General features: G+C 55.7%; 59 protein-coding genes, 1 tRNA gene and 1 pseudogene (2 of these 61 only partly in view). 23 read left to right on the top strand and 38 right to left on the bottom strand.

The window, feature by feature from the left end; translation table 11 throughout:
- The 5 genes from M0412_RS13205 to M0412_RS13185 all read right to left on the bottom strand — a co-directional run.
- Positions 1-172: the beginning of a tripartite tricarboxylate transporter permease gene (locus M0412_RS13205; protein ID WP_269698912.1), read on the bottom strand. It extends 1,340 nt beyond the left edge of the window; only the first 172 of its 1,512 coding nucleotides appear in the window; it begins with the start codon at positions 170-172; its stop codon lies off the left edge, out of view.
- Positions 169-621, bottom strand: a complete 453-nt coding sequence (locus tag M0412_RS13200; protein WP_269698911.1) for a tripartite tricarboxylate transporter TctB family protein — start codon at positions 619-621, stop codon at positions 169-171. The genes M0412_RS13205 and M0412_RS13200 overlap by 4 nt, the downstream gene beginning before the upstream one ends.
- A gap of 73 nt (positions 622-694) precedes the next feature.
- A complete protein-coding gene (locus M0412_RS13195; protein WP_269698910.1) occupies positions 695-1,363 on the bottom strand; it encodes a 4-carboxy-4-hydroxy-2-oxoadipate aldolase/oxaloacetate decarboxylase in 669 nt (222 codons plus the stop codon).
- A 96-nt stretch (positions 1,364-1,459) separates the two neighbouring features.
- Positions 1,460-2,413, bottom strand: coding sequence for a tripartite tricarboxylate transporter substrate binding protein (locus M0412_RS13190; protein ID WP_269698909.1), 954 nt, complete (start codon positions 2,411-2,413; stop codon positions 1,460-1,462).
- Positions 2,414-2,507: 94 nt separating this feature from the next.
- Positions 2,508-3,395 (bottom strand): LysR family transcriptional regulator, encoded by an 888-nt coding sequence (locus M0412_RS13185; protein ID WP_269698908.1) that lies wholly within the window; start codon positions 3,393-3,395, stop codon positions 2,508-2,510.
- Positions 3,396-3,593: 198 nt separating this feature from the next.
- Here M0412_RS13185 and M0412_RS13180 point away from each other — a divergent pair, with 198 nt between their 5' ends.
- Positions 3,594-4,511 (top strand): DMT family transporter, encoded by a 918-nt coding sequence (locus tag M0412_RS13180; protein WP_269698907.1) that lies wholly within the window; start codon positions 3,594-3,596, stop codon positions 4,509-4,511.
- Here the strand turns inward: M0412_RS13180 and M0412_RS13175 are convergent.
- On the bottom strand, positions 4,492-5,418 hold the full coding sequence (locus M0412_RS13175; RefSeq protein WP_269698906.1) for a DMT family transporter: 927 nt from the start codon (positions 5,416-5,418) through the stop codon (positions 4,492-4,494). The two genes, M0412_RS13180 and M0412_RS13175, sit on opposite strands and share 20 nt — an antisense overlap.
- 195 nt (positions 5,419-5,613) lie before the next feature.
- Between M0412_RS13175 and accB the strand changes: the two genes are divergently transcribed.
- The 6 genes from accB to M0412_RS13145 are packed head-to-tail and all read left to right on the top strand — an operon-like array spanning position 5,614 to position 10,404.
- Positions 5,614-6,078, top strand: a complete 465-nt coding sequence (gene accB, locus M0412_RS13170; RefSeq protein WP_142841673.1) for an acetyl-CoA carboxylase biotin carboxyl carrier protein — start codon at positions 5,614-5,616, stop codon at positions 6,076-6,078.
- Positions 6,075-7,469, top strand: coding sequence for an acetyl-CoA carboxylase biotin carboxylase subunit (accC, locus tag M0412_RS13165; protein ID WP_142841674.1), 1,395 nt, complete (start codon positions 6,075-6,077; stop codon positions 7,467-7,469). The genes accB and accC overlap by 4 nt, the downstream gene beginning before the upstream one ends.
- On the top strand, positions 7,466-7,906 hold the full coding sequence (locus M0412_RS13160) for a biotin/lipoyl-containing protein (protein ID WP_142841675.1): 441 nt from the start codon (positions 7,466-7,468) through the stop codon (positions 7,904-7,906). Before accC ends, M0412_RS13160 begins: the two co-directional genes overlap by 4 nt.
- Positions 7,903-8,616 (top strand): 5-oxoprolinase subunit PxpB, encoded by a 714-nt coding sequence (gene pxpB / locus M0412_RS13155; protein ID WP_135396973.1) that lies wholly within the window; start codon positions 7,903-7,905, stop codon positions 8,614-8,616. Before M0412_RS13160 ends, pxpB begins: the two co-directional genes overlap by 4 nt.
- Positions 8,613-9,611 carry a biotin-dependent carboxyltransferase family protein gene (locus M0412_RS13150; RefSeq protein ID WP_142841676.1) on the top strand — a complete coding sequence of 333 codons (999 nt, stop codon included), beginning with the start codon at positions 8,613-8,615 and terminating at the stop codon, positions 9,609-9,611. The genes pxpB and M0412_RS13150 overlap by 4 nt, the downstream gene beginning before the upstream one ends.
- Positions 9,612-9,636: 25 nt before the next feature.
- The gene (locus M0412_RS13145) at positions 9,637-10,404 is read left to right on the top strand and encodes a 5-oxoprolinase subunit PxpA (protein ID WP_142841677.1); all 768 of its coding nucleotides are present in this window, start codon (positions 9,637-9,639) and stop codon (positions 10,402-10,404) included.
- 154 nt (positions 10,405-10,558) lie between these two features.
- On the opposite strand, the gene M0412_RS13140 is transcribed toward M0412_RS13145, so the two are convergent.
- Genes M0412_RS13140 through M0412_RS13125 form a run of 4 tightly spaced genes read right to left on the bottom strand, consistent with a single transcriptional unit; the run spans position 10,559 to position 14,506 of the window.
- On the bottom strand, positions 10,559-11,662 hold the full coding sequence (locus tag M0412_RS13140) for an ABC transporter ATP-binding protein (RefSeq protein WP_142841678.1): 1,104 nt from the start codon (positions 11,660-11,662) through the stop codon (positions 10,559-10,561).
- 9 nt (positions 11,663-11,671) lie between these two features.
- Positions 11,672-12,748: an ABC transporter substrate-binding protein gene (locus M0412_RS13135; protein ID WP_269698905.1), complete on the bottom strand. Its 1,077-nt coding sequence runs from the start codon at positions 12,746-12,748 to the stop codon at positions 11,672-11,674.
- Between the two features lie 25 nt (positions 12,749-12,773).
- The gene (locus M0412_RS13130; protein ID WP_269698904.1) at positions 12,774-13,577 is read right to left on the bottom strand and encodes an ABC transporter permease; all 804 of its coding nucleotides are present in this window, start codon (positions 13,575-13,577) and stop codon (positions 12,774-12,776) included.
- Positions 13,574-14,506, bottom strand: coding sequence for an ABC transporter permease (locus M0412_RS13125; RefSeq protein ID WP_142841680.1), 933 nt, complete (start codon positions 14,504-14,506; stop codon positions 13,574-13,576). The genes M0412_RS13130 and M0412_RS13125 overlap by 4 nt, the downstream gene beginning before the upstream one ends.
- 432 nt (positions 14,507-14,938) lie before the next feature.
- Between M0412_RS13125 and M0412_RS13120 the strand changes: the two genes are divergently transcribed.
- Positions 14,939-16,141: a pyridoxal phosphate-dependent aminotransferase gene (locus tag M0412_RS13120; protein WP_142841681.1), complete on the top strand. Its 1,203-nt coding sequence runs from the start codon at positions 14,939-14,941 to the stop codon at positions 16,139-16,141.
- 10 nt (positions 16,142-16,151) lie between these two features.
- The gene (locus M0412_RS13115; RefSeq protein WP_142841682.1) at positions 16,152-16,844 is read left to right on the top strand and encodes an SDR family NAD(P)-dependent oxidoreductase; all 693 of its coding nucleotides are present in this window, start codon (positions 16,152-16,154) and stop codon (positions 16,842-16,844) included.
- Positions 16,845-16,904: 60 nt separating this feature from the next.
- Here the strand turns inward: M0412_RS13115 and M0412_RS13110 are convergent, their stop codons facing one another.
- The 10 genes from M0412_RS13110 to M0412_RS13065 all read right to left on the bottom strand — a co-directional run bounded on the left by M0412_RS13110 (position 16,905) and on the right by M0412_RS13065 (position 30,246).
- Positions 16,905-17,810 (bottom strand): LysR substrate-binding domain-containing protein, encoded by a 906-nt coding sequence (locus tag M0412_RS13110; protein WP_142841683.1) that lies wholly within the window; start codon positions 17,808-17,810, stop codon positions 16,905-16,907.
- A 151-nt stretch (positions 17,811-17,961) separates the two neighbouring features.
- Positions 17,962-20,166 (bottom strand): methyl-accepting chemotaxis protein, encoded by a 2,205-nt coding sequence (locus M0412_RS13105; RefSeq protein ID WP_269698903.1) that lies wholly within the window; start codon positions 20,164-20,166, stop codon positions 17,962-17,964.
- Positions 20,167-20,423: 257 nt separating this feature from the next.
- Entirely contained in the window at positions 20,424-21,923 is a 1,500-nt protein-coding gene (locus tag M0412_RS13100; RefSeq protein WP_269698902.1) for an FGGY-family carbohydrate kinase, read from the bottom strand.
- Positions 21,916-22,758: a class I fructose-bisphosphate aldolase gene (locus M0412_RS13095; RefSeq protein WP_142841774.1), complete on the bottom strand. Its 843-nt coding sequence runs from the start codon at positions 22,756-22,758 to the stop codon at positions 21,916-21,918. Before M0412_RS13095 ends, M0412_RS13100 begins: the two co-directional genes overlap by 8 nt.
- Before the next feature lie 2 nt (positions 22,759-22,760).
- Positions 22,761-24,485, bottom strand: coding sequence for a glycerol-3-phosphate dehydrogenase/oxidase (locus M0412_RS13090; protein WP_142841685.1), 1,725 nt, complete (start codon positions 24,483-24,485; stop codon positions 22,761-22,763).
- A 121-nt stretch (positions 24,486-24,606) separates the two neighbouring features.
- Positions 24,607-25,605 (bottom strand): aldo/keto reductase, encoded by a 999-nt coding sequence (locus M0412_RS13085; protein WP_142841686.1) that lies wholly within the window; start codon positions 25,603-25,605, stop codon positions 24,607-24,609.
- Entirely contained in the window at positions 25,602-26,576 is a 975-nt protein-coding gene (locus M0412_RS13080) for a sugar-binding transcriptional regulator (protein ID WP_161991353.1), read from the bottom strand. Before M0412_RS13080 ends, M0412_RS13085 begins: the two co-directional genes overlap by 4 nt.
- A gap of 52 nt (positions 26,577-26,628) precedes the next feature.
- Positions 26,629-27,630 carry an ABC transporter permease gene (locus M0412_RS13075; RefSeq protein ID WP_142841687.1) on the bottom strand — a complete coding sequence of 334 codons (1,002 nt, stop codon included), beginning with the start codon at positions 27,628-27,630 and terminating at the stop codon, positions 26,629-26,631.
- A 12-nt stretch (positions 27,631-27,642) separates the two neighbouring features.
- Positions 27,643-29,163: a sugar ABC transporter ATP-binding protein gene (locus M0412_RS13070; protein WP_142841688.1), complete on the bottom strand. Its 1,521-nt coding sequence runs from the start codon at positions 29,161-29,163 to the stop codon at positions 27,643-27,645.
- A gap of 69 nt (positions 29,164-29,232) precedes the next feature.
- Positions 29,233-30,246, bottom strand: a complete 1,014-nt coding sequence (locus M0412_RS13065; protein WP_142841689.1) for a substrate-binding domain-containing protein — start codon at positions 30,244-30,246, stop codon at positions 29,233-29,235.
- A 608-nt stretch (positions 30,247-30,854) separates the two neighbouring features.
- Here M0412_RS13065 and M0412_RS13060 point away from each other — a divergent pair.
- The 3 genes from M0412_RS13060 to M0412_RS13050 all read left to right on the top strand — a co-directional run bounded on the left by M0412_RS13060 (position 30,855) and on the right by M0412_RS13050 (position 34,006).
- Complete coding sequence (locus M0412_RS13060; protein ID WP_142841690.1) at positions 30,855-31,553, top strand: hypothetical protein; 699 nt, start codon at positions 30,855-30,857, stop codon at positions 31,551-31,553.
- Between the two features lie 366 nt (positions 31,554-31,919).
- Positions 31,920-33,011 (top strand): hypothetical protein, encoded by a 1,092-nt coding sequence (locus M0412_RS13055; protein ID WP_269698901.1) that lies wholly within the window; start codon positions 31,920-31,922, stop codon positions 33,009-33,011.
- Positions 33,008-34,006: a site-specific integrase gene (locus tag M0412_RS13050; RefSeq protein WP_142841693.1), complete on the top strand. Its 999-nt coding sequence runs from the start codon at positions 33,008-33,010 to the stop codon at positions 34,004-34,006. The genes M0412_RS13055 and M0412_RS13050 overlap by 4 nt, the downstream gene beginning before the upstream one ends.
- A 151-nt stretch (positions 34,007-34,157) precedes the next feature.
- Here M0412_RS13050 and M0412_RS13045 read toward each other — a convergent pair whose 3' ends face one another.
- Complete coding sequence (locus M0412_RS13045; RefSeq protein ID WP_142841694.1) at positions 34,158-34,421, bottom strand: hypothetical protein; 264 nt, start codon at positions 34,419-34,421, stop codon at positions 34,158-34,160.
- Between the two features lie 188 nt (positions 34,422-34,609).
- On the opposite strand from M0412_RS13045, the gene M0412_RS13040 reads away from it, so the two are divergent.
- Complete coding sequence (locus tag M0412_RS13040; protein WP_142841695.1) at positions 34,610-35,212, top strand: hypothetical protein; 603 nt, start codon at positions 34,610-34,612, stop codon at positions 35,210-35,212.
- A gap of 355 nt (positions 35,213-35,567) precedes the next feature.
- Here the strand turns inward: M0412_RS13040 and M0412_RS13035 are convergent, their stop codons facing one another.
- Together M0412_RS13035 and M0412_RS13030 are read right to left on the bottom strand one after the other, a co-directional pair.
- A complete protein-coding gene (locus M0412_RS13035; protein WP_142841696.1) occupies positions 35,568-36,404 on the bottom strand; it encodes a hypothetical protein in 837 nt (278 codons plus the stop codon).
- Positions 36,405-36,836, bottom strand: coding sequence for a hypothetical protein (locus M0412_RS13030; RefSeq protein WP_142841697.1), 432 nt, complete (start codon positions 36,834-36,836; stop codon positions 36,405-36,407). It abuts the gene before it with no gap.
- A 178-nt stretch (positions 36,837-37,014) separates the two neighbouring features.
- Here M0412_RS13030 and M0412_RS13025 point away from each other — a divergent pair, with 178 nt between their 5' ends.
- The gene (locus M0412_RS13025) at positions 37,015-37,689 is read left to right on the top strand and encodes a hypothetical protein (protein WP_142841698.1); all 675 of its coding nucleotides are present in this window, start codon (positions 37,015-37,017) and stop codon (positions 37,687-37,689) included.
- Here M0412_RS13025 and M0412_RS13020 read toward each other — a convergent pair.
- From M0412_RS13020 to M0412_RS13005, 4 genes are all read right to left on the bottom strand, one after another.
- A complete protein-coding gene (locus tag M0412_RS13020; protein WP_269698900.1) occupies positions 37,686-38,261 on the bottom strand; it encodes a hypothetical protein in 576 nt (191 codons plus the stop codon). The genes M0412_RS13025 and M0412_RS13020 overlap by 4 nt on opposite strands.
- 37 nt (positions 38,262-38,298) lie before the next feature.
- A complete protein-coding gene (locus M0412_RS13015) occupies positions 38,299-38,850 on the bottom strand; it encodes a hypothetical protein (protein ID WP_142841700.1) in 552 nt (183 codons plus the stop codon).
- A 70-nt stretch (positions 38,851-38,920) separates the two neighbouring features.
- On the bottom strand, positions 38,921-39,508 hold the full coding sequence (locus tag M0412_RS13010; protein ID WP_269698899.1) for a hypothetical protein: 588 nt from the start codon (positions 39,506-39,508) through the stop codon (positions 38,921-38,923).
- A gap of 90 nt (positions 39,509-39,598) precedes the next feature.
- The gene (locus M0412_RS13005; protein ID WP_142841701.1) at positions 39,599-40,051 is read right to left on the bottom strand and encodes a hypothetical protein; all 453 of its coding nucleotides are present in this window, start codon (positions 40,049-40,051) and stop codon (positions 39,599-39,601) included.
- Positions 40,052-40,371: 320 nt separating this feature from the next.
- Here M0412_RS13005 and M0412_RS13000 point away from each other — a divergent pair, with 320 nt between their 5' ends.
- Positions 40,372-40,614 carry an ATP-binding protein gene (locus M0412_RS13000; RefSeq protein WP_371338320.1) on the top strand — a complete coding sequence of 81 codons (243 nt, stop codon included), beginning with the start codon at positions 40,372-40,374 and terminating at the stop codon, positions 40,612-40,614.
- Between the two features lie 314 nt (positions 40,615-40,928).
- Positions 40,929-42,200 carry a DNA adenine methylase gene (locus M0412_RS12995; protein WP_205125322.1) on the top strand — a complete coding sequence of 424 codons (1,272 nt, stop codon included), beginning with the start codon at positions 40,929-40,931 and terminating at the stop codon, positions 42,198-42,200.
- Here M0412_RS12995 and M0412_RS12990 read toward each other — a convergent pair.
- From M0412_RS12990 to M0412_RS12970, 5 genes are all read right to left on the bottom strand, one after another.
- Positions 42,197-43,333, bottom strand: a complete 1,137-nt coding sequence (locus M0412_RS12990) for a hypothetical protein (protein ID WP_142841702.1) — start codon at positions 43,331-43,333, stop codon at positions 42,197-42,199. The two genes, M0412_RS12995 and M0412_RS12990, sit on opposite strands and share 4 nt — an antisense overlap.
- A 295-nt stretch (positions 43,334-43,628) precedes the next feature.
- Positions 43,629-45,527 carry a hypothetical protein gene (locus tag M0412_RS12985; RefSeq protein ID WP_142841703.1) on the bottom strand — a complete coding sequence of 633 codons (1,899 nt, stop codon included), beginning with the start codon at positions 45,525-45,527 and terminating at the stop codon, positions 43,629-43,631.
- Between the two features lie 301 nt (positions 45,528-45,828).
- Entirely contained in the window at positions 45,829-47,358 is a 1,530-nt protein-coding gene (locus tag M0412_RS12980; RefSeq protein ID WP_142841704.1) for an LA2681 family HEPN domain-containing protein, read from the bottom strand.
- A 320-nt stretch (positions 47,359-47,678) separates the two neighbouring features.
- On the bottom strand, positions 47,679-48,197 hold the full coding sequence (locus M0412_RS12975) for a hypothetical protein (protein WP_142841705.1): 519 nt from the start codon (positions 48,195-48,197) through the stop codon (positions 47,679-47,681).
- Positions 48,198-48,470: 273 nt separating this feature from the next.
- A complete protein-coding gene (locus M0412_RS12970) occupies positions 48,471-48,803 on the bottom strand; it encodes a helix-turn-helix domain-containing protein (protein ID WP_142841706.1) in 333 nt (110 codons plus the stop codon).
- Positions 48,804-48,940: 137 nt separating this feature from the next.
- On the opposite strand from M0412_RS12970, the gene M0412_RS12965 reads away from it, so the two are divergent.
- Entirely contained in the window at positions 48,941-49,693 is a 753-nt protein-coding gene (locus tag M0412_RS12965; protein ID WP_142841707.1) for a hypothetical protein, read from the top strand.
- Between the two features lie 3 nt (positions 49,694-49,696).
- On the opposite strand, the gene M0412_RS12960 is transcribed toward M0412_RS12965, so the two are convergent.
- Positions 49,697-49,987, bottom strand: coding sequence for an Arc family DNA-binding protein (locus M0412_RS12960; RefSeq protein WP_371338319.1), 291 nt, complete (start codon positions 49,985-49,987; stop codon positions 49,697-49,699).
- A 101-nt stretch (positions 49,988-50,088) separates the two neighbouring features.
- Here M0412_RS12960 and M0412_RS12955 point away from each other — a divergent pair, with 101 nt between their 5' ends.
- From M0412_RS12955 to M0412_RS12945, 3 genes and pseudogenes are all read left to right on the top strand, one after another.
- A complete protein-coding gene (locus M0412_RS12955) occupies positions 50,089-50,241 on the top strand; it encodes an Arc family DNA-binding protein (protein WP_142841708.1) in 153 nt (50 codons plus the stop codon).
- A pseudogene (locus M0412_RS12950) lies at positions 50,241-50,423 on the top strand (helix-turn-helix domain-containing protein); the annotation flags it as partial. The gene M0412_RS12955 and the pseudogene M0412_RS12950, both read left to right, overlap by 1 nt.
- A gap of 23 nt (positions 50,424-50,446) precedes the next feature.
- Positions 50,447-51,577, top strand: a complete 1,131-nt coding sequence (locus M0412_RS12945) for a site-specific integrase (RefSeq protein WP_269698898.1) — start codon at positions 50,447-50,449, stop codon at positions 51,575-51,577.
- Positions 51,578-51,591: 14 nt separating this feature from the next.
- Here the strand turns inward: M0412_RS12945 and M0412_RS12940 are convergent.
- Together M0412_RS12940 and cpdR are read right to left on the bottom strand one after the other, a co-directional pair.
- A tRNA-Val gene (locus tag M0412_RS12940) sits at positions 51,592-51,666 on the bottom strand.
- Between the two features lie 82 nt (positions 51,667-51,748).
- A complete protein-coding gene (gene cpdR, locus M0412_RS12935; protein ID WP_003497910.1) occupies positions 51,749-52,111 on the bottom strand; it encodes a cell cycle two-component system response regulator CpdR in 363 nt (120 codons plus the stop codon).
- A 182-nt stretch (positions 52,112-52,293) separates the two neighbouring features.
- Between cpdR and M0412_RS12930 the strand changes: the two genes are divergently transcribed.
- Positions 52,294-53,178 carry an N-formylglutamate amidohydrolase gene (locus M0412_RS12930; RefSeq protein WP_046799046.1) on the top strand — a complete coding sequence of 295 codons (885 nt, stop codon included), beginning with the start codon at positions 52,294-52,296 and terminating at the stop codon, positions 53,176-53,178.
- Between the two features lie 334 nt (positions 53,179-53,512).
- Positions 53,513-54,289, top strand: a complete 777-nt coding sequence (gene hisN, locus M0412_RS12925; RefSeq protein WP_269698897.1) for a histidinol-phosphatase — start codon at positions 53,513-53,515, stop codon at positions 54,287-54,289.
- 19 nt (positions 54,290-54,308) lie between these two features.
- On the opposite strand, the gene M0412_RS12920 is transcribed toward hisN, so the two are convergent.
- The gene (locus M0412_RS12920; protein ID WP_269698896.1) at positions 54,309-55,250 is read right to left on the bottom strand and encodes an alpha/beta fold hydrolase; all 942 of its coding nucleotides are present in this window, start codon (positions 55,248-55,250) and stop codon (positions 54,309-54,311) included.
- Positions 55,222-55,395, bottom strand: a complete 174-nt coding sequence (locus tag M0412_RS12915) for a hypothetical protein (RefSeq protein WP_193559526.1) — start codon at positions 55,393-55,395, stop codon at positions 55,222-55,224. The genes M0412_RS12920 and M0412_RS12915 overlap by 29 nt, the downstream gene beginning before the upstream one ends.
- Positions 55,396-55,617: 222 nt before the next feature.
- On the opposite strand from M0412_RS12915, the gene hspL reads away from it, so the two are divergent.
- Positions 55,618-56,100, top strand: a complete 483-nt coding sequence (hspL, locus tag M0412_RS12910) for a heat shock protein HspL (RefSeq protein WP_046799048.1) — start codon at positions 55,618-55,620, stop codon at positions 56,098-56,100.
- A 66-nt stretch (positions 56,101-56,166) separates the two neighbouring features.
- Here hspL and M0412_RS12905 read toward each other — a convergent pair whose 3' ends face one another.
- A protein-coding gene (locus M0412_RS12905; RefSeq protein ID WP_269698895.1) for a bile acid:sodium symporter family protein crosses the window boundary here: on the bottom strand, positions 56,167-56,368 show its final stretch. Its footprint extends 818 nt past the window's final position; 202 of the gene's 1,020 nt are visible here — the last part of the coding sequence; its start codon lies beyond the right edge, outside the window; it ends in the stop codon at positions 56,167-56,169.

Here is a 56,368-nt window from a genome sequence, read left to right as displayed (position 1 = left end):
CCGGCATCGTATAGGTGATGGGCAGAAGCAGCGCGACGGTGGCGGAAGGGCCGATGCCCGGCAGGATGCCGATCATCGTGCCGAGCGTGACGCCGAGCAGACAGTAAAAAAGGTTTATCGGCGTGACGGCCACACCGAAACCGAGAACGATATTGGAAAGAAGATCGGTCATGGCAGCAACGGTATCCTCTGTCCGAGGCCGACAACGAAAATGAGGATGCAGGCAAGAATGAGCACCGCCGAAAGCAGCAGAACTTCAACCGGCCGGATCCTGCCATAGGCGATGCAGGCGAGCACGATCAGCACGAAAGCGGCGGCAATGAAGCCCAATGGCTCGATCAGCAGCGCAAAACCGACAATGCCGGCGACCGCCAGAAACGGACGCATTTTCGGCGCCACCCAGGCTTCGGACGGTGTCTTCCCCAGCAAATCCTGCAAAAGCAGCGTGATGCCGAGTGCGAACATTAAAGCCGCGATGACCGTCGGCATATAGCCGGGTCCGGGCTGGAAATTAGTGCTCATGCTCAGCGGCCGCGCGCCGTAATAAAGCCCCGCGGCGGCCACCAGAAAGAAAGCCCCGGACAGAATATTCGCCGTCAGTTTCGAGCCGTGTTCGGCCATGATTATCTCCCCTCCATATTGAGAAATACGCCGCGCCTCCCGACACGGCGTATTCAGATGCCGGATTGCTGGCTCAGTCGGCCCAGACACATCCCTTCGAGCGCATCATTTCGTAGCGATCCTCGATATCCATCTTGCCCTGACGGTGCAGTTCCATCATGTGGTTCTCGTGATCGTCGCGCTCCCGGCAGGCCTTGACGAGTTTCGAGATATCGCTCTCGCGAACGACGACAACGCCGTCATCATCACCGCAGACGATATCGCCGGGGCTGATCAATTCGCCGCCCACCACGACCGGATGGTTGATGGTGCCGAGCGTGTCCTTTGAGGTGCCCTTCATGCAAAGGCCGAGTGAGAAAACCGGGAAACCGATCTCGCGCAGACCCTTTCCATCACGCACGGCGGCGCTGACCACGAAGCCGACAATGCCCTTGCCGATGCAGGCGGCAGCCAGCACATCGCCGAAGCCGCCCTGATTGGGATTGTCACCGCCATCGATGACCAGCACGTCACCGGGCTTTGCCAGATTGATGGCCTCGAAAATCATCAGATTGTCGCCGATATGGCATTTCGCGGTGATCGCAGGGCCGCAGATTTTCAAGCCCGGCTTGATCGGCTTGATACGATAATCGAGCGCGCCAAGCTTGCCCTGCGCCTCATGAATGGTGGCGGGGCTGAACTTGCTGATCGCCTCGACATCGGCCCTCGAAGGGCGCTGGAAATTGCGGATGACATGGGCCATTGGCCGGGTTCCTTTCAACAGTGGGTCATGCCCGGACCAAACGCGGCCCAAGCGTCATTTTGATTAGGGGTGAGAGAAGCGGTCGGTACCGGCCGCTTATTTTGTCCAGGGCTTGCTTTTCCAGAGCTCGGCCAGATTGGCGTTGCCCTTCTTGAGCGCCTCGGCAAATTCGGCCTGGGTCAGCGGCAGCATGGTCAGTTCGCGCTTTTTGGCGTCGGCAAGATAATCCGGGTCCTTCAGCGCCTTCTGGAAGGCATCAACCAACTTTGCCTCCACATCCTCAGGCAGACCTTTGGGCGCTCCGAAACCGGCAAGCAGGCTGAACTGAACATCGTAGCCGGCCTCCTTGAAAGTCGGAACGTCAGGTGAAAGCGGCGAGCGCTCGGTACCTGATGTGGCCAGTACACGAAGTGCGCCGGAACGATTGTCGGCAAAAACCTCGTTGAGGTTCATGAAACCGAGCGTGACGTGGTTACCAAGCATGGCGAGCCTTGCCGGTCCGCCGCCATTGAAGGGTACGAAGTTGAGCTTCACGCCCGCCGCATCTTCAAACAGCAGAGCAGTGATCTGGCTCGGATGACCGATGCCGGTCACGCCGACGACGACCGGGTTCGCCTTGGCCGCTTCGACGAATTCCCTGGCGGTCTTGATCGGCGACACCTTGTTGACGGTCAGCGCCAGATCACCGCCGATCTGGTTTGCGAGCGGCGTGAAGGCGTCCTCCTTGTAGCTGGCGTTGCCCTGCACGATCGGCGAATACATGGACGGAAAATTCAACGCACCGATGGTGTAGCCATCAGGCTTGGCATTGGCGATATAGGTTGCGCCGATCAGCCCGCCGGCACCTTCGCGGTTTTCCACCACGACCGATGTGCCGAGATATTTTTCAAGATAGGGCACCAGCGCCCGCGACTGGATATCGGTGCCGCCACCGGCCGGATAACCGATGACCAACGTCACCGGCCGCTCCGGATATTCCGCCGCCGCCCCTCCCGCAGCAAAGATTCCCGCTGCCGCCAACACACCAAGCAGAGATGTCTTCAAACGCATATCTTTTCCTCCCCGATACGCTTTCACCGGGGAGGCTAGGAACAAGCCATCAACAACACAAATACCGAGTTTTCAAACTATCCATACAAATCTTTTATGGGTTGAAAGAAGGTTCGCGCCTTGCGACCGACCGCAGCAGGTCCCGAAACAGCCTGAAGGTGCGCTCATCCACCTCCCTGCCCTTCAGTAGATGGATGGAGCGATAAATAACCGGATCGGTTATATGCGCGGCCTGAAGCTGGCCGGCCTCCTGCTCCTGCTGAACCGAATTCCATGACAGGATCGTCGCACCGATGCCGGCGCCGACGGCACGTTTGATCGTATCCTGCCCGTCTATCTCCATCGTCACATTCAGGCCAATACCGGCGCGGGTAGCGGCCTCGTCTATCGATTCGCGCAGCGGATTATCCCTCGGCGGCAGGATCAGATTGAGCTGAGCCGCAGCCTCAAGCGGCATCGACCGGCCGAGTGGCCTTGAGGAAACTGCAAACAAGCTCTCCTTGACGATGAGATCGTCGGCCTTCTCTTCCGCACCGACAAGCGCAACCGCCATATCCACCTTGCCAAGACGAATGAGTCGCAGCGATTCATCATTGCGTGCCTCTATCAGCCGCAGCGAAACCTTGGGCATCGAAGCGGCAACTTCACTGATGATGCTTGGTGCAAAGGCCGTGGCCCAGGAGGGGATGAGGCTCAGCCGGATCACCCGCTCATCCAGATAGGCCATGGCGCGAATTTCCGCTTCCGCCTGCCGAACTTTCTCGGTGATCTCCCGGGCATGGGCGAGAAGCACTTCGCCCTTCTCCGTCGCCTTCACGCCGCGCGCCAGCCGGTGCAGCACGGAAAAACCCACCAGCCGCTCCAGTTCCGTGATGTGGTGGCTGAGCGCCGGCTGGGCGATCCCCAATTGCCGCGCCGCAGCCGACATGGAGCCGCAATCGGCAATCGCGACCAGATATCGCAGCCTGCGCAAATCCAACATGCCCGCTTCCACCTCCCGCCGGTTCAAGAGGTCATCATGACACCAAATCGCCGCCATGACCTAGGGCAAAAAGCCCTTTTCCGCGGAAGGTGGGCAATGGGGCAAGTGATGGGGTAAGACAAGATTCTTATGACAGCCGGCTAAGGCTTTTCTCTGCTTCTTCCCCATGACACGGTCCTGGCTGCGATGGGGAGCGGAATGGATCCTAAGACCGGTATTTTGCTCAAGCTGACGGCCATGCTGGCATTCACAGTCATGTCCGCCTGTGTGAAGGGCCTGGACGGGGCGATCCCGGTTGGCGAAGTTGTCTTCTGTCGGGGATTTTTTGCCCTCATTCCCCTCTGTCTCTGGTTCATCGCCTCGTCCGAGCGGATAACCGTGCCGGCCCGGAAAAACATCGGCAGCCTGCTCGCGGGCAGTTCGGCCGGGCTGGGCGGCATGTTCTTCGGCTTTCTGGCGCTCGCCTATCTACCGCTGGTGAATGTCACAGTGTTGAGCTACACGACGCCGCTTTTCACCATCATGCTGGCAGCGCTGCTCTTGCGCGAAAAGGTGCGGATTTACCGATGGTCCGCCGTGCTCACCGGCTTCATCGGCGTCTTTATTACCTTGTCACCCAATCTGGTCTTTGATGCCGCATCAGGCCCGACCCAGATCGACGGCGTTGCAATGATCGGAACCGCACTGGCACTGACCGGTGCGCTTTGCGCTGCCTTTTCCTCCATCGCTGTCCGCCACCTGAACAGTATCGAAAAGCCGTCACGCATCGTGCTCATCTATACGCTGACGGGAGTTGTCGCCGGCTTCACCACGATCATATTTGGATGGAAAATGCCGGATTTTCACCAGTTCCTGCTGCTCGCTGGCGGCGGCCTCGCCGGCGGCATCGGCCAGATCACCATGACGCTCAGCCTGCGGCATGCCCAGGCCTCGCTGCTCGCGCCTTTCGATTATACGACGATGATCTGGGCGATCGCCCTCGGTTATCTCCTCATGGCCGAAGTTCCGACGGGCGCGACCATCGTCGGCGCACTGACAGTCATTGCTGCCGGACTGTTCGCCATGTGGCGCGAAAACCGGCTGGCGAAACAACCCATCACGGAGCCGAAAGCGTAAGCTCATCGGTGATACGCTTTTTATGCAGCCGCCTTTCCCGCCATAACGTGAACAAGCCGGCAGCAACCACGATCGATGCTCCCATAATGGTGGTGAGCGCCGGCACCTGATCCATGAAGGTGTACCCAATCAACAGCGCCCAGATCATCGTCGTGTAATCGAACGGCGCCAGCAGCGACGCCTCCGCATAACGCAAGCTGAGCGTTACCAATATCTGCGCGGTTCCGCCGATGAGACCGGTGCCGATCAGCAGTGCCCATTGCCACGCGGTCGGCATTGTCCAGCCCATCCCGATGCTCGCAAAACCGATGACGGTGGTGAGCAGGGTGAAATAGAAGATGATCGCGCCGGTATTTTCCGTCTGCGTCAGATGCCGGATCTGGATCATCGATATTGCGGAGAAAAAAGCCGCCGCGAGCCCGAAAAGGCCGCCGAGCATGGCGACGCGGGTGCCAGAAGTGATATCCGCAACATCGAAGGAAAAATGTGGCGACAGGATCAGCACGATGCCGCAAAGCCCGAAGACCACCGCGGTCCAGCGGTACATCCTGACGACTTCCTTCAAAAGCAGCACCGCCAGAATGACCGTGAAGAGCGGTGTCGCGTAGCTGATGGCCGTAGCATCGGCGAGCGGAATATAGGCCAGCGCCAGATAGCTGAAAACCATGCCGCCGGTGCCGGAGAAACTCCGCACCAGATGCCCGCCAATGTGGCTTGTGGCCACCTGCCTCCGGAAACCGCCCTGCGAAGCCATCCACAGACAGAGCGGCAGCATGGCCACCGCCGACCTGAAAAAGACGACCTGGCCGATGGGGATCTCGCCCTTGAGACCGCTGATACAGGCGCCCATCAACACCAGAGCAAGTGCTGCGGAGATTTTAAGGAGAATGCCTTTGCGGGGTTCCATGGTTCGTTCCTTCGGACGTCTTTGAACCGTTTCACCACGCAAAGGCTGGATATCAAACCTCAAAGCAGTGTCCATAGGAACTTCGTCTGACCCCATTAATGCTGCCCACATGGTAGCTATTGCTGATGGACAGGCTGCGGATTCCGCTCCGTTTGCCCGTCGCCGTGGGGATACAAAAAGACGTTGGAAACCAATATGGATCTGGAAAAGATCAAGAAACTGATCGAGTTTGTCGGCTCTTCGCGAGTGTCCGAATTGACCGTGAGCCAGGAGGGAACCACGGTCCGGATCATTCGTGAAAACAGCGCCGTTTCACTGCAATCGCCATCCCCGCAGCCCCAGCCTGTTCCGGTGGCGCAAACAGCATCCGAGACACCGCGCGCCGAAGAACAGGCGCCGGCCTCCACCGTCACCGCTCCGGTACCATCCGGCATCGTCGCAGCGCCCTCATTCGGTCTTTTCCATCGCGCGCCAAGCCCCGGCACGCCGCCTTTCGTCGAAGCCGGCGATGAGGTCAGGCATGGACAGGAACTCTTCATCATCGAAGCAATGAAGGTGTTCAACACCGTGAGAGCCGAGCGCAGCGGCAGGATCGCCAGATTCATTGCCAATGACGGCGAAGATGTCGAACTCGGACAGCCGGTGCTGGAGTTCGAATGATGAACGCGTCACTCCCAAAGGCAGCGGCCGAACAAAGAGCATTCGACAGTGTCCTTATCGCCAATCGTGGCGAGATCGCACTGCGCGTGCAACGCGCCTGCCGCGAACTCGGCCTGAAGACCGTCATGGTCTATTCGGAAGCCGATAAGGACGCAGATTATCTGAAGGCGGCCGACACCGCCATCTGCATCGGCCCCGCCTCTCCCGGCCAGAGCTATCTCAACGCGCCGGCCATATTGCTCGCAATGGAGCTGACCGGCGCTGGCGCGGTTCACCCCGGTTATGGTTTTCTATCCGAAAGAGCGTCTTTTTCGGAGGCCGTGGAGGCGGCGGGAGCGGTCTTCATCGGCCCACGCGCCGACGCCATCCGCACCATGGGTGACAAGATCGCAGCGAAGCGGGCGATGATGGAGGCTGGCGTGCCCTGCGTTCCGGGCCCCGATTCCGCCCTGCCGGATGACATGGCCGAAGTCTCGAAAATCGCCGCCGACATCGGTTATCCCGTCATCGTCAAGGCGGCCGGCGGCGGCGGTGGGCGCGGCATGCGCGTCGTTCGAGAGGCTTCCGCCCTTCAGGATGCCGTTCTCGTCACCCGCGAGGAAGCAAGCCGTGCTTTCGGAACGCCGGAACTCTATATCGAGAAATTCCTCGAACATCCGCGTCATGTCGAAATTCAGGTTCTCTGCGATGGCCAGGGCGGCGGCGTCTGGGTGGGGCTGCGCGACTGCTCGATGCAGCGCCGGCACCAGAAGGTCGTTGAAGAAGGCCCTGCCATCGGCATCCCGCCTGATGTGGCCGCTTTCGTCGGCAATCGCTGCGTCGAAGCCTGCCGCCAGATCGGTTATCGCGGCGTCGGTACCTTCGAGTTTCTTTATGAAAACGGTGAATTCTATTTCATCGAAATGAATACCCGCCTGCAGGTCGAACATCCGGTCACGGAAATGACGTCAGGTGTGGATCTGGTGCGCCAGCAGCTTCTCGTCGCTCTTGGCCATCCGCTCGAGATTTCGCAGGAAGACATCACCTGCGAAGGGCATTCGATCGAATGCCGCATCAATGCCGAAGACCCCTATAATTTCATTCCCTGCCCCGGTCTGATAACGGCCCTTCACCTGCCGGGCGGCCCCGGCGTGCGGGTCGATACCCATGTGACGGCGGGTTATCGGGTTTCGCCCCACTACGATTCCCTGATCGCCAAGCTCATCGTCCACGCGCCGACGCGCGAACAGGCGATTCTGCGCATGCGCCGCGCGCTTGGCGAAATGCGCATCGAAGGCGTCTCCACCAACCTGCCGCTACATCGGGAAATATTGGACGACCCGGCCTTCTCCGAAGGCGGCACGGATATTCACTACCTCGAACATTGGCTTGCAGCGCGGAGTGCCCAGTGAAACGACAGCCTGTTTCCATATCCCGCTACAGCAAGCCCGGCACGATTGCCGATCTTGCCGCTCACCTCGAGCGCAACAACGTCTCCGCCATCGAGATCGAGACCCCCGATGGGTCACTGAAGATCGTTGCCATGGCAGGCGGTCAGGCCTCTGCGGCACAGCAGCCCATTGAAGCGACCAAAGCGCCGGTAAAGGCGGGGGATATTCTTGCCCGTGCACCGATGGCCGGCATCTTCACAGCCGCCCATCCGCAGCGCCCAGACCGGGCGGTTCAGGCAGGACAATCCGTAGCGAAAGGCGAGATCGTCGCATTCATCGCGGCTGGACCCGTGCTTGTTCCGGTCATCGCCGAAAAAGCCGGCACCGTCAGCGAAATCGTGGCGGAAACTGGTGTGCTTGTCGGCTATGGCTCCACCCTTCTCAAGACCGAAACATGATGGTGACGTCGATGAGCAACCTCCCGCTGAAAACGCCCCACCTCACCCCCGCCCATCTGGGCCTGCCGAAAATCTCGATGATAGGCAACAGGACCTTTCTGATCGAAGCGCCCGGCGAGCTGGACCTGCCCGCCCAGCGGCGTATCTGGGCGCTGACGCGTGCGCTGAAAGATCGTCCCGAGGTGCTGGAACTCATACCCGGCATGACCAACCTGCTGATCGTGCTGCGCGGTACGCCTGAAGATGCCGGGCATCTGCAGGACGAGCTTCTCGACCTCTGGCAAAGGACGGCGGAGCTCGATCTTCTCGGCAAGACCATCGAAGTGCCCACGACCTATGGCGGCGAACACGCCATCGACCTTGCGGCGATCTGCGATTATTCCGGCCTACCCGATAAGGAGGTCGTGCGCCTTCACTTCGAGCGCACCTATACGGTTTTCGCCGTCGGCAGCGCGCCCGGTTTCGGTTATCTCGGCGGTCTCGATCCACGCATTTTCATGCCGCGCAAGAAAGTCCCTTCGCTGCGCATGCTGAAGGGCATGGTGACGATCGGCGGCATGCAGTCCGGCATCTCGGTTCTGACCGGGCCAAACGGCTGGAATTCGCTGGGTTTCACCGAAATCACCATGTTCGACGCCACGGCCGAACAGCCAGCTGTGCTGGCGCCCGGCGACCGGGTTCGCTTCCTTCCCGAAAGGATCGAACTATGATCCATATTCTTGCCTGCGGACCGCTGAACACAGTGCAGGATCTCGGCCGCGCGGGTTACCGCAATATCGGCATCACCGCCACGGGCGCGATGGACCCGATTGCGCTCAGGGTCGGCAATCTTCTCGCCGGCAACGGCGAAGAGGCCGCGGCGATTGAAATCCAGACCTTTCCTTTCCGCATCGAATTCGAAGAGGCGCTGACCTTCGCGGTAACCGGCGCGGATTGCGCTGCACGGCTCGATGGTGCGGATTTACCGCCTTACTGGTGTGTGCGGGCCGAGAAGGGTCAAATCCTCGAGCTTTCGACCCCGCTGAAAAATGCGCGGGCCTATCTCTGCCTTCAGGGCGGCGTCGATGTTCCGGTGGTGATGGGATCGCGCAGCACTTCTCTTCGCGGCTCATTCGGCGGTCACGAAGGACGGCATCTCACCACTGGCGACAGGTTGCCCGTTCTGCCATCCGAGTCACTCGCTCTGCCTGCAAGCGGCCTTGGCCTTACGCCGCTTGCAGAAGCGATGCCGGACATGTTTCCGGTGTCCGACACCGGCGAATTGCTGCTGAGAGCCATTCCAGCCGCCGAACATGATCTTTTCGGCGACAACGCCGAACGTTTCTGGTCGGAAGCCTGGAAAATCACCTCACAGAGCGACCGCACCGGTTACCGGCTGGCCGGAACACCGCTGACCCTTTCGGCTCCCGTGGAACTACGTTCCTATGGCGTCATCCCGGGCGTGGTTCAGGTGCCGCCAAGTGGCGAGCCGATCATCCAGATGAGCGACGCCAACACGGCCGGCGGTTATCCCAAGATGGCCGGCATCATCGACAGTGACCTGTGGCGTCTCGGCCAGGCCCGCATCGGCAGCCGCATCCGCTTCGTGCAGGCAACGGTACGGGAGGCGCTGGAGATCGAGAAGGCGATCGACGCCTATTTCGCGGATATCCGCAGAACCCTGCCGCTGGTTACCGCCGCACTCGGCACGCTGACAAAACGATAATCCTGAAGAACAAGGAGAGGGAACCATGAAGATCGATGTTAATTCCGACATGGGCGAAGGTTTCGGCGTCTATAAGGTCTGCGACGACGAGAAGCTTATGGAAGTCGTCTCTTCGGCGAATGTCGCCTGCGGTTTCCATGCCGGCGATCCGGAAATGATGGCGCGCATGGTGCGTCTGGCCAAACAGAACGGCGTCGGCGTCGGCGCCCATCCCGGCCTCGCCGACCGTCTCGGCTTCGGCCGCCGCGAAATTCCCGTCGACGCGGAAGAAATGGAACAGCAGGTTCTCTACCAGCTCGGCGCGCTTTCGGCGATTGCCAGGGCGCAGGAGGTTGCGCTCTCCCATATCAGCTTCCATGCCGCCATGGGCAACATGATCAATCGCGATGCGGCGCTTGCCGAACGGATCATGAAAAAGATCAGGGCGGTCGATCCCAATCTCATCGTCTTTTCGATGCCGGACATGCTGATCGAAAAGGCGGCGCTGGATTGCGGGCTAAAAGTGCTCAATCTCTTCCTCGCCGACCGCGCCTATGATGTGAAGGGCCAGCTCGTGCCACGCAAGCTGCCCAATTCCGTCATCAAGGAAGAGGGAAAAGTTCGCGCGCGGGTGCGCCAGTTTCTGGAAAAAGGCACGGTCACGACCATCGAGGGCGAGATCATTCCCGTTCGCGCCCGGTCGATCCTTGTTCACAGCGACACACCCGGCTCGCTGGAGCTTGCCCGCACGGTGCGTAGCGAAGTGGAAGCCTGCGGCGGCAGCGTCGTGCCGGCTCGCGAAGTGATCGCCTGAAGCGGGGGCACGCCTCATATTCTGACGTACCAAAAGTTACGGCACCGCATTCCATTCAGGAGCGCGGTGCCGTAATTTTGCCGGCTATGCAATTACGATGTGGATTTGCGCCCTTCACAAGCCGGGCCGCATGAGCGCCCCGGCCATAAAACCATCAATTCAGCTGGATCACGTGGTTGCTGTCGCTCGTCCAGCTCAGTCTCACCCGGTCACCGGCGGCGCTGACGGCATTGGTGAAACCTTCCGTCTGGGTCTGCCGGTAAGCGATCATCGGCTCGCCATTGTCGAGACGCAGATAGTAATGCAGCATGAAACCGCGATAGACGACCTGCTCCACCCGCGCCGTGGTGGAATTGCTGGCGTTTTCATCTACGCCCACCGCAAGCGGTGAGACCGAGATCGCTTCGGGGCGAACGGTGACGACGACCTTTTCGCCCTGAACCGCCCCAATATCCTCAACATCGAGCCGCACGCCCGAACCGGTGACCAGCCTTGCGGAACGACCATTGCGCTCTGCCACGCTCGCCTCGAAGAAGTTCGAAGCGCCGATGAAACCGGCGACGAAGCGTGTCAGCGGCTTCTGGTAGATTTCGCCGGCCGGTGCGATCTGCTCGAGATTACCATCCCGCATTACGGCGATCTGGTCCGCCATGGTCAGGGCCTCGTCCTGATCGTGGGTTACCATGATGGTGGTGAGACCAAGTCGCTGCTGCAGGCTGCGGATTTCAACCTGCATGCTTTCTCTCAGGCCCTTGTCGAGTGCGCCGAGCGGCTCGTCGAGAAGCAGCATGGAAGGTTCGATCACCAGGGCACGGGCCAGAGCCACACGCTGCTGCTGGCCGCCGGAGAGCTGCGCCGGCAGCCGGTCTCCGAAGGCATGCAACTGAACGAGATCGAGCGCCTGTTTAACGCGCCCTTCCCGGTCGGACTTGGAGATACCCCGCATCTCGAGACCGAAGGCAACGTTTTCGGCAACGGTCATATGGGGAAACAGGGCATAGTTCTGGAAGAGCATGCCAACGTTGCGGCGGTGAACCGGGGTGCGCGTGGTCGGCTTGCCGCCGACCACGATTTCACCCGAGGTGGGATCGACAAGCCCCGCAATCATGCGAAGGCAGGTCGTTTTCCCGCATCCGCTCGGACCGAGAAGCGCGAGAATCTCCCCTGCCTTGACGGTCAGCGAAACATCATCGACGGCAACGACCTGACCGCCGTAGTGTTTGGTCAGTCTTTCCAGGCGGACTTCTACGGATTTCATCAGCGTTCCTCAGCCGTTAAAAGTCTGGTTGTATTTTTCGAGCCACTGGGCGCGGCGCGGAATGATGTATTTCCAGTCCGGCGTGAAGAGGTTCAGCGATTCCATTTTCGCTTCCGGATAAGCGAGGAATTTCGCGGTATCTTCGCCAAACGAGACATCCTTGACCGAAGGCGCGCTGAGGGTGGCTTCCGAAAGCATCTTCTGCACGCCGGGGTCGAGAATGCGGTTGATATAGGCAAGCGCGAGATCGCGGTGCGGCCCGCCCTTTACCAGCGCGATGGAGTTGATGCCGGTGAAAGCGCCTTCCTTCGGGAAGGTCATGTCGAGCGGCACGCCCTTCTTGGTGTGCGGATAAACCGCCTTGGAATATTCGATACCGCCGAAATCCGCCTGGCCCTGCGCCACCATCATCGTCTGCGCTTCCGCGTCATAGATTGAGAGCACGTTCGGCTTCAGATCGGCCAGTTTCGCCCAGCCGGCATCCGTATCATATTGCGCTTCTTTCAGTGGCTTGCCGGTTGCAAGGGCGGCCGCCACCATCAGCATCAAAACGCTTTGCGTGTTCTTCGGTGTGTTGAGCAGCATGCGGCGAGCATATTTCTTGTCGAACATCTGTTCGTAACTCTCGAACGGCTTGCCCGTCGTCGGATTGTAAAACAGGCCGGCGATAGAGATCGCAAAACCGACACCGAAATTGTCTTCGAAAAGATAACGGGAATAGACATTCTTGAGGTTGGGGATTTCGTCCATCGGCAATTGTTCGATCAGGCCTTCCTCCTTGGCCTGGGGAACGCCGACATCGTCCATCGACATCACGCTATATTGCGGATTTTCGCGGGTGGCGCGCAGCGTGGCGATATTGGCAAGCGTCGCGCCTTCGGTTGTCAGCACCCGGCACTTATATTCCTTTTCGAAAGCCGGGATGACTTCCTTCTTGATCAGCCCGCCCTGCGCCGAATTATAGACGCCGACATACATGGTGCGGTCCTGTGCGGAAGCCGCGGTATAAAAATAGGGTGTGGCGAGCGCGCCTGCGGCGACTGTCAGGAAACTGCGCCGTTTCATGATGATGGTCTTGTCTGTCATTTCCGGTACCCCTCTTGTTGTTGATTTACATAGCCATTGCCCGGCGCAGACCCACCAGCCTGTCGAGGACGAGCACGACGGTCACCGCCAGAAGGATGATGATGGTGGACATGGTCGCGACCGAAGGATCAAAGACCGTGCCGATCTGGCGATAAAGAACGATGGGCACGGGCAGGTTCGCGGAATCGGCCAGCCACATCGAAACGGGATAATTGTCGAAAGAAACCATGAAGCAGAAGATCGAGCCGGAGGCGACGCCGGGCGCGATCTGCGGAAAGATCACTCGCGTGAAGGTTTTCCAGCGGGTGGCGCCAAGCGTGCGCGCCGCTTCCTCAAGGCTGACATTGACGAGCTGGAGGCTGGTCAGCACCGTGCGGATCACATAGGGCGAGGTGACAACGGTGTGGGCGATCAGAAGTTTCAGCTTGGTATCCATCCAGCCATAGCCGGAAAAGAGCTGCAGCAGCGCAAGACCGGTCACCAGCACGGGAAAGATCAGCGGCGAAAGCAGCAGCCCTTTCATCAGCGAGCGGCCGATGAATTTTCCCCGTGAGAGCGCAAAGGCTGCGGGAACACCGAGCGCCAATGAAAGAATGGTGGTGGCGACAGCCAGCGCCGCGCTGAAGGTCAGGCCGGCGGTGAATTCCTCGTTCTGCATTACCGCCGCATACCAGCGGAAGGTGAAGCCCTGCGGCGGGAAGGTGACGAAGTAGCTGTCGGAAAACGAGATGGCGACGACGAGGACAATCGGGGCCAGGATGAAGACCATCATGGCGGCAGTGACCGCATAAAGGACGATGGCGGAAGTGCCTGTCAGCTTGTTGTTCATGACGCGCTTGCCTTGATACGACGCCCGCCGAGCAGCCTCATCGAGACGGCGTTGATGAGAATGACGATGAAAACGAGGATGGTGGCGATGGTAGCGCCGAAGGGCCAGTCATAGACCGCGAGAACCTGTTGCTCGACCATGTTGCCGAGCATCTGCGAGCCGGGACCGCCGATAAGGGCGGGAATGACATAAGATGCCGAGGCCAGAGAGAAGACCAGCGTGAAACCTGCGACGAGGCCGGGAAGGCTGAGCGGGAAGGTGATCCGCAGGAACACTTTCCATGCCGGCGCACCGAGCGTGCGGGCAGCCTGCTGCAGGTTCGGATCGATCTTGCCAAGCGCGGAGGACAGCGGCAGCACCATCATCGGGAAGAAAATGTGCAGGGAGCCGATGATGACGGCAGCATCGGAAAACAGCAGCGTCAGCGGACTGTCGATAATGCCGAGATTCATCAACACATAATTCAAGAGACCCGTTGGGCCATTGCCGAGGATGAGCTGCCAGCCATAAGCGCGAACCACGACGCTGACAGCCAGCGGTGCGATAACAATCAGCGTTATGATGCGGGTCGTGGTGATATTGCCGCGCACGAGAACGGTCGCGACCGGATAGGCCAGTATCGCGGCGATGATGGAGGTGATGAGACTGATACGGATCGTCGCCCAGAGCACCTTCTGGTAAAGATCGACCTCGAAAAACCTGATGTAATGGGCAAGCGTGAAGGGTGTACCGATCAACCCCTGCGAATTCTGCGTCATGACGCTGAAGGTCATCAGGCGGATGGCCGGAAGGAAGAAAAAGAACAGCAGAAAGATCAAAAGCGGCAATATGAGTATGCCGGGCGAAAACAGCCGACGTTCAATGGCTTTCCAGCCGGAGATTCCACGGCGTGGCGGGGCATGGGGTTTCATGATCGCAATATCCGACATCTATACTCCCGTCGCGTTGAATACGGCACGAGGCATCGCGTTGAGCCGAACGACGGGGTCGTCCGAGCCCTATGACTAGAATTTGCTGGGTGTGCTCCCTGTCCAGGTATCCGGTCTTTTGCCGATACCCGTCGCATGTTTCTGCTTGCTCGCGTCGGTTACCTCTTTGGGCAATATTGCCCGACGCGTCGTTCCCTTGGTTGTTACGCAGAGCTTAGGGTCTAAGCCGACGGGCTGCATAATATTTTATTGCTCTGAGGTCATCGCATACGAATATGGACTTCACATCCGTCTGAAGGCGATGCATCAAAATCCTGTATGACCTCACATCGAAGTCGTATTGGGGAAAAGGCGGAAAATTCCCGTAACCTCTTTGTCATGCACTGGCATCGCGACGATGCCTGCCTTCACCGTTACAATCGGAAATCATCCATGCCCACTATCGCCCAGCGCCTCAACAACGTCACCGTTTCGGCCTCGCTCGCCATGACCCAGAAAGCCCGCGACCTTGCAGCTCAGGGCATCAAGGTCATCAGCCTGTCTTCCGGCGAACCGGATTTCCCGACCCCTGCCCATGCGGTCGAGGCGGCGCATGCGGCAGCCCTTGCCGGCGATACGAAATATCCGCCGGCTGACGGAACGCCTGCTTTGCGGGCCGCGATCCAGCGAAAGTTCAAGCGCGACAACAATCTCGACTACGATCCAAGCCAAATTCTGGTGGCAGGCGGCGGCAAACAGATCATCTTCAACGCCATCATGGCAACCTGCGACCCAGGCGATGAAGTCGTCATCCCCGCACCGTCGTGGATCAGCTATGCCGATATCGTCAAGTTTGCCGGAGCGGTGCCTGTGCCGGTGGTTTGCCCGGAGAATAACGGTTTCCGCCTGCGGGCCGAAGATCTCGAGGCCGCCATTACCCCGAAGACCAAATGGCTGCTTTTCAACTTCCCCAACAACCCCACCGGTGCCGCCTGCTCCCGTGCGGAGATGAAAGAAATCGCCGAGGTCATGCTGCGGCATCCGCATGTCTGGATCATGACTGACGACATGTATGAGCACCTCATCTATGACGACTTCGAATTCTGCACCATCGCCGAGGTCGAGCCACGCCTTTACGACCGCGTCCTGACCGTCAACGGCGCATCGAAGGCCTATGCGATGACCGGCTGGCGCCTCGGTTTCTGCGGTGGCCCGAAAGATCTCATCAAGGCCATCAGCAACGTCAACACCCAGAATAGCGGCGGTGTCGCCACCATCGTGCAGGCTGCCGCCGTTGCGGTTCTCGACGGCCCGCAGGATCTGCTGAAAGAGCGCGCCGATATCTATAAGACGCGCCGCGACTTCGTGCTCGGCAAGTTGGCCGAGATCGACGGCCTTCGCTGCCACAAGCCCGAAGGCGCCTTCTATATCTTCCCGAACATTGCGGCGCTGATCGGCAAGACCACGAAGGGCGGCACGAAGATCGAGAACGATACCGATTTTGTCATGGCGCTGCTCGCCGAACATCACGTTGCGACGGTGCAGGGCGCGGCCTATGGCCTGAGCCCCTTCTTCCGGCTTTCCTATGCCACGAGCATGGAGAACCTCGCCGAAGGCTGCGCCCGCATCGCCGAATTCTGCAACGGAATGAAATAGGGAGAACAGCATGCTGGGAGGAAGTGGCCGTGTGATCATGGTTTCCGGTGCATCGCGAGGCCTTGGCCTTGCGATCACCACAAGGCTTCACGAAGCCGGTTTCACCGTCGCGGCGGGAGCGCGAAATCCATCCGCCGTTGCGGTGAAGGACAGGCTTTCCGCCGACCGATATGATGCGGAAGAGGCGGGATCGGCAGAAGCCTGGGTTGATGCCGTCGCCGCCAGATACGGCCGGATCGATGGGCTGGTGAATTGCGCCGGCATCAATCCCAAGGTTCGGGTCATGGATACGGGCGAAGAAAGCCTCGACCAGATGTGGCGTATCAACGTCAAGGGTCCGCTCAGGGTCACCCGCGCCGCCATCCCTCACCTCGTGAAGACCGGACAGGGCAGGGTCATCAATGTCGCCTCGCTGGCGGGGCGGCGTGTCGGCTCGAATGTCGGTTATGCGATGACGAAATTTGCCGTCGTCGCGCTTACCCACGGCATCCGGCAGGAATTGTGGGACAGCGGCGTGCGCGCCACCGCCCTCTGCCCCGGTTACATCGCAACCGATATGACAGCTGGCGAAACCGAAGTCCGCCGCGAGGATATGACCCAGCCGGCAGATCTCGCCGAAATGGTGGAAACGCTGCTTTGCCTGCCGAACAATCTTTCGGTGGCCGAATTGCTGGTGAATTGTCGCAAGGAATCGATGCTTTAGTCTTTTTTCACGCGCCGGGCCGGAAAACAGGCCGGCGCGTGATCACAAGCCGGTGCGCCTTTATTTCAGCGTTTCCGCCAGCTGCAGCAGTATTTCCTTCACGGCAAGCGCGGGCTCGGAGAGCGGCGTATTATCCGATACGCAAAAGGACAGGGTTTCCTCGATCATCGGGCTGGCGATCTGCCGGACGACAATTTCCTCATTGGATTCCGCCACGATACGGTCGGCGATAGCCTTGGGCGTTATGGTCGCGCCAAGCCCGGCATCCACACCACGTGCGATGGTCCTTACCGATTCCAGCTCGGCCATCACGAGCAGATCCTTGCGGCTGCGGGTGAAGGCGAGATTGATGGCCCGGCGCACGAAATTATAGGTCGGCGGCAGAAGAAAGGGCAGATATGCCAGATCAGCAACTGTGATAGGTGCATCGCCGGGCTCCACGCCGAAGCTGCGATGCACGACCAGCACGAATTCCTCACGCAATAACGGCGTGAACTTGACGCCACGGATCGGCCCGGTGCCGTGGATCAACCCCATCTCCAGACGACCATTCATGATCATCTGGCTATAGGGCTGGCTGACGCTTTCCGTGATGTGCAGCAGAATGCCGGGATGAAGCCGTTTTGTTTCCTCCATCAGACGCAGCGCCAATGTGGCGGCGCTGCTGAAGGGCGCAAGCCCGACCGATACCTTGCCGGACAGCACCGCGCCCGCTTCCAGCGCCTCCGCCTGCGCCTGCTCCATCTGACGCAAAATCACCTGGGCATGCCTGTAAACGACCTTGCCAGCATCGGTCATGACGACGCCCTGCTGGCTTCGGGTCAGCAGTTTCTGGCGGAAATGTTCCTCGATGCTCGCCAGCTGCTGGCTCAGCGCCGGCTGGGCGATATGCAACACATCCGCCGCTCTTGTTATGCTCCCCATATCGACAATCGTTATAAACGATTTCAGACGCCTGATATCCATCTGCTGCTGCTTATCCCATTACTGCTTGCAGGGATAAGATGCGCAATTTGCCGATAATGTCCATCTTGCATTTCCCCGCCTGGCCCCGCCCGCATTGCGGCACGGGGACAGTGATCCACACTGTGCGTGAAGAGGACCGTCAGGCCGCCATTCAGGCTGCCTTCAGAGACCCCCGATAAACGTCCGCTCCCGAACCGAGTTCAAACTGGCCGAGCAGCCGGTTCAGCGCATCGACCTCCCCCGCCAGAGTGTGGCTTGCGGCAGTCATTTCCTCGACCATCGCAGCATTTTTCTGCGTGTCCTGATCCATCTGGTTAACGGCGATGTTGATCTGCTGAAGGCCGGACGATTGCTCCTGCGCGGATTCGACGATCGCGGCGACGTGCTGATTGATCTCCTGCACCTCGGCGACAATCACGTCGAGCGCCTTGCCGGTATCGCCGACAAGATGCACGCCCTCCTCCACCTGCTGGTTCGACTTGGTGATCAGCGACTTGATCTCCTTCGCCGCACCGGCGGAGCGTTGCGCCAGCTCGCGGACCTCCTGCGCGACGACTGCAAACCCCTTGCCCGCCTCACCCGCACGCGCCGCCTCAACGCCGGCATTGAGCGCCAGAAGGTTGGTCTGGAAGGCAATCTCATCAATTACGCCAATGATGCTGGAAATCTCGTTTGACGATTTCTCGATCCGCTCCATGGCGATGACCGCCTGGCGTACGACCTCGCCCGATCGTTCGGCGCCGATACGCGTGCGGGAGACGAGCCGACCCGCCTCATGCGCCCTGCTGGCGGCATCCTTCACCGTGACAGTGATCTCTTCAAGGGCTGCGGCCGTTTCTTCCACGGCGGCAGCCTGCTGCTCCGTGCGCCTTGCCAGATCATCGGCCGCCGCCTTGATTTCATGAGCGCCCGAATCGATGCCGGAGGCGTTTTCCGACACGCGCAGCAGCGCATTCTGCAACTTTCCGGAGGAGCCGTTGAAATCATTACGAACCGCATCGAGCTGTTCGACAAAGGGTTCATTGATACGGCACGACACGTCGCCCTCGGCAAGTTTTGCCAAGGCGTAGGCCAGACTGTCGACAGCAAACCGGATGTTGCCCGCCTCATCGGCGGCCTGGCGTTCGCGGGTCAAGCGCTCCTGTTCCCCGAGAGTGCGATTGGTCTCTGCTTCCTGCTCAAGCGCGGCCTTTTGCCGGTTGCTTTCACGAAGGACATCCAGCGAGCGGGCCAGATCACCGATCTCATCCCTGGTCGCAATATCCTTCAATGTCAGCTGGAGGTTTCCCTGTGCGATCTGGGCGGTCTCACCGATGATGTTCGTGATGCGGCCGATGAACCGCCGGGCAATGAACCAGCCAGCCAGCGCCAGAAGCACCGCTGCCGTCATGATCGTCAAGGCAGCATCGCGCATCATCGCATGCAACTGCGCAAAGACCGTATCTTCCGGCACCGAGACGATTGCGTACCATTTCATGTCCCCGGTCAGCGTGACCGGCGAGGCAACGTTAAGCGAAACCGTTCCGTCCTGCGCCGTCATTTCCCGCTCGACGCCGGGATTGGCGATCAGCTGATCCCAGCCGGCGGTTTGCGTACCGCCATCCGCGAGGCTTTTTCCCATTATCGCCGCATCCGGATGGCTGATGATCTTGCCGCTGCCACTGACAAGGCTCACGAAACCCGTTCCCATGGGCCGAATGGTCGACAGCGCCTTGCTCGTTTCCTCCAGCGAAAGATCGAGGCCAGCGACCCCCAGTGGTTTACCATCGACGACAACCGGCTTGGCAACCGAAGTTATAAGAACCTCCTTGCCGTCGATCGCATAAGCATAGGGTTCGATGACGACGGTTTTCTTCTGTGTGAAGGGCAGTTGATAATAATCACCCGGGCCTGCAGTGGTATAGTCCGTCAACGCGGTATTGCTTATTTTGCCACCGCTGCGCACCCAATAGGGCACATAACGACCGGTTGCGTCATATCCCGCCTTGTTGACGAAGTCCGCATCCCTGCCATCGAAGGCGTTCGGCTCCCACCCGGTCCAAAGGCCAAGGACTTCAGGGTTGTTCGCCAGCATGTGCTGGATAAGCTGATCAGCCTTGCTCCGATCGGCCTCGCCCGACTGCTTCATGGATTCCAGAACGGAAGCGAGACTGTTGACGATATGAATGGTGCCACCGATCTTCTTTTCGGTCACCAGGGCTTCGGCATGCGCTATCTGCCGCATACGCTCAAGGCTGTTGGCCTTTGTATCCTCAAAGGAGCGATAAAACAGCACGGCAGAGGCCGCGATTGTTGCAATTACGCCGCACGCGGCGACCGCGAAGATATTGCGGCCCGTAGTCGATTTAAACAGCATGCCCTTCCCCCCAAAAGTCCCTGCCGCGACGGCGGACGCCGCTACGGGTGCCCGCAACTGTCAGTGATCGGGCTGGAAGGTAATATTAGAAAACTATGCTTAAAAATTACTTTCCACCCTGCATTTAAGCAGTTCAAGGGAAGTGAGATACATCATGAAGTTGTATTATTCCAGTATATACAAAATATTGCGCGATATTCGGAATCTCGAAAACGCAATGCGGTGCGCGTGATTGCGCACCGCGGGGCCGGAAGTCTCTATTCCTGCAAGCGAAGAGCATTCCAGAAGCCTCGCAACTGGCCGGTCAATTGTGTGTAGAGACCATAACGCCGACGGTAATGCCGAACTTGGTTCTCTTTCGGTTCGTAGGCGCTCGCCACGCGCGTCATCGCCGCAACCGCTTCCTCATAACCGGGATAGAGACCGACAGCGACGGCTGCGCCGATCGCCGCCCCAAGCGCACCCGTTTCGCGGGCTTCGGCGACACGCAGGGGAATTTCCAGCACATCCGCCATGATCTGCGGCCAATGCTGGCTGCGGGAACCGCCGCCGGACATCACGGCATTTTCGACCGGCAGGCCGGCTTCACGCAGGACACCGATATGGCGACGATGTTCGAAACAGACGCCTTCGAACAGGGCACGCAACATATGACCTTCGCCATGCCAGCCGGCCAGACCGTAAAAGCCGCCGCGGAATTCCGCACCCAGCCGCGAACCGAAGATGAAGGGGTGAAAGAACGGATCGTCGGCGCGCGGCGTAACCGAGCCGACGAGGTCGTTACACCGGTCGAAGGCATGATCGCCATGGTCGTCGCGAATGCGGTGTACGTACCATTCGAGATTGGCGGCGGATGTGGCGCTGGATTCGATATTGACATAGCGGTCCCGGCCGAATGTCGTCACCATGAAGACATCCGGGCTGATGACCGGTTTGTCTGCGAAAACCTGATTGATGCTCCAGGTGCCGGCAATGATGGAAGCTTCCCCTGCATTGATGACACCCGACCCCATGGCGCTGGAGACGACATCGAAATACCCGCCAATGACGGGCGTGCCTTCGGAGAGCCCGGTTGCTTCTGAAGCCTCGCTTGTGATGCGGCCGACGATGTCAGCCGATTCCACGAGACGCGGGAAAAAGGCAACGGCATCATCAAGCCCATAAAGCGACAGGAGTTCCCGGTCGAGCCTGGCTTCGGGGAAGGCAAGCAATCCCGCACCGCTGAGGTCGGAAATGTCATTGGCAAGGCAGCCCGTCAGACGGAAATTGACGAAATCCTTGCAGAACAGCACCGTTCCGGTCTGCGCGTAAATGTCGGGTGCATGCCGTTTTACCCAGGCAAGCAGGCTGGGCGTTTGCGCGGGCCATGGCCGCTGCAGGCAGCGTACCTGCAGCAAGTCTCCGCTTTTCCCGTCAAGCTCGGCCGCAATATCAGCGGCACGGCTGTCGAGCGACTGGATTCCGAGCAAGGGCTTTTGCCGCTTGTCCAGCAGGTAAAGACCATTGCCGTGACCGGCGCATCCCACCGCCACAATGCTTCTGGGATCGACCGAGGATTTTGCCAGAAGCTGGCGGATCGCCTCGCAGCCATTGCGCCATAATTCTTCAAGGTCGCGCTCGACATAACCGGGCTGCGGAAATGTCGAATGGCCGTCGATGGCATGTTGTGCGACCTGCCGGCCCGCCGTGTCGAACAGCACGGCCTTGATGACCGTGTTGCCGACATCCAGACCCAATATGTGATTTTTCTCAGCCACGATTATAGATGTCCCATGCTTCCTCACCGCTCGCACCCTCATGGATGATGGCCATCAGGGCCGCAACAACGGCCTTCGGATTGTCATGCTGATAGATGTTGCGACCATAAACCAGTCCGTTCGCCCCTTGAGCCATCAAGGCCGCCGATTTTGCCAGCACGTTGCGCAAATCCTCTCGCCCTCCGCCTCGCACCAGCACCGGGCAGCGCGCCGCCTCGATCACCCGGTGAAAATCCTGCGGATCACTGGTGGGATCGGCCTTGATGATATCGGCACCCATTTCCGAGGCAAGGCGCACCAGCGTAACAATCTTTTCGGCATCGCCATCCACCTGATAGCCCCCGCGCACATCGTTGGGCAGCATTACCAGCGGCTCGATCATCAGTGGCATGCCGAAGCGGTGGCAATCGGCCCGCACACGGCTGATATTTTCGACACATTGGCGAAACAGTTCCGGCTCATCCGGCAGCATGAACAGGTTCACGACAACGCAGGCCGCGTCCATTTCCAGCGCGCCGATGATTGGATCGTGATAATTCTGGAGCTGCGACCACATGGTTCTGTGGCGCGTGGAATTATAGGGGTTGCCCATATCTATGCGCATGACGAGGGCCGGCTTGTCCCGCTCCGGCCTCTGCTGCAACAGATCTGCCTGCCCGTAGACCATCTGGATGGCATCGGGACCGGCCTCAACCAGCTTTTCGACGGTCTGCGGCATATCCTCAAGCCCGATGAGGAAACTCGGCTCGTTGCAAACCCCGTGATCGATGGCCACATCAAGGCATCCGCCATTGCGGAACAACCGGTTCATGCGCGCCTTTTTCGAAATCCGCATCATCATGCATTCTCCTTGCATCTGTGTTGAAGCATTGCCGGACTGACCCCATAAAAGGTCTCCAGCTCATGAATAAGCCGCTGCCGTTCTTCCACCGCCTGGCTTGATGACCAGCCCAGTTCCCGTGCCGTGACGCCGAGGATTGCGTCGATCAGATCCGCGTCGATGCGACCGGTTATGGCAAGTGTGGTTCGCCGCAGAATGAGATCGGTCAGGTGCCGGACATGTTCGGAACGGATCAGCCAGATCACCTCCGCAACCGTGACGGGCAGTTTTTCGCAAAGCGGTGTGTCATCCGCGCGGCCCCGGCAAAAGCCCATCAATTCAAGCGCACGTGAACCATAGGCCGACGCCAGATGTTCGGCCCGGTCCCTGCCGATCGAAAACTCCTCTGATAGCAAGGCGGGCAGACGTCCGGCACTGGTTGGAAAATTCCTGCCGCCGCCGATTGGGCGACCCATCGTGCCGGTCAGCCGCTTGCGTCCGAGAAAGGCCAGAACCTCGTCGGTCACCTGCTCACCAAAAGCCCTGAAGGTCGTCCACTTGCCGCCGATCATGCAAAGCTGCGGCGGATCGCCTGCGACGCGGTGAATGAAATGGCTGCGCGATATTCTCCCGGTAAAGGCGGCATCGCTGCGCGGTAGCGGACGTATGCCGCTGAAGCTAAAGACGATGTCGGAATGGTCGATAGCGATATCCGGAAAAACCTGTCGGATCGCATCGAGAATATAGTCGCGCTCCTCCGGCTCGCATCGCACCCGCTCAGGACGATCTACCTTTATATCGGTCGAACCCGCGAGAACCCGGCCGAGATAGGGAAAGAGGATACAGACACGGTTATCAGCATTCTCGAAAAAAATCATATGCCCGTTCAGGGCTTTGAGAAGCGCCTCGTTCGCCAGGATCAAATGGGATCCCTTGGTGCCGGAAACCGTAGGTTTTGCTTTCTCCGCAGTCGGAGCTTCCGTCAGCGCGCCGATCGTCTCGTCGATCCACGCACCCGTGGCATTGACAATGATCCGGGGCCGGATGGCCAGACTTTCTGACGTTTCCTCCACCCGAAGACGATATTCATCCCCGGTGCGAACAAGCTCCACATAGTTGAGCGCAATGCTTTGCGGTGCATCCGTATAAGTATCGATCAGGAGTTCCAGCGCTAACCGTTCAGGCTGGCTTATCCATGCATCGTAATAGGTGGCCGAATATCTGATGTCAGGTGTCAGGCCCGGCCAGTGCTGCAGCGTCTTGCCGGCGCTGCGAAACTCATGGCGGGGCAGGATCCGGTTTTTGCGGGTAACGAAGTCATAAAGCGTGAGGCCCGCCTTGATGGCCAGCGCCCCCCGGCTCGCGGGTTTGCCGCCGGAGCCGAAAAAGGTCGCTGCCGCGTTGAACAACCCGCTGAAAGTCGAGAAAATCGGGATCGTCGTCGGCAGCGGATGAACCATGTGCGGTGCGAGCGTCAACAGCGCATCGCGCTCCCGCAAAGATTCCGCCACGAGGCCGAATTCGCCGTTTTCGAGATAACGCAGGCCACCATGGATCATGCGTGACGGCGCCGCACTGCAGCCGGAGGAAAAATCGTTGCGCTCGACCAGCAGTACCCGCAAGCCCTGCAAGGCGAGATCGCGATAGGCGGCGATGCCGTTGATGCCGCCGCCGATGACGACGGCATCAAAATCACCATCTTGCCGGATGCGACGCAGAGCGTCCTCGCGAAAACTGGGCATAGAAATACCGTTCGCTGGTGGATGACCAGCGTCCCAATGTTGTTGACCGTTCAAAGCGACAGGAGAGACGGGCGGTGAAAATTATCTGCTATTCGCCGTAAGACCCGTCCCGACTACGTGTTCAGCTATCAAGCCCCACAAGATGCTCGGCAACGCCGGCGCTGATGAGGGCCACTTCACTGTCCGTGAGGCGCAGGCGGGCTGCCGCGGCGTTTTCGACCGCCTGGGCTGGATCACGCGCACCGCACAGTGAAAATGTGATGCCTGGCTGAGCAATCGTCCAGGCAATCACCACCTGCGCGACCGAGGCCCCATGCCCGGCCGCCACCGGTTCCAGCACACCCATCAACCGGGCGATCTTCTGACGGTTCGACTGGCTGAAACGGGGATTGCCGTGACGTTGATCATCCTCTGCAAAGATCCGCTCAGGCCCGACCTTGCCCGACAGCAGACCAAGCGCCAGCGACGAATAGCTGAGCACGGAAACGGCATTCTTTCGACACAGAGGCAGGAGCGTCGTTTCGATGTCCCGTTTCACCATGGAATATTCTTCCTGAATGGCATCGAGCGCACCGGTGTCGATATAGGCCTCAAGATCGCCAGGCGAGACATTGCTTGCCCCGATCGAGCGTATCTTTCCCTCCTCCTTCAGCCGCACCAAAGTCTCAACCGTTTCGGCAATCGGGGTCGTGGCGTCCTGCCAATGGGTGACGTAGTGGTCGATATAATCGGTTCCGAGCCGCTTAAGACTCTCTTCAACCTCATGCCGGATCGACGCCGCGCCGAGATAACGGTGAACGGGCTTGCCATCCTGATGGAAGAAATAAGCGCCCTCGTTCACATGCCAGACGAGGCCGCATTTAGTGACCAGCACCACCTTGTCGCGCCGGCCGGCAATCGCCTTGCCGACAATGGTTTCCGCAAGCCCCATGCCATATGCCGGTGCGGTATCGATGAGGGAGATGCCGGCATCGATGGAGGCTTGAATGGCGGCGATGGACTGCCGCTCATCAGTGCCGCCCCACATCCAGCCACCAATCGCCCAGGTGCCGAGCCCCACGACTGAAGCGCTGATGCCACTGCCGCCAATCGTCCGGGTCAATATAGCATTGTCCGTCACGAAGTTTCCCCTTCTTCCTGATCCAGTAAATAGCCAGCGATCGCCTCGTCCACGACGAGCGACGTCAGATATCGGCCCACAAGCGTGGCCGCCACCGGCCCTGCCTTGATGGCGCCCGCCGCCACACCAATGATGTTCGGGCACCGGGCAAGCTGCCCGGGGTCGAGCGCCACCACGCGCGAGTTGAGATCGATCCGCGCCAGCTGCCCGTCCGCCATGGTAAGGTGGGCGAGGAATTCCCCGGCAATGCCCGCATCCACCAGCGCCTGCCCGCCGCGGGCCACATCCGGCAGAAGGTCGTAATAACCGGAACCCGGCGCCTCCACCGAACCGATACCGACCAGCGCCACCTGCGCCTGCCGCGCCAGATCAAACACTTCGCGGATCGATGCGACATTCATCAGCAGATCACGCTGCTCCTCATCCTCGGCAAACAGCGGCGCATGCAGAAGCGAGGCGCTGCCGCCGAGCTTTTCCGCCAGCTGCGTGGCGAGATGGTTCACATCCGTATAGTGTTTGCCCTGCACACCGCCGGTCAGCGGCACCACCCGCACATCGAAGCGGCGCTCCGCCTCCAGGTTGTCGACAACCGCGCTTACCGCCTTGCCGCCGGTAATCGCGATTACGTCACCGTCCCGGATCGTCTCCAGCAAATGATTGGCAGCCACCCGCCCGACCATCTGCAGCGCGGTTTCGGGATTATCGGAAACCGTCGGCGTCACCACCGACTGCCTGAGACCGAAACGGCGGGTGATCTCGTTTTCGAGATCCACCAGCCGCTGATAGGGGCTGGCGATGGTGATCTTCACCATGCCGGCCTTGCGGCCGGCGGCAATCATGCGGTTTACCTTGGTATGGGAAAGATTGAGCCGCTCGGCGATCTCCGACTGTTTTACACCCTCGATGAAATGCAGCACGAGGACGGAATACACCTGTCTCTGTTGATCGAAGTCGTCCTTGATATCCAGCATGATCATCTTTCTCCAGTTACCTTCAGGCGTTCAATGCGCGCTCGATGGGCGCTCAGCGGCGACGCCTGACCAGATAGTGGTCGAACAGAACCGCTGTCAGCAATATGCTGCCCCTGATAATGTCCTGCCAGTAGACAGACACATTGAGCAAGGCAAGCGAGCTGGAAACGACCGACAGAAGGATTGCCCCGAGGATCGCACCTAGAATGGTGCCCGAGCCGCCCGAAAGGCTGGCGCCGCCAATGACCGCCGCCGCGATGACGTTAAGCTCCATGCCAATACCGAAGCTCGGCTGGGCGGACCCGAAGCGAGCCATGTAGATCACGCCTGCGACGCCGGCCAGCATCGAACACAGCGTGGTGGTGGCGAAGACCACCCGACCGACGCGGATGCCGGAATAGGCCGCCGCCTTGGGATTGCTGCCGGTATAGAACACCTTGCGGAAGGCGGTCGTGCGCCGCAGCAATAGATCGAACGAGACCACCACCACCGCGAAGATGATCAGCACCAGCGGAATTCCACCAAGCGCGCCCTGGCCGATGAACTTGAATTCCGGCGGCAGGGAAAAGAGCCCGAGCGGTCGACCACCCGTTGCCAGCAGGCAGACACCGCGGGCAATCACCATCACGCCCAGCGACACGATGAAATGATGCAGGCCGATAACCGTTGTCAGGAAGCCCATGGCCATGCCGACCAATGTGGTGAGGCAGATCGCCAGTCCGGCCGCCACCCAGGGATCGACACCGTTGAGGAACAGCCAGCCGGCGGCGACCATGGCAAGTGCCGTGACGGAACCAACTGACAGATCGATACCACCGGAGATCAACAGGATCGTCATGCCGACCACGACGATGCTTTCGATGGCGAAAACCATGGCCATGGCCCGCAGATTGTCCACGGTCAGAAAATATGGTGATATGAACGACATCACCGCGAAAAGCGCGAGGATGATGACGATCAGTCCGGTTTCCCGTGCTTTCAGCGCCGGCTCCCACCACGCAGTACGGCGAACCGCCGTCTCGGCAAGGCTTGAAGGTGTTTCCGATGTTGCCATTTTCCCGCTCCCTCAAGCCCCGGCCGGGCTATGCACAATATTGATCGATGCAAGCTGCATGATCTTCTCCTCCGTCATGTCCTCTCCCTGCACCTCACCGGCAATGCGCCCTTCGCGCACGACCAGCACGCGATCGCTGACGCCGATGAGTTCCGGCAGCTCCGAGGATATGACCACCACGCCGACGCCTTCGCGCGCCAGTTCCCGTATCTGGCGGTGGATTTCGGCCTTTGCACCCACATCCACCCCGCGCGTCGGTTCATCCAGAAAGACGACCTCGGGTTCCACCGAGAGCATCTTTGCCAGAGCCACTTTCTGCTGGTTGCCACCGCTCAAGGTGGAGACAGCGTCGCCAACGCTATTGGCCCGCAATTTCAGCCGCTTGCCCAACTCATCGGCGCGCTTCATTTCCTTGCGCCGCTCGATGAAGCCCATGCCGTTCGATATCCTGCCGACATCGAGTGCCGAGACATTTTCGGCGATGGACATATTGAGGAAAAGCCCGTCACCCTTGCGATCCTCGGACAGGTAGACGAGCCCCTCGCGGATGCTGTCGCGATAGTCCTTGAGCCTCAGCGGCCGACCGCGCAGCGTAACTTCGCCGCTGGGTTTCCCTTCCAGCCGGCAAACCGCTCGTGCGATCTCGCTTCGGCCCGCACCGATCAGACCGGCAAGACCGAGGATTTCACCGCGACGCAGATCGAAATCGACATCAAAAACCCGCTTTCCTTCGTTCAATCCCCGAACGGACAGAATGACTTCGTCCGACTTTTCATCGTCCGAGAGTTTCAGCGGATAAAGCTTATCCAGAACCCGCCCGACCATGCTGTTGACGACCTCCTCCGGGGAAATCTCCGCGATATTCGCCGTCTTGATGTGACAACCGTCGCGCATGACAGTGATGCGGTCGCAATGCTCGAAAATCTCCGCCATCCGGTGCGAAATATAGATGATCGCAATCCCGCGTTCCGCCAGCCGATGCATGATACGAAAAAGCGTCTGGGCTTCAGTTTCGGTCAGAGCCGCCGTCGGCTCATCCAGGATCAGGATACGGCAATCCAGCGTCAGCGCCTTGGCGATTTCGACTATCTGCTGTTGCGAGATCGACAGATCACCGGCGCGGCTGGCGGGGTCGATATCGCCGATTTCCCGCAGGATGGTTGCGGCCCGCTTGCCGAGATCGCGATAATTCATGAACAAGGAGCGGCTTTGGCCCGTCTCCGACATGAACATGTTCTCGGCAACCGAAATTTCCGGGCAAAGGGCAATTTCCTGATGGACAAAACCGATGCCGAGCCGGTTCGCCGCATTGGGCGAAGATATCCGCACCGGTTTGCCGTCCAGCAGGATTTCGCCGCCATCCGGCTGCAGAATGCCATCGATAATATGCATCAGCGTCGACTTGCCGGCACCGTTTTCACCCGCCAGCGCGTGGATTTCACCACGCCGCAATTCGAGTGCGGCACTGCGCAACGCCCGCACGGGGCCGAACGCCTTATGAATATTCGTCATGCTGAGGATGACCTCGCCCATAACGCCCTCCCGAAGCTGCTTCCCATTTGACCGGCGAGGCTCAAACCCCGCCGGTTCAAGGGCGACGCGTCAGCGCCCCTTCATATAGTCGTTGAGATCAAACGAAGCGGCATTCGCCTTGGTAATCACGGCAAAACCATTGTCCATCGACGGAACCTGCATCGGGTTGAAGCCCGACACCTTATAGTCGTTGAACGGGTCGATCAGATCCGAATGGGCACCCAGAAAGGTGTTCATGAAACCCATAAAGCCCTGTACGCCCTGATTAGGATTGATGGACATGTAGATATTGCCCTGCTTGATATGCTCGAGCGTCGCAGGCGTAATGTCCGCGTGCAGGATCAGGACCTTCTTCTTTGCCTCCATAACAGCGGCCGTCGCGCCTTCGGCCGAACCGGCCTCGGGAATCCACAGGGCGCCCAGATTGGGGTTGGCCTGCAACAATGCGCCAGTTGCCTGATAGGCGAGGTTCGAATCCTGATTGGTCGCCTGACGGCCAACCAGCTTCATCTGCGGGTAGGTGCGCCCCATATAATCGATGAGGGCGGTGACGCGCAGATCGTGGTTACTCTGGCCCGGATTTTCCAGAACCGCATATTCGCCTTTTTCGCCGATCTTCTTGACGATTTCATCAGCCGCGAATTTCGCCTCGGCAACATTGTCCGAGGTGATATAGGCGGTGCGCTTCGACTTCGGAGAGTCAGCCGCGAAGGTCGTCACCGACACACCTGAGGCAATAGCCTTGTTGATCGGTTCGATGAAGGGATCAGCCTGCATTGGATGCAGCAAAATGCCTTTCGGCTTTTTCACCAGTTCCTGTTCGAAGGACGCGATCTGCTTGGTGATGTCATATTCGGGCGTGCCAGTGAAAACAGCCTCACAGCCAAGCGCCTTGGCGGCCTGCTTGAACCCTTCAAAGACCGGCACCCAATAGGGGTGGCTGGAAACCATGACGTTCATCACATAGGTCTCACCCGGTTCGCAGGCGAATTTGCCCGCAGCGGCGGCCGGTGAAGCCACGCCAGCGGAAACCGCCACGGCAAAAACACCCGCGGCAACGGTCGATTTCAGAAAAGCCAACATATTCCCCTCCCAAGGACAATGAGCTAGTCCGCAATAAATTTTGAACTTTGTAATTTATTGCATGAGTATGAGATATCCGCAAACCGAGTGGGCGTCAATGTGGTTTGAATTTTATTTTGTTATGTGAAATTTATTGCAATCAACGCAAACGTTGTCGGGGAAGATTGGCGATAAGGTCCCATCGGGGGCAATCTGCCGCTTGCGGATATTCACGCTTCGAGACGTTGTGAAAACCTCTTGCGGATCATGTGGGGAGATTGAACTGACGCAGGCCAGAAACGAAAAAAGGGTTTCTGATCACTCAGAAACCCTTTTCATGAATTCGGATGGTGGGCGTGACAGGGATTGAACCTGTGACCCCTACGATGTCAACGTCTATGAACATCAACGAATACAGAGCTAGCTGATAGCAAATGCTACTACCGCCTGCCAGCAGCTATCCACCATTACCAACAGTTTCCAGAGGTTCACGTGTCACCCGCGTGTAGGTGCCCGCGCGATCACTGTCTCGGGAACGAAGGCGTGTCCGCGGCTCGCAGCTGGGGCTCATCTTTACGACCTCGCCCATTTTACGGCTAAAGAACAGCATCCATAGGAATCCTCAGTCGATGTCACAAAATAGCAAAGAAGCATTAGCGGTCAACAGTAAGGAACACGTCGAAAAAGCGATAACCACTGCTCAAAAGCACTCGTTCGCAAAAGCGCCGTCGCAAAAGGTTGGCGCTATCCAAAAACTCGTAGGTCAGCTCACCACTGCCGAACCTTACAACCACAATGGTTTTGTGTGGGCGAAAAGGCCACAAGCTTGGTGGGTTAGTACACTTGGCTTTTCGGTAGAAACGTTCCGCCGACTGATCTCTAAACCGCCGTTCGTTCGGGAATGTGTTTTAGACCCTGATACAGGCAAGAAAGTTACACTCATTCGTGAAGGCGTTTACGGGGTAAAAACCAAGAAGCACGTCCAAAATATCCTTGCCAAAATATGGCTGTCCAAAACTGGTCGGAGGATAAATGGTGCCCAATATGGCCATTTGGGTGGCCTTGCAGACGAGTGGGGTATGGAGAAAGCTCCAGAGATATTCAAGCTCGTCCTAAACGATGTACCAGCATTTATGGCGGGAGCAAAAATTCAGATCGCACTACTCGGTGACGAAGGCTACTTCCGATACTATGATGATTTCCCTCCGACGAGCTTCATTCTACGCTTTAACTCCGTCGGAATAGAAATGCATTTGATGAAAGAGCAAAAGGCTTACTCGGCGAAAAGCAGTCAAAAGACGCTATCAACGCTGACACACATCAAATGACCGAATGCATTATGCCCCCTATTGTAATATAAGATACCTATTTCTATCTTATATTACAGGGGACATAATATTTCGGTCAAAGATAGAAATAGGCCATACGCTCGGCAAGCCTCGCTATGGAGACGGGAAGAAACTTGAGCTTTCGGAGAAATTCCTTACCCGAAATAACAGGTTACAAGCTACGGGTTAGAGACACACATTGGCGGAACATAGCGTTTTCAGCTATCTCCTTTCAGCAAAAGAAAATTTCATTTTTTTAATTGGGTGAAAGCGTTCTAATTTCTTGAATAGACAGATTTGCTAGCTATCGTCCTTATTGGGTCGCTCGATGATGGATGACCTCCCTGTAACAACAAGGAGGTTTGAATGCCCGACATAAAATCTTTATTACCTGCAATCGACGCATGGACCGCCAGCTCATTGCTCCAAAAAGCTGTACGGCGTGGCGAGACAGAATACGCCCAAGCGGCGGCCATCAACTTCCACAAACTACGAGGCAATGCAATCTGGCGACGATTAACACTCATCGCCTATGAAGACATCGGCATCGGCGATCTCCCCCTTTGCGGCGACATTGCGCGATATGCGATTGATCGAAACGTCCGGAGACAAGCTGGAACAGATGGTGAGATAATTTTAGAGCTCACAAAGCAGATGAGCACAGCACCTAAGAATCGAGAGACCGACTACCTGATATGCACCGCTAAGCAGGCCACCTTCACAGAGGGCCTCAGAGCGTCCGTGGCGGGGAGATCAATAGCGCAGATGGTGGAGACAGCCACCGACCCCCGCACGCCGCTCCTAGAGCGCGCTACGGCAGCGTGGATGGCATCCGGTATCAACGGAGGCGGGCCACGTGTTCTATCGAAGGGTGATTTACCAAGCCTAATGCGGGCATTGGAAGAAATTGGTTTGCCACCCGGTGTGTCCACCGCAATCGAGGGGGCTTCTGAAAAGACTCTCGAGCCAATCGTTGTGATGGTGGCTCTGTTATGGGTAGCTATTCGCGAAACACGTGAAGCGCCAATGATATTACGGGAGCCCGCGCCACGGTCAGTGCTATGCGGAGGTTTGCCGAGTTACACCTTCGACAAACATACCCGATTGGGAAAGCAAGCCATAAGACAACTTTTACGCGAGAGCAGCGTCGTCAGGGACTGCATTGCTGACTTTGTGCCTGAGTATAAAGCGATCGAAGTGGCAAGCATGGCCGCATTCTATGCAGATGCGATAGCCTTGAACCACAGGATAACTTGGACCAAATCCGACGCGCTTTTCGCTCTTGGTCGTAAAACCGACATGACAAAGATAGGCACACCAGACCCAGGAGTAGAGGCAATCACAAATATAGTGCTCGCCAACCTCGACCACCTCAATGAAATTCGCAGAAGGCTCCGAGAGGCACCGAAATCTTATAACGGCTTGACCGGAACCGTCGCACTGAGGGATGAAGCATGAGCGATCTAACCCACGATAACTCTCATTATCAGGGGTTAAACCTCCTGAGATTTGAAAGCAGCGAAAATTTGCAATCAATTGCACAAGTCCCTGGTTTGGAATTTTTGGGAAAGTCAGTTCGAGAGTTTGTCTCCCAGAGTGTTGCGCTCAATACCCGTCGTGCGTATGCGTCAGACGTTGGGCGTTTCGAGCGCTGGGGAGGAGGAATTCCGTGCAGTCCAGAGCTCGTTGCGACGTATGTCGCCACCCATGCGAAAACCCATAAAGCAGCCACACTTAGAAGATGGGTCGCGTCACTTTCATACGCCCATAGCGCTATCGGCCTGCAGGACCCTACGAAGACCAATATTGTTCAGGCAACACTCAAAGGCATCAATCGTTCAGTTGGTGCCGCCCCCAAAATGGTTAATCCTCTTTTGCGGGATGATCTGCTTTCGATTCTCGATGCAATGGCAATTAACCCTCGTGATTTCCGCGACAAGGCCTTACTCTTAATCGGATTCGCAGGAGGCTTTCGACGTAGTGAACTAGTTGCCCTTGACGTCGCTGACATTAAGGTCGTTCGCAGAGGGCTCATAATCAACATTCGCCGTAGCAAGACAGACCAAGAGGGCAACGGCCGACAGATTGCCATCCCGTTTGGTAGAACTCGTCATTGCCCTGTTGCTGCGTTTGAAGCTTGGCTGGAAACGTCTGGCATCCGGTTCGGGCCCATATTCAGGCCAATCAACCGGCACGGACGTATTTCGGAGGTACGTTTGCGTGATGGCTCCGTTGCAAAGATAGTGAAAGAGAGAATAAGTGCCATCGGCGTCGATCCGTCGCTCTTCTCTGGTCATAGTTTGAGAGCCGGTTTCGCAACAAGCGCAGCACAGGCTGGAGCGTCGAGCTGGCAAATACGCCGCCAAACAGGGCACCAATCAGAGCAGATGCTGGCTCGCTACATTCGCTTAACGGAGTTGTTCGAGAGCAACGCTGCAAGCGCTGTCTTGTGAAGGTTTACGGGATGTACTGCGAGTCATAGGAGTCAAGTAGTGGCGATTCGGGATTCAATCGCCGCTATCTAACATTTAGCTGTCAGGATGGAGCCCGTCTTAATTGCGGTCGGCTTCTGACAAGACGATTACTTCTTCCGTGAGATTTTGCTTACAGAGCAAGTGTTGGATTTATATTTCCTATGGTTTCAGGAGGTGTCCCGGTCACATAGTAGTTTCCTGCGTTTTCGAGTTTCTTTAAAAAGCCACCGTCTCTGTCTGTAAGACCAATTCTTGAAGTCTCAGCGCCTGAAAAATCACAATTCGTAAAGCTGTTATTTTCGATAAAATCCTGCGCTAAGAATTTGATGTGGCAATCGATAAATGCGCATCCCTTAAACGACCAAGCTTCCTTTGCAACGACCGCCGTTTTCACTGTGGCATCTCTTAACTCCAGCAACATCTCCGCTCTGATCTTCTCGTATCTGGAGCCGGCGATGGTACCACCCGTTACTCGTAACCTCGAGCAGCCCAATATAGTTGGTATCGGTTTTTGAGGCTCCGAGCTTAAGTCGATTTTGATAGTTCTATTTGATGTGTGCCCAACTCCGCTCGCAGCTCTTAATGCACGGCGACAAGCCATATACTTGTAAATTCTATTTTTGTCAGCAGGGTCAGCGTGCGAAATTGCTCAAAATCGTTCTGGTCGAAGAAGGATGGTGTGAGCTAGTTCGTGCGTCTAAGGACATCGCATCCGTCCACGTGTGGGCTCATCTGGTCGCCGATGTCGAATTCTTCCAGCAATTTCCGAGAGGAGGTTGGAAGAGCCTTCTCATGCAGCGGTATACAATGGGTCCGTTGAGTGCTGCGTGCTTGATGGAACTCGGCATTCGTAATTATGCCGTCGACGATGTGAAAACGCTCGAAATCCGGCTGTATGGCGAATACTACAACGAAATCCTGAAACTTGACCTTCAGATCGGTCAAATCATCCGAGAAATGATCGACGATTACGATGATGCCGCAGCACTCAGCGTCGCGGACATGAAGGATGACGTCGTCAATCCTATAATAGCTGACCAATACAAAGTGCTGGCGCTGTTGGCTGAGCAGATCGCCAATTCGAAGGTTGATATCGAAACCATCAATGGGAAGATCGCCGCGCTCGATGCCCGGAAGCGTGAGATCGGTGAAGCAATCATGGCCAGTCGATCATCGACAGTGTAAATTGCTCGTCAATCCGTTTGCGTCACCGAAATTTTCAATCGTGCAATTCCGTTGCAATCGAATTTATCATCGGATTTCTTTTCGTGCGATTAACTGTGCGTCAATTCGTGCGTCAACGAAATTTCCAATTAATTTGACAAACACTCGTACATAGCCCATATCTCAATACGCCTTGTGTCATTTTATGCAGAGGGGTTTAACCTATTTATTTAGGTATCCCTCAGCCTGGCGTCTGTGTCGGTGGATTTTGAGCAGCGACAATGTCGTGATCTGATCTTACCGCAGCGGTGAAATGAAGTTCCGCATAGGCCTTAGATTTCGGCGGGGACGTATTCGTACGTCCCCGTTCGCATTTCTACGTCATATAATCGTTCGGAAACATGTTGATATGTTTGCGCTCTTTGATCGGGGTGGCCGTGCCGTGGCAATCATCGAAATTCCCGGCAATTTTTCCAGCTTCATTTGACACGTTGTAGTGCTTGCCGTGATCGTAACGCTTACCGAACCGGAGCCTGGATGTGTAAGCACACGCGTCTCCATGTGGCGGATTCTTCGTTTCAGGTAGCGCGTGGTGCTCTGGACCATACGAGTAGAAATGATCGTTATCGTCGACGTAATATGACGACTGGTCATTTGTTTTGATCGTTTTCGGTTTTTGTCGGTTTCGCATTTTTCCATAGAACTGATTGATCGACAGGGGCAGCCCCTTCATCGGAACCCCCTGCAGGAAAACCTTCAGCAAATCCTGTAGCTCGTCAGCGTCGAAATTTCTTAGCGGTAGAAGAAACATCTTTCGACGCTTCTCATTGTCAAACTCGCTCGCGAAGTAAGCGAACGTCTTGGATATCGGCGGCAAACACCGATTAAAATAGTTATGGACGCTCATTCCGCCGAGGTTGCGATCAAATTTGACGACGAAGAATATGCGACCAAGTTCCACAACGATATCGCTAAAGGTGTCGTCGAGGAGGATCACCGCTCCACTGACTTCATCAAAGCCGTTAGAAGCGTGCTCGAAAATCATCTTTTTCGCTTCAGCAGAGGACGCCGCCTTTATCGAGTAAACCTCGAATTTGGCAAAAATCTCCGGAAGGCCAACTCTTAGGTCTTTCGGGAATATGTTCGTTCGCTTTACACCGACATATCGGAAGACGTCGTCGGATTGCGTGACAACGATAAATTGAACGGTCATTTATTTTTCTTTGACGAGCTTTGCCAATACGAACGCGGGAATGACGACACCACGAAGGTCTTCATCATCCAGAGTAGCGAGCGCCTGCAGGAAATTCAGGACAACATACTTGTTGGAGCGCCGTCGTTCTTTGCTCTTGGTCTCAGCCACTTCCTGCGCCACTTCGGCGGCTTCAACGACCTGATCGAAGGAATACGACTGAGCCGCTGGTATCAGGCCGATCTTGGCCTTCTTCGACGAATGCTGAACGACCTTAATTCTGTCGCTCAGTCCGCTGGCAAACTGTTTCAACGTGAGTGGAGCAATAATATCGCGATAGCTTCCGAGCTTCGGACCCAGCTCAGCCAATAGATACGGCGATTCTTCATCAGCCCAATATTTTTCGGTCATTTTGACTATCTCATCCGCGAGGGTCTTCTGCGGGTCATCCATGTGGTGTCACTCTCTTCAAATCTGTTCTGCGACCAGGAATTGCATAGGCGCAGCGATTTTTCCAGCGATTTCAGCTTGCCTGGGCAGCTCTATTGCTCTCTGCGATCAAAGCGTTGACTTCACAGCCATTATAAAGCTCACTGCTCTGTAAACAGCAACTTTGTAGTGCAGGATAAATATGGCTGAGTACCGCATAGCGAAAGTGAGATTTTCCGAAGATGGAAATCCCTATCCTGTGAACTGCAAGTTCGGTGTTGAACCGAATGATTTCGTGATTGTCCGGCTGGAAGGCAAATTCACCCCACTGCAGAAGGCTCAGGTTGTCGCAGTGGAAACTTGGCGTGGAGAATGCAAACATAGCATTGTCTGCCGTGCCGACGACATCGATAGATATGGTGCCGGACCAGATGGCGTTTCTGACGAGGCAACTTTGGAACGTTTCCTGGTCGAATTCTTAAAAATGAAGAAATTTAAGGTCGTCTACGAAAAATCTTACAAAGTCATCGAGGATCATCCGCGCTGGAACACGGCGTATGTTTTCGACCGTTACTATGGTTGGAACGAAAACAAGAGAAGCACCGTGCCGATGTTACTGCTCATAGGCAACGAGGGAATAGCTCATCGGGCACCTGATGCTGGAGAATGGATTGAGATGCGAGATGGGGCGATGCTCTTCAGGGAGGACCAGTTTTTTCTCACCCTGAGCCCAGATCGTGGCAATATCTACAAACAGGCAGCTGAGCGGGCTGAAGGTCCTCTGGCCCCTGATTTAAACCCGTACGACAATACAAGAGGCCAGATAAGAGACGCTATCGGTGGCGATGGCTATCTGTCAGATGGAGAGTACGTCTAGGCTTGGTCGTCCCAGTCGGGTGGTTGTTCGACCCAAAGACCTTCACCGACCAAGAAGTCGTGCCATTGCTCTGCCATGCTGTCGAACAGATCGAGGACGTTGATTTTCTCACCACCTGGCTCTTTTTGGATGTATGCGGTTGGGTGGGTGTCAGTGAGCTTCTTGTCTTTCCAGATTAGCTTCACGGTACTCCCGATGGCCATGTCCTTCATCGGACCGCCTAGCTCCGATGTCCTGTGCTTCACGTTATTGGCGATCCGTCGACAATAATCGATTGCGGGCATTTCCTTTTCATTGAGGTGGATAAAAGTCTGGATCGGACCAACTTCGCCCTTCTTGATCTTCTTGCCCTTCTTTAAGCCGGTGAGCCGCAGGTAGGCTTTAGAATCCAGCTCAACCAGCACCCAATCCAAAATATGTGATCCGGTCACGGCTGCGTCGATGGCAGCATATTGGATGGCCGTCGAACTGTTGGCATTACGCAGACGTTCGATGTCGTAGACCAATTTCAGAAATAGGTCTGTCGACGACCTCAAGCCAAAATACTTTTGTTGTCGAGGCGTCCTGGTCATCTTGGCTCATCCTTACGCATGCCGTCATCCGGACTCCTCAGTTCGCAGAGCTGTCGAAGAACGAAACCATGACCATGCCATCCAGACCTGGCCCAGCGTGAACTTGCTGGACGCTGAAGTTCTTAGGTGATGAGAAGCCTAACAACTCCGCGCTGTAGACAGCAATGGTCGTACCACCCTGCTTCTGGTCTGCAATTTTCCGTGTTTTGTAGGTCGTCTCAATGTGCGTCCGGAGATCAGCAACCGCCTTATCATCTGCCTGGGTCACGATAGAGCAGCTTATGCTTGGCATGCCATCGACAATCTTCTTTGCAAACGCGATGGCGAAAGACCGGTCGTCTTTTCCGATCAGCCAACCTGATGTCGCATCGGGATTTACCGATGGCAGCATGTCCGCCTCCATTTTCATGGATTTTGCTCCAAAATGGGCGGCTGTCTGTTTCACGAAAGGCTCAAGTAGCTTTTCATCGAGGCGACTGCCAATGCAGATGTTTTCCAGCAAGCCTTGTGCTGTCGGCACTTCATCTGCGGCATAAGCTGTTGAAACGCTGCTGATGCAGATGGCTGACAAGATTTGTAGAAAACGCATTCGATCCCCCTGATTGCAATTTCCAGTAGCGCAGAAATTGCTGTTTTTCCAGCGGTTTCGAGATCGCGGCCTAAGCTGCGATCTTCACCATCTTCCGAAGCAAAACCCCGATGTTCATACGCTGCTGACCAGGATTGAGGTGATCATACCGCTTCGTGACACCATGCTTTTCAGCGACCTCATAAAGCTTATTGAGGTCGAGTTTACCGTCGGTGCGCACCTGTTCATCGAGCCACTTATTGAACGGCGACTGCGCCGTGTTTTTCAGCCAAGCTTCACGCTGTTCCTTAGTGATCCGCATTTCGGATTTCACGTCATTGCGATATGTGCTGCCGGAGGAGAATAGGCCCGGACGTGTGATCTGGAGGCTCTTGCGATCATGCTGGTAGCCGATGTGCTCCATGATCTGCCTAGCCATGTGGCCGATCATCTGCTTGATCCGGTCGTCAATGACGTCCTCACCGAACTCTTTTACCAGGTATTTGCCCAGGGGTTCGACGGCGACACGCTCCAGCTCGGTTGCGGTCTGCATCCGGACCACGTTGACCGGATGCGTCATGAATTTCAGGATTTCCTGGCCCAGTTCGGTCTCAGCCAGTTCACGGAAATGCTGCGAGTCATATGCAAAGTCGGTCAAATCAAAATCGATATGGTCCATACCATTATCCTTGGTGTGAATTATCATGCCCATGATATATACATCTGCTTTTGGTCGCGCAAGGGGTGGATTCGACAATTTCGACTTGTTTCAGTTTCTGCCAGAATTCGCGTCGTTCTGGCGCTTTTGTTGTTTGATTTGCTCTGAGTTGAGCTTGCCGCGCCATATGGCAGCACAAAATGTCACGATGGCAACTGCGCCAACAAGAAAGGGTGCAAAGGCCTGCGAAATCTTTTGTTTGGTTTCCGCGTTAGGCTGAGTGGCGACTGTGATACCGCTGCAAAGAAAAAATATGAACCCTAGTGCAGCGGCGATCAATGTTAACTGGAACCAACCATTTGCAGACAGATTGAAATCTTCTTCCGTTGTCGCCGCAAATAACCTCGAAATCATGCTACCTTTCCCCCAATTTGCGAAGCTTGGAATAGCAGGCCGACGGTTAAAAGATCGCTGTTTATCGATCGACAAAAGCGAGCCTGTGTTTGTGACAGGTAGGTTGCTATAAAACGCCATACGCTGGTGAACTAAACGCACGGTCGCCAATATTGCGCCTTCGCCTCAGTCAAAGTCTGCCTGCTCCACACACGCCAAAAATTGTTAACTGAATGCGGTAGAACGCGCCATGCCATGCAACTTCCATATGATTAGGGAAAAGGGAGAAACCGCGTGCGCCAACTGTCCACAGCGGAGATAAATCAATCGCCTTAAAATCATGGTCGATAATTTAGACTTAACGTCGGATGTCTTCTCTTTACTACCTCCTGATGGAAAACCTCATGACGATGAGAAGTAACTCTGGGATTACAAAGAAAAAGTTGCTAAAGAGCCAACTGAAGGGTTGAGGGTTTCGTAGGCAGTTTGATATTGAGACATCCGAAATCATAAAGGATGCGGTTGCATTTCATAACGCATTTGGTGGCTATATTGTTTTTGGCGTAGCTGACAAAGGTAAATCTCGGCTTAGAGGTGTAGATAACGATTTCAACTGCGCCGACTTCAATAACAGACTTAACTCAGTTATCGCCGATAATTCTGTTGAATGTGACTTCAAGGTATTTCCTTTAAGCAAGCTTGAAGCACAGCTCACAAGACTCGCCAAACCTTAGACTGAAACCTTGGCGGTTTTCGCTCAGGCGGGTCACGATTTGGCATTTAGAGGGGTGAAATACGGAAGATCTGCGTGAGCGCCTTCAACCCAATGGCGCTCAGAGCAACTGATCGTTCCTCGGCGCCTAGACCATTTAGGTCGTTAGTTTTGAAATCGCGTCAAAAATCCGAGGGGGCACATGATTGCTACCAGAACGCCTGCCGAGAATTGCAGGTGGAAAAATCTTGCAAATACCAAACCATATCCAAAAGTGTGCTATCACCTTGATAGCTGCTTCGGCGTTTTTTGCCCGCGATCTGGTGGCAAAACCCGATGGAATGGGAAGGAACCTTTATGTCAATGCAAGCCCTTCGCTCTCAAGAAATACCAGTTACGTTTGAAAAGCGGGAATACCCGCTAGTGATCAAGTATATGGGTTCGAAAGCGAAATTGATGGATTTCGTACTTGAAGGGCTTAACATCGCTGCTATTGGAGACACGGTTTGCGACTTGTTTGCGGGCGCATGTAGCTTGTCAGGCGCAATCGGCGATCAAACGAGAATTGTAACCAACGACATCCAGAATTATTCTAGAGTAATAGCTCATGTGTATCTCCACCGTCTATCGGATAAAGCCGCGACTCTAGACATCCATCGAATTTGCGAGGAAGTTGCCGCTTCAGTTAAACACACCCTCAGTACATTGGGTAAGGACTACTCATATCCCACGTCACCGTCGCTAGAAGAGTTCAACGCGATTGAGAACCGCAACAGGGGTCTCATTGAGTTAAGCTTTGATCATAAATACCATCTCTTCCTCAAAAATTACGCAGGAACGTGGTGGTCTGCTGAACAATGCGCTTGGATTGACGCGATTCGTAGTGCGATTGATGGCTTGCTGGAGCGTAGCGAGGTGAATGAAGGTGACCATGCCATACTTTTAACATGCGCGATGCATGCTATGGCATATTGCGGGCAAGGTACGGGTCACTACGCACAATATCGCGACGCTAAAACTCAAAGTTCTATGCGCGACATAAACATCTACCGACAAAAGAGCTTTCGCAGCTATTTTGAGCGCAAATTTCTCGCAATCCGAGACTGGAACCTAAGGTACGTCAGCTCACAGCCAAACCATCGGTTCGAAGCACTCGATTACCGAGATTGCATAGCTGAACTGAGCGAGGCCACGGTTTACGCTGACCCACCTTATGCGTTTGTCCACTACAGTAGATTTTATCACGCGATCGAGACATTTGTGCTCTACGATTACCCTGACCTTCAGCTAAAAGCAGGGCAAGTTGTTAAGGGACGTTACAGAGAAGAACGACATCAATCGCCATTTAGTATTCGTAGCAAGGTTCCTACAGCGTTCGAAGAAATGTTTGATGGAGTTCGCCTCACAGGGTCCAACGTTGTGCTGAGCTATAGCAACACGGCCCTTCTCGATCTCATACAAATCGGCTCTATAGCAGCCGATGTGTTCGGTACTTCTTATTCAGTCGAAGTCCTCACGAAGGATTATCAGCACATGACTATGGGACGACGGGCCGACCGTATGCGCGATGTTGAAGAGGCTCTATTGATAGCTCGACGTCTTTCTTAAATCCTATCGCTTAGAGCCCCGGTCACTGCGTCAATTGTCTCGTGAAAAATCGGGATTTCGAATGTTTCTCGGAGCAAACTGAGATATTGGCGAGCTTCAGAAGTGGATTTATTTGGGGTGACGACAATTAGCTGCGCTGCGCGCTTCGCAGAGGGCCAATAAGCATACTCAAGAAGCTGCGGAAGCGCCTCTCTCACGGCTTTCTTGAGCGAAACAACGGTTTTTATTTCGTAGAATATAAAGTCGTTTCCGTCGCGCCTTACCAAATCAATTGACGTGTCAGAGGCTCCTGTAGGAACTTCAGTCCCAACATTGTCTTCGCCATAGTTCCCGCTGAGATATGCATAGAGCGCGTTTTGTAACGCGTTGTGTAGCAGTCGGGCTTTGGGATGCTTTCCAGAGCCACGACGAACAACGTCATTGGTGCTTCTGTTAACGTGGCCCGCTTTAAAGCTGAAAGCCTTCACGACTTCAGTCTCAGGGTCGACTTTATTGGGGAGCTCATCTTCATCGCGGTTTGCGGCTGGCACGTTAGTAAGCCAAGAACGAAAATCAGCTTCGGAAAGGGCTAGAACTCGATGAAAATTGAGCGATACGCACTCGTCAATAATATCATTAGTTCCAGGCCATTTCGCTGCAATCAGTTTTAGGCGCATTAACTCCACCACGAGTGGAGCCAGATTTGAATCACCAGTAATTGCTGAAAAATCATAGCTAAACTGCTCCTCGTCGGCGGTCTCGGAGTATCCAAGCTCGACGAAGTTATTTTTCAAATTGGTAAATGCTTTTGCAGCAGTTAGCTGCCCACGTTTAATGCTACCCTTGTTACGGCTTTTTACTCCAGCCTGGAACACCGAAATCAATTCAGAATGGCTGAAAACTATCGCAAGCAAAACAAGCGCCTTGATCGATTCAGGCCCATGCTTTTTCGCCTCATTCCAAAGGCCAGGTAATGTTCCATCCGGTAGTGCGGACAAGATTTTAGCCGCTTGAGCACGGTCAATTCGAATGCCGTCGTATGTATCCCATGTGTTTTCGAGAACCGCATCAACGTCAAAATGCTCGATCAGTCGAGCTACTTTGTATGCACCGTGTTTTGTCAGCGAAACAGATAGCTTTTCAATCTCAGTCATGCGGTACCGGCCAAATTGCGTTGCATGGTACTGGACAATATGAGGCGGTCGTAGTCAACAAAGAACCCAGAGTTTTTACAACCCTAGTATGCAGCAAGCCCGACTCAGGTTCCAAAGTTTGGATCTCTCGGAAAGCGCACCCTCTAGGCAATCCGCATCGAAGGAAAAGGGATCTTGAATGTAGTTTGCGACAATTGGGCATCAGAGTAAGCGGTGCTTTTGCGCCAATTGCGGTCTTCCGCTTTGCGCCATTAGCGAACGTTACAGACTTCTGGCCGCACACCGCAATTTGTGGTCAGAAGGACCCAGCTTCGATCGCTGGTGCCACATACTGAGCCCAACTTGGTATGAGCGGGACGCAGACCAGGAAATAAATGAGGCAGCAGGCGTAGTAGATTACCGGGTCCCCGTAGCTCCGATCACCTACTTTTCCGTGAGCAAATTCGTGTCTAAGAGCAGGACCTGGGCGATGATTGAAGATTAGGTCGATGTGCAGCACGATGTCTTCGCCGAAGATCGCGACCAACTCGTTTCGATAAGTCTCTAATAATGTGGAGAGCGACCGATCCTCCTGCGTCAGATCATTCCGCATCGTTGAAGTGTCGGTACTACTGTTGACCAGCACGTGTCGGAGGCAGTGTTCCAGTTGAGGAATGAGGATCGGCCCTGCCGAGAGCGTATCTCCCTGCATCAGACGTGCAAATCCAAGAGCAAACGTTGCAGCGTGATGGGGTGGGACGAATGGGCTTTGCAACACGATCAAGCGAAAGTGCCGCTCGGATAATGGGAATTCTCCTGCGAGGAACCGTCGGGCGGGTTCGAGCTCGCCTTTCACAGCAATCTCTATCGAGATCTGCAGATGCTGGATCATCTTGCTTTTGATCCAAGCCTCGCTTGGCGGCGATCCGTCGAGTGGTGCTCCCTCGATCTCAGCGATGATTTTCCCCTCGCTGTCTAGGTGGGTGGCCGCGAACATGTCTACGAAGCTGCCCTCCTTTTCAGTAGCTTTCTTTCTCATCTCCGTCGCGCTGGCAGGACGAATTAACAACGCGAACTGCTTGAGCCCTTCTGGTAGAGATAGTTTTTCGAAAACCTCAATTGTGCCACTGACGACATCGGACAAATCAATCGGCATCTCGAACGAACCCATCTCTTCGAGTGATTTCTCCTGTAGGTTCCGCATTTCTTTGCGAAGCTCTTCGCGCCGCTCTTGAGTCCCTGGTATCTCCCGCAACTCCCCAATTGCTTGTCGATACCAGTGCGCGGAACCGGACGACGAGCCTATCTGTGCCGCCATCTTGAGCGTCTGCTCTACGGCAGCAAGTTGACAGCGTCGCCGATCTTCAGGCCGATTGGCTTGCTTATGAGCAAACGCTGCAAGGTCCCATAACTCCTTGATAGCTTCCGGATAGGAATCGGGTTTATGCTCGGCTGCAGTTGCTGCCGCCTCTATATCGGCAGCGAGCTGGTCCAGCGTTATCAGAGAATGTCGTAAAAGCAGCGTTGCAATCCGATTCAACGGCACGACGTCGACGTGGAAAAGAGCGCGGCTGTAGAGCGAGTTGAGCAGCGCCGCGACACGATCGTGCATCGGTGCAGTCCGCTTGTTCGACCTCACGTGTATCTGAGACGCTCGCTCTATAAGATCGACCTCTTCTAGGGAAACCCCGTTATTAGTCTCGAAGCGGTGTTCGTAGGTTCCGTTCATGAGGCTTTCCACGCACTCACAGTACGCGTCCACCGCAATCGTGGCGGCCTTGCCTTTCTTGCGGTCGTTTGTCCAAACCACATCAGCCAGCCGAGCCCGGAGTGCTGGGTGTTCAACCTCATCCACAATCTCAAAGAAATAGTCGGTCTGCTCACCAAGCCAGTCCTCGGGTATGGCCGTGCGCCGATTCCCGATCGACATTTTCGCGCCGAAAGCACCCGCCTTATCATGCAAACGAAAGTGCAGACTGCAAACAGACGCGAGCAGACGGTAAACGCTGAATGCGGGCTCATTGTCATGGTTGAGTCGCATTGCCTTCATGAACTCATTCTCAAGGCGGCTACCGTAGGCAGACTTTAGGTCGCGCACGATCGCGTTGTAGTCAATGCTCCGGAGGTCCGCTGGCGTGACAGTGGCTTGTGGCGACCGCGAAGCCTCTTTTGTTTCGTCCGACGTTACCGGCTCTTCATCTGCATCGTCCATCATTTTTCCTCCACGTTGCTTTGCGTGCTAGTTCTTTGTCTGTCGCGTATCTTAGAAAATTATGCCGAACCTGGTGTTGCTTAGCCATGTCCGCTTCGGGCGAATGGCCGACATGGGCGGTCGGAGCAAGCGGACGCGATGCGTAGCGGGTATCAAGAATGCAGTTTCTTCAATGATTCGCTGAGGATTGGCACCTCATGCTTCACGGTAAAGCGCGAGCGGGTCGAGGGACACAATCCTTGAGAGTGATCGACGCCCTGCTTGGGAACGATGGCACGATAGCCGCTTGGCACTTCACCTGCGTCTATACTTTCCACTTATCATCCCATGTGTCGAAAATCATCGGCATCGAAATTGCGTTTTCGCTTTCATTCTTCCTGAGGCTCTCTTCTCGATGAACAGCCAAGCAAAGGTAGATTATCGCGGCGCGTGCGAGTCCCATTAGCCTCAGCGCCTTTGCCTCAAAATCTTGCCTTCCGATGTGAAGTCCGACCTGTTCGGTTTCTGCATCGTCTAAATCAAGAACGGTCGCGCCCCATTGCTCATGAATCTGGCAGTATTTGTGTTCGAGATAATTGCGCAGATGCGCCAGTGCTTCCGCGTCCGGTTCCGTGGCTTCCTGAAACTCACGATCATAAAGGTCTTTGGATAGCCAGAATAAGCCTCGAAGCGGCCAATTCTCCCGATCCAGGAAGAACGGACGGAGCGGTTTTGGATTTCCTTTCTCCTCATACCAGATCGAGCGGAAGAAGACCTTATTCTCGGAAATGCCAAGTTCGAGGTAGTGGTTTAAGAAGAAAGCAATCTTATCGAACAAGGCATACGTCATTCGAAAGGCCTGTCGCGCCTTTTCGACGTTCACCCCATAGCTCGGATAGTCGAGCGTGTTTGCAAGCTTCACGCCCTTGTCGGCGAAGTGCGCTGTATTGGCTGTCATAGCCTCAAAAAGGAATAACCTTGCCGTAGTGAATTCCTGCTTAAGCTGATTGAAAAGCCCGAAGACAGCCGGTGGCAGCGCTCCCCCCTTGGCGATCGGAAGTCTGATGGACGGCAGAACCAAGTTGTCTGTTGCGGCAATCGAATATGTGCCAAGGTCATTCATGGGATTGAGAAACAGCCGCTTCTCCAGGCACCAACGACGGTAGACCATCTCTGCCCTTGAGCGGCCTAGACTGTGTTCCTCCGCCAAATTCGCGTTGGCGGATGCCACGTTGAGCCACTTTGAAATATTCTTCGCTCGCTCAGCAAAATGAGGAACAAGCTCCGCGTTCTCCGAACTTTCGTGCACAGCATCCGGAGCTGTTCCTGCCACAAAGTTATCGTAAGCTTGCGCAGCGATGAGTTGAGAGTGTCCGGGATCGCTGACCGAGTCTGCATAGCTCAGAAGTCCCGAACCTTTGTTAAAGAGCGCCATGGCAAAACGTCCCTCAATCGCGAGCGCTTTGTTCCAATAGTGCAGGGCTTCAACAGGGCGACCGACTGAATTGAGCTTACTACCGAGATTAGTCAAAATTTGGCAGCGCCGGATCGGGCCGAGTTTTTCAAACCCCTTATGCCTAGCAGCCTTGCGTAATTCGAGCAGTTCGCTCTGGAGGTGCTCACTTTCCCATTGCCAGGACCGCTCTAGCCCGGCTTCGTGCTGTCGGTTGTTGAATGCGTTGGCTCGAAAGTAATGCAAGAGGACCGCGTCGTCATCGCGGATAATCTTGCGTGCGGCGAGCTTGTCGAGAGCCGCGAACGCCCGGTCAGTGAGTTGTGGATCGCTCCGGTCAAATCCGTCGTCGATGTACTGACCCGCCTTATCGAGTGATTTCTGGAATGTGGATTTGGCCAATAGGTCTCGCCGATATGGAGTGGGTTTGCGTTGACCAATTTTAAGGCCAACGCTGTGCGAGCGGCAATAACTTCACTCCAAATTTCAGTGCGAAGCTGCACAGACCCGATCGAAGCATGCGCTTAGGGTCGGCGAGAGAAAGATAAGTCAGCATTTCGTACACTATCGGGTACCAGCGAGAAACACTCGGACGGCCGAGATGTAGGCGCGAAGGCGACTTAACGAAGTTGCCGGAGCGGTGTCTTCTTTCGGAAAATGCGATCAGGCGGCCAGCGGCCAACATGAGCGCGCGTTTTGCCGCTGCTAGTTTTTCTTATAGATCACGTATGGTCGCGGAAATTCAGTATCGATGCGCGGACGTATTGCGGAATATTTAGGTATGCAGACCAAGCTGATTTTCCCAGATGACCTCGCAGCTTGACTTCACTGCTCAATGGATTTTCGGCGGGGTTGCCGCAATCTGGGACAATGTGGACGGCGTGGATGATTTTGTTACAGGCTTGCTCGAAGGTAAGCGGCACCTCCCGGTTGCTGCTTAAGATGTCCGGTTGGAGCGATCCACAATGCAAAGTAATTGGCTGGTGCCTCAGCTCTGCTGGATCAGCGCGTAAAAGGCTCATGTGTTCTGCATGAATGCGATTAGCGACCGCGGTGCCAACCAGCAAATGGATAATCTCGTCTGCGAAGTGATCGTCGCGCATCAGCCTAAGAGGATCGTCCGGTGCAGGTGCAAGGTCAAAAAGCTGCCCATCGCCGCTAAATACTAAAAACAAACGATATATGTCACGGATTGCAATCGCAGAATTTAGTTCGAAGTTATTGCGCCCATAAGCAGTCAAGATTTATTACCTTTACCGTTGCTTAAGCCGCGACCGGCCAACCTGTTTGGTTTCTACGTCCGGTTTTAGCCTCTTCTAGCAGATGAGGGAACATCTGAGATGAAGACACAAAACCGCCGTTGGACGAGTTCATCCCTAATGACCAGTTTGGGCCGACAGCAGACTTTAGCCGTTTGGTAATCCTGCAAAATTCTACGGCAAAAGCTCATCATTGCGTGCGCGCGGGACATCGGACGAGGCTCTCTTCCCCACTAGCGGCTAAACAGATAGTGGCTACCGGGGGCGGGGCTTCAACGCGGCGTCAACGATTGCTGATAGCCAAATCAGATCGCCCTCTGAGAGCGCCGCCAGCTTGTTTACAACAGTGTTAAGCTGCGGATTAAAGCGAGGATCGGTCTCATCAATCCGAAACAAACTTGCAGCATCCACGGCAAAAAACCTCATGAACCTCTCGATTGTTGCGAAACTCGCCCCAATTGCTCCGCTTTCAATTTTCGCTACCGTATCGATAGACATGCCCGTCTGATCGGCCAGCTGTTGCTGCGTTAACTTTAGCCTGTGCCTATGCGCCTTAACGCATGACCCAAATGTTGAACGAAGGTCCATGATTACGTCTCCAAGAGGAGATGTAAAACGGGAGAAACGCTAGGCGTTATGGATTAAAAATACGTATTTGCAATTAATTGCATTTCAAAGGAAGCATGCTATCGTCAATTTGAGATGATATGCTGCTGGGGACAAGAATGGCTGAAAAAAAGCCGGAACCACTTACTGTTGGCGGAACCACCACCTCAAAAAACAACGAGGATCGCGGCGTTCGCTTTTCTGAGAAGGTACGGGATCAACTCAAATCAATAGAAAACGGCAAAGCTGACGTTTCCAGAGTGACACGGACGACGACAAATTCTCCGGCGGCATGGCTGGTCCTGATCGCGGTATCACTGATAGTACTGTTCACTGTTTCGACAGTCCGGTCGTCTTTGCGCTCACCTAACCACCATGCTCCGGCGCCAGTAAACGCAGATGCTCTGCGTTCACGTTCCGACATTATGGTTCCAGCGTTTCGCTACATCGTGGAGCAGGACTCTTTCACGGGATTAAATGTAGATTTTGCTCGCGTTGAAAACGACCAAGGGCAGTCTCTATACATAGGGAAACCAGACAAGAGACGACAAGATTTTAAGGAAAATACAGCGTTTGTAATTCATCCGGGGAGCTATATCTGCACGATTGGCGGAGATTGGCTTGTCATCGATTTCATCTCGCTAAGAGACGGTCTCGTTTCCCAACCGATGCAAATGCGTTGGGACGTTTCTAGAGACAAGCGACGACTGAAAATCGAACCAGGCACTCGATCCGACAAATTCCTGAACTCCATCGTCGGCGCAGATGAAATTAGATTAAGATATGAAGACGACTGCGGACATGTCGAAACACTGATTTTCGACACCGATGGGCTTGAAGGTGCCCTTTCCAAATTACGGGCTGGTTCGTAGGAACTAGCTACGCTCGCCGCGCTCCAACTTGTTTAGTCTAAAAATAACTTCTTTAAGCCGTCGCTCTAGATCCGTTCCACGAGCCTCCTCGGCACGAAGTCCGGCGCGCAAATTTTCGAGCTCAATCTCCGTCTTATCGCGCCTTAGAGCGCGTCTCGATTGCCCTTCTCCAAAGTCAACGTTGGGAAAGGACGCCTCCAGGCGAGAAATTATCTCAGAGTTTAGCGAACGGTTCGACTCCGTAGCACTTTTCTCGATTTGCTCTTTTAGTGCCTGCGATAGGCGAATTTTCATCTGCGTATAGCTAATCATCGCATCGGTATGGATCATAATGGTCTAGACCACAAGCTGGAATCTATGTACACCGTAACGGTCCTGAACCATAAAGGTGTAATATGAAGTTACTTTCTGCTTTCAACATTCGACTCCCTCTCGAACTCAAAGCTTGGCTTTCCGATCAAGCTGGCAAAAACGGGCGAAGCCTAAACGCCGAGATCATCCAAATTGTAAAAACTGCAAAGAGCGCTAGCGCGGAGGATGAAGCTTAATGCTGAAATTTCCTCGATCCCGCGCGTCTACGGAACCTGGTTCAGCTCATCTCCTCACCGAGACGCAGGCAGCCGAACGCATACACAAATCCATCCACACACTCCGTAGGATTCGAAAACGGGGTGAAATCGGCTGCTACCAGATAGGTCGCTCCGCCTACTACACCCACCAGCATATTGATGAATTTTTGAAAGGCTTAGAACTATGCAAAACGAACGGTACCAACTCGGCGAATATTGGCTCTCACAGCACAACAGCACCGTCTACAAAGCCACTTGGTACGACGCGGGCACTGGACAAACACGCCGCGCATCTCTTGGCACAAAAGACTTTCATGAAGCAAAAAAGCTCCTCGCAGAATACGCCCTGAAGCAGACAATACCTAAGGATCAAAGGGCCGCGGACATGCCACTAGGCCTCGTTTTCTACCGGTATTGGGAACACCATGCGAAGAACATTGCATCGGCAGACCAAGCAAAATACGCTTTATCGCTCTGGACCGAATTCTTGGGGGCCTCAACGGTTGCTGACCTCACGCCGCCAAAACAGAAAGAGTTCATTCTCTGGCTAAAGGCAAAAGGCTACAAGAATAGCTACGTATCTCGGACAATGTCCGTCGGACGGTCCGCTGTTCGCTTCTCATGGAAGAACGGCGAAATTAGCTCGGTGCCCTTTATCTACGACGAGCCAGACAGGTCTGACGAGAAAGAACCCTATCTAGTCAAGCTCGCGGAGATGAGACGGCTACTAACTAAGGCGCAGGAGCGCCCTCATATGTTCATCTATTGCATGATAGCACTGAACATCATGGCTCGACCGGAAGCCGCCCTCCAGCTTTCTCCGTCGCAGGTAGACCTTTCTGACCGGTGGATCAACCTCAACCCAAAGGGCAGAAAACAGACGAAAAAATACCGTCCAATCGTCCCTATCACGAATACCCTACTACCCTTCCTCCAGCAGACAGATATCCCCGCATTCGTGCTTTGGAACAGCAAACCTATAGCAAGCGTAAAAAAGACCTTTGCCTCCACCGTATTTGACGCAGGTCTGTCAAAAGAAATTACGCCGTATAGCCTGCGCCACACGATGGCTACTGAACTACGCCGTCGTGGTGTGTCGGCTTGGGAAATTGAGGGGCTTCTTGGGCACCGTAGACCAAGCACGACGGAGAAGTATGCGCACTACGCGCCGGATTACTTGAGCGCAGGACGAATAGCCATAGACGCTTATTTCGAGACGCTCGGCTTGACCTACACTGTACCAAGGCTAGTTCACGTGTCAGAAGCGTGTCAGTCTCTAAAAATGAAAAATCCCCAGAAGGGGATTTCTCAATGATATCAAAATTCGGATGGTGGGCGTGACAGGGATTGAACCTGTGACCCCTACGATGTCAACGTAGTGCTCTCCCGCTGAGCTACACGCCCTCCGTTGGCGGCGGATAGACCACAAAACCGGTTCATGCGTCAACTGCTTTTTTTCGGTTTTGTGAAGGTTTTTTAAGAGGCCTTACGCCACAAGGAGTTTGTTGACCTCATCCACCAGATCGCGCAGGTGGAACGGCTTGGAAAGCACCTTGGCGTCCTTCGGGGCCTTCGAATCGGCATTCAGTGCAACCGCGGCAAAGCCGGTGATGAACATGACTTTCAGGTCCGGGTCGAGTTCGGTCGCGCGTCGCGCGAGTTCTATGCCATCCATTTCAGGCATGACGATATCGGTCAGCAGTAGCGAAAAAGGCTCTTCGCGAAGCCGGTCGTAAGCGCTTGCGCCATTGTCGAAGGAAGAAACCTTGTAACCGGCTTTTTCCAGCGCCTTGACGAGGAAGCGGCGCATATCGTTGTCGTCTTCAGCAAGAAGAATTTTTTGATTCATGGTTAAGTGACCGTAACTGCTCAATGTTTGGAATACCCTAGCCCGATTATAGGATTTTCACGGTAAATATCCTGTGAACACGTGAATCGGTATAGCGCTGCTTTGGCGATAGTATGGACTTGCTGCACGGTAACTGGCAACATGAACATCCTGATAGTTTGTGACATGGTAAATGGGTCTGAATGGACTGGGTAACGGGCGAATATGAGTTGTTTGAAGTAACGGAGCCTGCCGTTCAAACCCTGCCATTCGTCTATAACTCACCCCATAGCGGCCGCTGTTATCCCATTTCCTTCCTCGAATCGGCGCGGCTGGATTCACATGAGATTCGCCGCTCGGAAGATCATTTCGTCGATGAGCTTTTCGCCGCCGCCCCCGAGATCGGCGCGCCGCTTCTGAAAGCGAATTTTCCCCGCGCCTATCTCGACGTCAATCGCGAGCCCTATGAGCTCGATCCGCGCATGTTCGAAGGCACCCTGCCGCCTTATGCCAATATCGGCTCCATGCGGGTTGCCGGCGGCTTGGGCACGGTGCCGCGCATCGTCGCCGAAAATATGGATATTTATGCTCACCGCCTGCCGGTCGATGAGGCACTATCGCGAATCGAGACGATCTACAAACCTTACCACGCCTGCCTGCGCCGGCTGCTTTCACGCACCCATGCCAATTTCGGCATGGCGGTGCTGATTGATTGCCATTCCATGCCCGGCAATATCCGCGTCGCCGGCTCGAACCTCCGGCCGGATGTGATCATCGGCGATCGCTACGGCACCAGCGCATCCCAGGAGGTCTCCCGAGCCGCCCTGCATTTCCTGGAGGAGCTGGGCTTCATCGCGGTCTGCAACAAGCCTTATGCCGGCGGCTTCATCACCGAACATTACGGCCGGCCCATTCGCTCCCTCCACGCGCTGCAGATCGAGGTCAACCGGTCGCTTTACGTCGATGAGAAGACACTTTCGAAGAAAGCCGATTTTCCGGCCATTCAGGCATCGCTGGAAATCTTCATGCGTCAGCTCGGCGCTTTCGTTTCGGAATACGCGATCGAGACCTCGCTCGCCGCCGAATAACGCGCCAAATTCCCGATATTTCAAATCTTTAGACGAGACCGTCTGGCGGCATGCCGGGCAAAAAAAACCGCGCTTTTGGCGCGGTCAAGTCTAGGGAGGAAACACCCAAGGAGGGTATTTACAGTCAAAGACTGCAGGGTCACGCTACGCAGTGCGTGCACAATTGTCAATCATTTTATTTTATGCCTATTTTTTAGACTTATGCCGAAAATATGGAAACACCGGCTCCCGCATCCATACGAGTGGACGGCGGATGTGATTCCGGTCTATGCATTTCGCCACGCAATTCAGGCCACATCATTCAGGCTCCACCATCCAGGCAATGAGGTTTCGCATGCTGCCCGACCGGAATTTCTTCTTCAAACTTGCCGATGCAGCCAGTGCTGAAACGCTTCCCCGCTTTCGCACGGGCATTGCCGTCACCAACAAGCAGGATGGCGGCTATGATCCGGTGACGGAAGGCGATCAGGCAGCAGAAACCGCCATTCGTGCGCTCATCGAAGAGCATTTTCCGCAGCACGGCATTCTTGGCGAAGAACACGGTAATGTCGGTCTCGACCGCGACCATATCTGGGTCATCGACCCGATCGACGGTACCCGCGCCTTCATTTCCGGCGTGCCGGTCTGGGGCACGCTGATTGGTTTCCATTCAGCCGGCCGCGCCACGATGGGCATCATGGACCAGCCCTTCACGAAAGAGCGTTATTTCGCAGATGGTGAAAGTGCCTGGTATTTCGGACCCGATGGCGAAAAGAAAATCCGCACGCGTGATTGCGCGTCTCTGTCCGATGCGGTGCTGTTCACCACCACCCCGCATATCTTCACCGCGGAAGAAAAGCCGCTTTATGAAAAGGTAGAGAAACAGGTCCGCCTTTTCCGCTACGGTGTGGATTGTTACGCCTATTGCCTGCTGGCCGCCGGCCATGTTGATCTGGTGATCGAATCCGGTCTGAAGCCCTATGATGTCGGCGCATTGATCCCGGTGATCGAGCAGGCCGGCGGTATCATGACCACGTGGGATGGTGGGCGCCCGGAAAATGGCGGGCGCATTCTGGCAGCCGGTTCCAAGGCCGTGCACGAAGAAGCCCTGGCCATTCTCTCGAAACTCTAGGAGCCTGGCTGAGCGGCGATCACTCCGGCGCGAAAAACGCGTCGATGGCCGCGAGCGCCTGTTTGCGGAAAACATCGCGTTCATGCAGTAGTTCATGGCGCGCACCGGTGACGGGAAGAAGCTGTGCCGCCCGGAAATTGCGCGACAGTTCTTCCTGCGCCTTATAGGGCGTAATCGTATCCAGCATCGGCGCCAGAATGAGGGTCGGAATGGTGATGTTCGTCAGATGATCCTGACGGGTCACCCGCGCCATGGCCTTCAAGGCTTCATAGACCCAGCGCGCCGTTGGCGCACCGATGAACAGTTCCGGAAATTGCCGGTGCAGCGATAGATTTCGCGCAAAACGCTTCGCATCCGAGGTCAGCGGGTTGCCATCGAAATCCCGCTCACGTTGATCCTTGCCGAGCTGAATTCTTCCGAGGCCAATCAGACTTAAGACCGTCGAGACAAGCCGGATGACGGGCGAAGGAACGGATTGCTGGCTGTCCAGCTCGATGAATGGCGAGCAAAGCGCCAGTCGGTCTATCCGGTTGGACAGGTCGGGTGCCGCCGCAAGTGCTGCAAGCGCACCGGTGGAATGCGCGATCATGAAGAATGGCAGCCGTGTATCCGGCAACACCACCTGCTCGAGAAACAGGCTGATATCGCGCTGATAGTCGGAAAACCGCCGAACATGCCCGGCGCCCGGCCTCTTCAGCAGCCGTTCAGAACCGCCCTGCCCGCGCGTGTCGAAGGTCGCGACCCAGAAGCCCATGGCCGTCAGATCGGCAATCGTTTCGAAATATTTCTCGATACACTCGTTGCGGCCGTGCAGAAGAACCACCGTTCCGCGGGCAATATGGCGGCTGGCGCGAAAGATCGCATATCGAAGCTGCTTGCCGCCATGGCCGGCAAAATATCCGACGGTATGGTTGCCGGGAACCGGGTTATCTTCACTGACGCGCAATGTGGCTTCGATCATCGGTCTTTTCCGGCTTTTCAACTCTTTTCGGATAGGTCGGCGGCGACAGAAGGTCAAAGAAAAAATTGCCGGAACCGTCGGTTAAAGCAGTCGCGGTTCCGGCTAGTAAGACAGAAGAAGAAGGGACGTTATTGCTTCTGTCCACGGAGAATGTCTCCGATGACCGCAGTTTTATGGCGCTCAAACTGAACGATGCCGGAACCGGATGTTCAGCCATGGTTCATGTTGTGACCACCCCTTGACGCCGGCTCAAGCCATTCCCATCTCCTTCATGCGGTCGCCAGAACGGGACCGCGCCCTATGTCCGGCCGTTGCCAGAACGGGACGCCGGATTTAACCGCAAACAGTCGCTTCTTAGGAGGACACCATGCGTCACGTCGATTTTTCCCCCCTCTATCGCTCCACCGTTGGCTTCGACCGTCTTTTCTCGATGCTTGACGGCCTCGGCCAGCCCGAACAGGCCCAGTCCTATCCGCCCTACAACATCGAGCGGACGGGTGAGAACACCTATCGTATCACCATGGCTGTTGCCGGTTTCGATGAGACCGAACTCAGCATTGAATCCCGCGCCAATGCGCTGACGGTGAAGGCTGAGAAGTCCGGGGACGAGAAGTCATCCGAAGGCGAATTCCTGTATCGCGGCATCGCCACGCGCGCTTTCGAACGCCGCTTCCAGCTTGCCGACCACGTCGAAGTCCAGACCGCTTCCTTAAAGAACGGCCTGCTCCACATTGATCTCGTCCGCAATATCCCGGAAGCCATGAAGCCGCGCCGCATCGCGATCTCGTCCGACAGCGCCGATGCGCCGAAGACGATCGAAGCCCAGATCACGCCGGCTCAGGTCAACTAAACTATCGTGAAATGCAATCGGAACGGCCCCTTCACGGGGCCGTTTTTGTTTGCAGAAATTCTCGTGTCAGCGGGTGGATGCCGCCACGCCTTCTGCGGCAGCCGTTTCCATAATCGCTGCCTTCTCATGGGCCTTGCGGGCATAACGCTGGGCCAGCACGGCGCAGACCATCAGCTGAATCTGGTGGAAGAGCATGATTGGCAAAACGATTGCGCCAATGCTCTGGCCGGCAAAGATCGCGCCCGCCATGGGCACGCCACTGGCAAGG

It is taken from the genome of Agrobacterium sp. O3.4, from assembly GCF_041414895.1.
Taxonomy (GTDB): domain Bacteria; phylum Pseudomonadota; class Alphaproteobacteria; order Rhizobiales; family Rhizobiaceae; genus Agrobacterium; species Agrobacterium cucumeris.
This window is presented reverse-complemented; position numbering and strand designations above follow the sequence as displayed.

Coding starts and splice junctions, on each gene's coding strand:
- M0412_RS13200 (WP_269698911.1), bottom strand. CDS start 621: ATGGCCGAACACGGCTCGAAACTGACGGCGAATATTCTGTCCGGGGCT.
- M0412_RS13195 (WP_269698910.1), bottom strand. CDS start 1,363: ATGGCCCATGTCATCCGCAATTTCCAGCGCCCTTCGAGGGCCGATGTC.
- M0412_RS13190 (WP_269698909.1), bottom strand. CDS start 2,413: ATGCGTTTGAAGACATCTCTGCTTGGTGTGTTGGCGGCAGCGGGAATC.
- M0412_RS13185 (WP_269698908.1), bottom strand. CDS start 3,395: ATGTTGGATTTGCGCAGGCTGCGATATCTGGTCGCGATTGCCGATTGC.
- M0412_RS13180 (WP_269698907.1), top strand. CDS start 3,594: ATGGATCCTAAGACCGGTATTTTGCTCAAGCTGACGGCCATGCTGGCA.
- M0412_RS13175 (WP_269698906.1), bottom strand. CDS start 5,418: ATGGAACCCCGCAAAGGCATTCTCCTTAAAATCTCCGCAGCACTTGCT.
- accB (WP_142841673.1), top strand. CDS start 5,614: ATGGATCTGGAAAAGATCAAGAAACTGATCGAGTTTGTCGGCTCTTCG.
- accC (WP_142841674.1), top strand. CDS start 6,075: ATGATGAACGCGTCACTCCCAAAGGCAGCGGCCGAACAAAGAGCATTC.
- pxpB (WP_135396973.1), top strand. CDS start 7,903: ATGATGGTGACGTCGATGAGCAACCTCCCGCTGAAAACGCCCCACCTC.
- M0412_RS13150 (WP_142841676.1), top strand. CDS start 8,613: ATGATCCATATTCTTGCCTGCGGACCGCTGAACACAGTGCAGGATCTC.
- M0412_RS13145 (WP_142841677.1), top strand. CDS start 9,637: ATGAAGATCGATGTTAATTCCGACATGGGCGAAGGTTTCGGCGTCTAT.
- M0412_RS13140 (WP_142841678.1), bottom strand. CDS start 11,662: ATGAAATCCGTAGAAGTCCGCCTGGAAAGACTGACCAAACACTACGGC.
- M0412_RS13135 (WP_269698905.1), bottom strand. CDS start 12,748: ATGACAGACAAGACCATCATCATGAAACGGCGCAGTTTCCTGACAGTC.
- M0412_RS13130 (WP_269698904.1), bottom strand. CDS start 13,577: ATGAACAACAAGCTGACAGGCACTTCCGCCATCGTCCTTTATGCGGTC.
- M0412_RS13125 (WP_142841680.1), bottom strand. CDS start 14,506: ATGTCGGATATTGCGATCATGAAACCCCATGCCCCGCCACGCCGTGGA.
- M0412_RS13120 (WP_142841681.1), top strand. CDS start 14,939: ATGCCCACTATCGCCCAGCGCCTCAACAACGTCACCGTTTCGGCCTCG.
- M0412_RS13115 (WP_142841682.1), top strand. CDS start 16,152: ATGCTGGGAGGAAGTGGCCGTGTGATCATGGTTTCCGGTGCATCGCGA.
- M0412_RS13110 (WP_142841683.1), bottom strand. CDS start 17,810: ATGGATATCAGGCGTCTGAAATCGTTTATAACGATTGTCGATATGGGG.
- M0412_RS13105 (WP_269698903.1), bottom strand. CDS start 20,166: ATGCTGTTTAAATCGACTACGGGCCGCAATATCTTCGCGGTCGCCGCG.
- M0412_RS13095 (WP_142841774.1), bottom strand. CDS start 22,758: ATGCGGATTTCGAAAAAGGCGCGCATGAACCGGTTGTTCCGCAATGGC.
- M0412_RS13090 (WP_142841685.1), bottom strand. CDS start 24,485: ATGCCCAGTTTTCGCGAGGACGCTCTGCGTCGCATCCGGCAAGATGGT.
- M0412_RS13080 (WP_161991353.1), bottom strand. CDS start 26,576: ATGCTGGATATCAAGGACGACTTCGATCAACAGAGACAGGTGTATTCC.
- M0412_RS13075 (WP_142841687.1), bottom strand. CDS start 27,630: ATGGCAACATCGGAAACACCTTCAAGCCTTGCCGAGACGGCGGTTCGC.
- M0412_RS13070 (WP_142841688.1), bottom strand. CDS start 29,163: ATGGGCGAGGTCATCCTCAGCATGACGAATATTCATAAGGCGTTCGGC.
- M0412_RS13065 (WP_142841689.1), bottom strand. CDS start 30,246: ATGTTGGCTTTTCTGAAATCGACCGTTGCCGCGGGTGTTTTTGCCGTG.
- M0412_RS13060 (WP_142841690.1), top strand. CDS start 30,855: ATGTCACAAAATAGCAAAGAAGCATTAGCGGTCAACAGTAAGGAACAC.
- M0412_RS13055 (WP_269698901.1), top strand. CDS start 31,920: ATGCCCGACATAAAATCTTTATTACCTGCAATCGACGCATGGACCGCC.
- M0412_RS13050 (WP_142841693.1), top strand. CDS start 33,008: ATGAGCGATCTAACCCACGATAACTCTCATTATCAGGGGTTAAACCTC.
- M0412_RS13040 (WP_142841695.1), top strand. CDS start 34,610: ATGCACGGCGACAAGCCATATACTTGTAAATTCTATTTTTGTCAGCAG.
- M0412_RS13035 (WP_142841696.1), bottom strand. CDS start 36,404: ATGACCGTTCAATTTATCGTTGTCACGCAATCCGACGACGTCTTCCGA.
- M0412_RS13030 (WP_142841697.1), bottom strand. CDS start 36,836: ATGGATGACCCGCAGAAGACCCTCGCGGATGAGATAGTCAAAATGACC.
- M0412_RS13025 (WP_142841698.1), top strand. CDS start 37,015: ATGGCTGAGTACCGCATAGCGAAAGTGAGATTTTCCGAAGATGGAAAT.
- M0412_RS13020 (WP_269698900.1), bottom strand. CDS start 38,261: ATGACCAGGACGCCTCGACAACAAAAGTATTTTGGCTTGAGGTCGTCG.
- M0412_RS13015 (WP_142841700.1), bottom strand. CDS start 38,850: ATGCGTTTTCTACAAATCTTGTCAGCCATCTGCATCAGCAGCGTTTCA.
- M0412_RS13010 (WP_269698899.1), bottom strand. CDS start 39,508: ATGGACCATATCGATTTTGATTTGACCGACTTTGCATATGACTCGCAG.
- M0412_RS12995 (WP_205125322.1), top strand. CDS start 40,929: ATGGAATGGGAAGGAACCTTTATGTCAATGCAAGCCCTTCGCTCTCAA.
- M0412_RS12990 (WP_142841702.1), bottom strand. CDS start 43,333: ATGACTGAGATTGAAAAGCTATCTGTTTCGCTGACAAAACACGGTGCA.
- M0412_RS12985 (WP_142841703.1), bottom strand. CDS start 45,527: ATGATGGACGATGCAGATGAAGAGCCGGTAACGTCGGACGAAACAAAA.
- M0412_RS12970 (WP_142841706.1), bottom strand. CDS start 48,803: ATGGACCTTCGTTCAACATTTGGGTCATGCGTTAAGGCGCATAGGCAC.
- M0412_RS12965 (WP_142841707.1), top strand. CDS start 48,941: ATGGCTGAAAAAAAGCCGGAACCACTTACTGTTGGCGGAACCACCACC.
- M0412_RS12960 (WP_371338319.1), bottom strand. CDS start 49,987: ATGAAAATTCGCCTATCGCAGGCACTAAAAGAGCAAATCGAGAAAAGT.
- M0412_RS12955 (WP_142841708.1), top strand. CDS start 50,089: ATGAAGTTACTTTCTGCTTTCAACATTCGACTCCCTCTCGAACTCAAA.
- M0412_RS12945 (WP_269698898.1), top strand. CDS start 50,447: ATGCAAAACGAACGGTACCAACTCGGCGAATATTGGCTCTCACAGCAC.
- cpdR (WP_003497910.1), bottom strand. CDS start 52,111: ATGAATCAAAAAATTCTTCTTGCTGAAGACGACAACGATATGCGCCGC.
- M0412_RS12930 (WP_046799046.1), top strand. CDS start 52,294: ATGGACTGGGTAACGGGCGAATATGAGTTGTTTGAAGTAACGGAGCCT.
- hisN (WP_269698897.1), top strand. CDS start 53,513: ATGCTGCCCGACCGGAATTTCTTCTTCAAACTTGCCGATGCAGCCAGT.
- M0412_RS12920 (WP_269698896.1), bottom strand. CDS start 55,250: ATGATCGAAGCCACATTGCGCGTCAGTGAAGATAACCCGGTTCCCGGC.
- hspL (WP_046799048.1), top strand. CDS start 55,618: ATGCGTCACGTCGATTTTTCCCCCCTCTATCGCTCCACCGTTGGCTTC.